Below are 56856 nucleotides of genomic sequence, written 5' to 3' on the forward strand. Positions count from 1 at the left end.
GCTTGAGTTCGCCGTCCTGCAGGCGGTTGATGCTGACCATCACGATGGGCGGTTCCTCGCCCAGCATGTTGAACATGCTGAAAGGCGCGGCGTTCACGGTGCCGTCCTCGCTGAGCGTGGTGATCAGCGCAATCGGCCTGGGCACGATCAGGCTGGCCATGAGCTTGTAGCGCTGGTATTCGGTGATGGCGGAAAAATCGATGTCCATGGGGGCTTTGGGGGGGGGCGTATCGCTTGCGCGGGCGGCTCAGGCCAGGCCCAGCATCTGGGCCAGGCTTTTCTCGGCCTGGGGTTTGTCCAGGCAGATGCGGCGTTCCAGGTCGAGCAGGTGCTCGTTCATGACGCGCACCGCCTTGGCGGGCTCGCCGTTTTCCAGGTAGTCCACGATGCGCGCGTGTTCGTCATGCTCGCAGGCCGCGTTGCCGGGCGGCTCGTACAGGGCAACGATCAGCGAGCAGCGCGAAATCAGCTCATGCAGGTAGCGGTGCAGGATGGCGCTGCCCGAAAGCTCGGCCAGCCGCAGGTGAAACGAGCTCGCCAGCCGCGCCCAGGCCGGCTGGTCGGCGCGGTGCAGGGCGGAGTGCTCTTCGCGCAGTTGCTTGCGCAGCAGCGCGAGCTCGGCCTTGGTGATGCGCTGGGCCACCAGCGGCACGATGGCCGCCTCCAGCAGGCGGCGCGCTTCGAAAATCTGCCGGGTTTCCTCCGGCGTGGGCGCGGACACCACGGCGCCGCGGTTGGGCCGCAGGTCCACGATGTGGTCGTGGGCCAGCCGCTGCAGGACTTTGCGCACGGTGGCGCGGTTCACGGAAAACAGCTCGCACAGGGCCTGCTCGGGCAGCTTGGTGCCCGGGGCGATGCGCTGGTTCATCACGCTGTCGAACACCGAGTGGTAAATGCGGCTTTCGGTGTCCGTCAGCCCGGCCAGCAAAGGCACGGAGGCGCCGGCTTGCGCGGCAGGGGTGGCGAGGCGTTTGCGGGCAGTGGTCATGCGTGTGCCTGGGGGAAAAGCTCGTCCATGTGACGGCAAATGGCGCCCGGCGTGGTGAACCAGATGCGGCCTTCGTCGCGCGCGCGGGCGATGTGCTGTAGGGCCCGACGCAAATGGCGCAGGCGGTAGGGCTGGCCCACTATATACGGGTGCAGCGCAATGCCCATGACCAGGGGCTGGCCGGCCGACTGATCGAGCATTTCGTCGAAGTTGTCGATGATCATCTGCGCGAAGTCCTTGCCGTCCATCTGCCGCGTGATGATCATGGGAATGTCGTTGAGCTCCTGCGGGTAGGGGATGGACCACAGCGGGCCGCCGCGCGTGCGCTTGCGCACCGGCTGGTCGTCGTGGCACCAGTTGAGCGTGTATCGGTAGCCGGTCTCGGCCAGCAGGTGCGGCGTGGCCAGGCTCTCGGATATCCACGGCGACAGCCAGCCCGTGGGCGCCGTGCCGCTGCACTCGGCGATGCGGGCGCGGCACTGCGCCAGCAGTTCGCGCTCCTGCGGCTCGGCCATCCCGCCCTGCCGCTCGGCATTGGTGTGGCCGTGGCCTATCAGCTCGTCGCCGCGCGCCGCGAAAGCCGCGACCAGTTCGGGGCAGTGGTCGTACAGCGCGGTGTTGACCAGGGTGCCCGTGGGCAGGCCCAGCGCATCGAACAGCTCCAGGCAGCGCCACGCGCCCACCCGGTTGCCGTATTCGCGCCAAGCGTAATTGAGCACGTCGGGCTGCGCCGAGGCCGGGCCCAGGTTCGCGCCCAGGCCCTCGCCGAAGGCGAAGTGTTCCAGGTTGAAGCCCAGGTAGACCGCCAGGCGCCGCCCGCCCGGCCAGCTGTAGCCGGGGCGGGCGAGGATGCCCTGGTAGTCGAACAGGCCGTGGCCCGGCAGGGGCCGCGCCGCCATGCCGCCGTCGGGGGTGCGGCTCATGGAAGAGGCCTCCGGCCCGCATGCCGCGGACTGGTGCGGGTTGCCGCACGGTTTGTGTGCCTGCCTGTCCGGTTTGGGTGCGTGTGCATGAATTGCGGGAACGAATGCATGAAGTGATTTCCTGAGAGCAATTTTGGTGCCCAAAATGATATTCAGATTGTCAACAATACAAATGTTTGATTGTGATCAATACCTGGAAAGCTATGTGCACCCGATGGACGGCATGGCATGGACGCTGCTGCTCGATGAGCAGGCCGCCTGGCTCTCCAGCAAGGACAAACGGAAGCCTGGCTTGCTGCTGCGCGAGATTGCCGGCAGCGGCAGCGGCACTGGCATGGTGGCGGTGGGGCACGACGACCAGATGGCGGCGCTGGCCCTGTCGCTGGCCGACCATGCTTACGTGCTCGAGTCCGGGCGCGTGGCGGCCCAGGGCACGGCGCAGTCGCTGATGGCCGACGGTTCGCTGGTGCGCGCCTATCTGGGCGCGGAGGCCGTTCCGGTTTAGTGGGCCAGGCCCAGCCCGCGCACGCGGTCGATGTGGGCCAGCAGCGAACGCTTGGCCACCGGCCAGATGCGCGCGTCCACGTCGTCGTAGGCCGCCGCGACCCAGTCGTCGAGGGTGCCGTCCGGCTGGGCCTGCATCACGCCGATGATCTTGGCCTCGCGCTTGAGGCGATGCGCCTTGAGCCCGGCAATCGCGGCTTTGGCCTGGCCCAGCACATAGCCGTGCGCCGGTGCGATGAATTCAATGCCGTGCTCGTCGCAGGCGGCGCTGAGCGCATCCAGCGATTCAAGGTAGGCATTCATGTCGCCGTCCGGTGGGTCGATGACGGTGGTGCTGCCGTTGAGGATGTGGTCGCCGCTGAAGAGGAGGCCGTCTTCCAGCATCACCAGGCAGAGGTGGTTGGCGGCATGGCCCGGGGTGTGGATTACCTTGAGGGTATGGGTGACATCGCCGTCAGGCCCTTTACCTGTGAGCGTCAGCAACTCATGGTGCGTGAGTTCGCGGTCCGGCGTGAAGGCGCTGGCGCTACGCGCCGTGGGCGCGGAAGCCAGCCCCAGGATAGGCGGCGCCGCTCTGCACAGCGCCTGCAGCGGCTTTGCCCCGGGAGAGTGGTCGGGGTGCGAATGCGTGCACACAATCATGCGGATGTCGCCGCCCGCAGCATGCCAGAGGCGCTGCAGGTGCTCGTGGTCGTCCGGGCCCGGGTCGATGGCGATGTAGCCGCTGTCCGGGTCGCCGACGAGGTAGCTGTTGGTGCCCGGGCCGGTCATCACGCCGGGGTTGGGCGCGGTCAGGCGCATCAGGTTGCGCAGCAGCGCCACGGGCTGCGCGTTCTGCCAGTCCAGCGCGTGCACGATCTGCCCGTCGGGGCAGATCAGGGCCAGCTCGCCGTAAGGCGCTTCATGCTCCATGTAACGCGCCTCCTTGCCGGCCAGCAGCCCCGCGCGCGGGCAGGAGGTCCACAGCGGGACTTCGGATGCGCAGGCCGCCAGCACCGCGTCGACGCTGGCATGGTGCTGCAGCCGCTCCAGCGTGCGTATGGTCGGAAAGATGATGAAGAAGCCGCCCGCCTTGTGCCGCGCCAGCGCCTCGGCCGGGCGTACCCAGACCGGCTCGAACTGCTCGGCCTCGTCGGCCACCGGGCTTTGGCCCTCGGGCATGCGCGCCACCAGGAAGGGCACGTCGAAGCGCCGCGGCAGGTCGCGGTCGGTGATCCAGTGCGCCAGCACAAACACCTCGTCGCCCGCCAGCGTGAGGCCGCGTTCGCGGCACTGCGCGGCGAACGGTGCTTTGCGGTCCAGCGAGGCGATGTCGGCCGTGTTCACATGGCTGCCATCGGCATGGCGCGCCAGCAGCACGCCCAGCTCCTCAAAACTTTCACGGATCGCCGCGATGGCCTGCGTCAGGTGCAGATCGCTTTGCGTCGCCCGCCGCGTGGACTGGGCGTGCGCCCGCGCATCCGCCGCGTCGATGCCGCCGCCGGGGAAGACGTACGCGCCCGGTGCGAAGCTGGCCGCCATCGAGCGGCGGGTCATCAGCACTTCTATGCCTTGCGGGGTGTCGCGCAGCAGCAGTACTGTGGCGGCGGGGCGCAAGGGGGCTGGGTCGCGGTGGGGGTGGAGTTGTTGTGAGGGGCGGGGCATGTTTTGGATTATGGCTTTTGGGGCCGGGTCTTGCTCCAGCCTGCGTGCTCGCCCTTTGCATAGGCTTGCTGGCCGGGGTTGCCCGGCGGCAACTCACTTTTCTTTGCTTCGCCAAAGAAAAGTAAGCAAAAGAAAGGCGACCCTGGTTGCTGCGTCCCTCCGCTTCGCTGCGGGCAGCCTGCGGTGCTCGGTCCAGCCGGGGTCAAAAACAACTCGCCTGCGGCTCAAACAAGTTTTTGCCCTGATCCGTCTGGCCCCGCGCTCCTCGGCGCATCCACAAGGGGTGGGGACAGGAATACCGAACAGCCAAAAGCAAAAACCTGAATACTGAAAACCACAAGCCACGCCTGCCGGCGCAAGACCCCGCCAAACAGAACGACAGATAATCACTCCATGCGAATCCGATTCACCAAAATGCAAGGCGCGGGCAACGATTTCGTCATGCTCGACGAAACACGGGGCTCGCTGGGCCTCACTACCGCCCAATACCGCTTCCTGGCCGACCGCCACTTCGGCGTCGGCGCGGACCAGATCCTCACGGTGCGCCCGCCGACCGAAGAAGGCATCGATTTCGAATACGTGATCCACAACGCCGACGGCGGCGAGGTCGAGCAGTGCGGCAACGGCGCGCGCTGCTTTGTGCGTTTTGTGCGCGAGCAGGGGCTGACCAGCAAGGACGTCGTGAGGGTCAAGACCCTGAGCGGCATCATCGAGCCGCGCATGCAGGCCGACGGGCGCGTCACGGTGGACATGGGGGCGCCGGTGTTCGAGCAGGCGCTTGTCCCGTTTGACGCGGCCGGCCTTGTGCCCGTGCCCGAGGGTTCGTGGGAGAAGTGGCCGCTGGTGTTGCCGGGCCAGGCGCAGGCCGCGCCGATTTTTGTCGGCGCGCTGTCCATGGGCAACCCGCACGCGGTGCAGCTGGTGGCCGACGTGGACACCGCGCCGGTGCTGGAAACCGGCCCGCTGATCGAAAACCATGTGCGCTTTCCGCGCCGCGTGAATGCCGGCTTCATGCAGGTGGTCTCGCGCGGGAAGATTCGCCTGCGCGTCTACGAACGCGGCGTGGGCGAGACGCTGGCCTGCGGCACGGGCGCTTGCGCGGCGGTGGTGGCGGGCATACGCTGGGGCCTGCTCGATGCGCGGGTGGACGTGATCACACGCGGCGGACAGCTCACGATCGAATGGACGGGGCAGCTCGATGCGCCCGTCATGATGACCGGGCCCGCCACCACGGTGTTCGAGTCTGAAATCGAAATTCCCGACAGCCTTTGAGGCCACCCCCGTCCAGGCTCACTGCGTGTAGCCTGTTCCCCCCTTAAGGGGGCGGCGCCTGCGGTCTGGCAAAGCCAGTCCCGCGGCCCCCACTGGTTGCCCCTTTCTTCAAGCCAGCATGAGCCGCGGAACCGGCTTTGCCGGGCCGCAGGCGGGCGGCCCCCTCGGGGGGCAGGGAGTGACACAAAGTGCACGACCGTGGGGGCCTATTTCCCTACAATGCCAGCATGAACCCAACCGAACATCCCATCACCGAAGACGACATCGCCAACTTTCTGGCCAACACGCCCGACTTCTTCGAGCGCCACGCCGAGTTGCTGGCTTCGGTGCAGCTGTCCAGCGGCCACGGCAACCGCGCGGTCAGCCTGCAGGAGCGCCAGGCGCTCATGCTGCGTGAAAAGATCAAGGGCCTGGAAACGCGCATGGTCGAGATGATCCGCCACGGCCAGGACAACGTGGGCATTGCCGACAAGATGCAGCGCTGGACGCGCAAGCTGCTGCAGGCCGCGCAGGCGCGCGACCTGCCGGGCGCCGTGGTTGAGGGCATCACCACCGAATTCCTGATCCCCCAGGCGGCCATCAAGGTCTGGGACGTGAACGGCATTTTTTCGGACGAAAGCTTCGCCACCGGCGTGAGCGAGGACGCCAAGGCGTTTGCCTCCTCGCTGGGCGCGCCTTATTGCGGGGTCAACTCGGCCTTTGAGGCCGCCGGCTGGCTGCCCGAACCGGCCGTGGCGCTCTCGATCGCGATGATCCCCTTGCGCACTTCCCCCGGCGCCGAGGCCTCCGGCCTGCTGGTGCTGGCTTCGCCCGACCCCGAGCGCTTTCACAGCGGCATGGGCACCGACTTCCTGGAGCGCCTGGGCGAACTGGCCAGCGCCGCGCTGACGCGCCTGCGGCCCCAGCCGGCGGCCGCCGAATAAACCCCAGGGCCATGGCGCGGGTATCCTCTCTGGCGCCTGAACCCGGCGGCGCCGGGCCCGTGTCTGTGCCGGTCGTGCCGCCCTCGCATCCGCTGGTTGAGCGCTACCTCGAACACGTGCGCGTGGAAAAGCGCCTGGCCTCGCGCACCGTGGAGCTCTACGCCCTGGACCTGCAAAAACTCGAGGCCAACGCCCTGCAGGCCGGCGTGCAGCTGACCGAGGTGCAAAACATCCACATGCGGCGCTGGGTCGCGCAGATGCACGGCGCGGGCCGCAGCGGCCGCGGCATCGCGCTCATCCTCTCGGGCTGGCGCGGCTTTTACACCTGGCTGGGCCGCGAAGGCCTGGTCAAGGGCAACCCGGTGCAGGACGTGCGCGCCCCCAAGGCCGCCAAGCCCCTGCCCAAGGCGCTGAGCGTGGACGAGGCCGTGCAGCTGGCCGCCTACCAGGCCGACGTCACCGATGGCGACCCCCTGCTGGCGCTGCGCGACCAGTGCATCACCGAACTGCTCTACGGCTGCGGCTTGCGCATCGCCGAACTGGTGGGGCTGGACGTGCAGGCCAGCGCGCAGGCACGCGGCTGGATAGACCTTGACGCGGCCGAGGCCCACGTGCTCGGCAAGGGCTCGAAACGGCGCAGCGTGCCGGTGGGCGCGGCGGCGCTGCAGTCGCTGCGGCAATGGCTGGCGGCGCGCGGCGCCTGGGCGCGCGAGGACCAGGCCCTCTTCATCAGCGAACGCGGCACGCGCCTGACGCCGCAGCACATCCGGGTGCGCCTGAAGCAGCGATCATTGAAGGCCGGGCTGGCCACGCCGGTGCATCCGCACATGCTGCGCCATTCCTTTGCCAGCCACGTGCTGCAGTCCAGCGGCGACCTGCGCGCGGTGCAGGAGTTGCTGGGCCACGCCAACATCACGACCACGCAGGTCTACACGCGGCTGGACTTCCAGCACCTGGCCAAGGTGTATGACGCGGCGCATCCGCGGGCGGTGTCCAAAGCCGGCATGGGTGTGGCGGCGCCGCTTGCGGCGGAACAGGCCGCCGCCGTTCCGAAAGCGGTCAAACCCGGGAAGGCCTGAACGGCGGAGGCGGTCAGGCGGCTTTGGGCCGGTCGCGCCGGGTCGGCCGCAGGGGCTGCGCCTCGCTGAGCATGAACACCGCGCGCTTGCTGTCGGCGGGCGCGGCGGCCAGGCGCTCTTCGAGTTGCGTCAGCAGGCCCTGCGCGTTGGAGCCCTGGTGGGGCACCAGCGCATAGGCCACGTGCACCTGCGCCACGCAATCCACATGCAGTCCCTTGTAGGGCATGAGGCAGCGCGCCACGATGCGCGGCCCCAGCGTGCCGGCGTCTTCGGCGTTGAAGGGGCCTTCGACCAGCATGCCGAAGCGCCGCTCGGACATGCGCGCGGCGCTGTCGATTTCGCGCGCGGTGGACAACAGGCGCTCGGCCACGCGCAGCGGCAACTCGTCGGCCGCCTTGCGCCCGAAGTCGCGCTGGATCTGCTCGGTGTTGACCAGGTCGATGATCATCACCGCGCTCTGGTGGCGCAGCCGTTCGGAGCGCGCGATCATGCGGATCAGGCGCTCGGCGAACACATGGCCGTTGATCAGGCCGGTGGCCGGGTCCACCCGGTCCAGGCCCTGGATGCGGCGTATGTTTTCGCGGCGCTGCTGGCTGCGCAGCATCAGCACCAGCATGACGATGGGCAGGTGCAGCGCCACGCCCAGCTGCATGCCGTGCTGTGTCAGGAAGCCGATGGGCACGAGTTCGGCATTGCGCGCCAGGGTCCAGCCGGCGGCAACCAGCACGGGCACATACGCCAGCATCAGCCAGGGCGCGAAGCGGTCGCCGCGCCGCCAGGCCCAGCCCAGAACCAGCATGCCGCTGAATTCCAGCAGCAGCGTGATGGGGATGAACACGTCCATGCGCGTGGCGGCCGGCAGCAGCGCAAGCAGCACCGCCACCAGCGCGCCCAGCACGGCCTCGCCGGCCATCAGCCGGTGCAGGCGCAGCGAACGCTCGGGAAGGGCCACGGCCGCCGAGATGAACAGCAGCGTGGCCGAGACCGTCAGCATGGGCAGCACCGAAGTGGCGACGTCGCTCCAACCCGGCCAGGCGGGCCATAGGTGCAGGCCCGCGATGCCGGTGACGGTGGCCTGCGTCAGGCCCAGCAGGGTGACGCACACGGCATACCAGCCGTAGGCGGAGTCGCGCAGCGACACGGCGCCCAGCACGGAGATCAGCGCAGCCAGGCCGGTCAGGCCGAAGAAAATGCCCAGGATCAACGAGACGCGCTGCTCGGAATAGCTCAGCCGCCCTTCGCTGATGAACTGCAGCGGCGCACTGAAGGCATGGCCGTTTTCCAGGCGCAGCAGGTAGCTGGTGGGGACCTCGGCCGACAGCGCGATAGGCAGCAGCGGGTGGCGGTGCGGCACCGGCCATTTGTCGACCGCCACCAGGTCGCCGGCCAGTTGCTCATTCCACTGGCCGGCGCTGTCCCGCGTGTAGAGCGACGCCCGGTCTATGGACGGGTAGGGCACCTCGAGGTACCAGCGTTCGGTGTCGGGCGCGGGCGGCACATTGATGCGCACCCACATGGAATAACCACTGGTAACCGGGTAGATGGCGTCGGTATGCGTCGGTTTCCAGGGGATATCTGGCGTTGCCATGACCTGTTCGGGCGTGAACTTGCCGGTGGTGTCTATCCAGTAGTCCCCCCAGTCCTTCAGCGCGACGGGCTGCGTCTGGGAGTCCAGGTCCAGCACCGTGCGCGAGCGGGCGTCCAGGCTTGTCAGTGCCAGCAGCGAGCCCATCAGCAAGCTCATGACCAAGCCAAGGAGCAGGGTCCGAACAGCCGTGGGAGTACGGGGCACATTGCCTGTAAACGGCCTGCGTTTCTTTAACTGCCCCGAAATGTACTTAAAAATCATTAACCCGCGATTGTCGCAAACTTTCGCGAAAATTACAGTCGCGACTTCTGGGGACATGGCGGGCGGCTGTTTTGGGGTGATGAGCGGGAGCAGGCAAGGCCCGCACGCCCTGCCGCGACAATAGCGCCATGAAAATAATTCGATTGCGGGATGGCAAGGAACGCTCCTTGCTGCGGCGCCACCCCTGGATTTTTGACGGGGCCATCGCCAAGGGCGGGGGCGATGCCGGCGAAACGGTGCGGGTGGAAAGCCACGCCGGCCAGTTCCTGGGCTGGGCGGCCTTCAGCCCGGCTTCCAAAATCCGGGCGCGAGTCTGGAGTTTTGACGAAACCCAGCGCATCGACGCGGCTTTTTTTGAGGCGCGCATCGCCCAGGCCTTGAAGGCCCGGGAGCGTTTCGACATCCAGAGCGACGGGCGGCGCCTGGTCCACGGCGAATCCGACGGCCTGCCGGGCCTGGTCGTGGACCGTTATGGCGACACCCTGGTCGCGCAGTTTTCCAGCTGCGGGGCGGAAAAGTGGAAAAGCGTGATCGTCGATGCCTTGCTGGCGCAAACCGGCCTGGCGCGCCTGTATGAACGTTCCGACGCGAGCTCGCGCGCGCTCGAAGGCATGCCCGAGGTGACTGGATGGCTTAAAGGCTCAGGCGAAACCGGCATCACCATCACCGAGCACGAGTGGAAGCTGAGCCTGGACATTGCCGAAGGCCACAAGACCGGCTTTTACCTGGACCAGCGCGACAGCCGGCAGAAGTTCGCCGCCTACGCGCGCCGCCTGGGTTTCGAGAGCGTGCTCAATTGCTATTGCTATACCGGCGGTTTCACCGTGGCCGCGCTGGCCGGCGGCGCCGGGCACGTCACGTCCATCGACTCGTCGGCCCCGGCGATTGAACGGGCCCGCGCCAATGTGGCGCTGAACGGTTTCGACGCCAGCCGCACCACCTTGCTCGATGCCGACGTCAACGCTTCATTGCGCCAGTACCAGAAAGAGGGCCGGACCTTCGACGCCATCGTGCTGGACCCGCCCAAGTTCGCACCCACGGTGACGCATGCCGAGCGCGCCGCCCGCGCCTACAAGGACATCAACCGCCTGGCGCTGTCCATCCTGTCCCCCGGCGGCGTGCTGTTCACCTACTCGTGCTCGGGCGGCATCAGCGCCGACCTGTTCCACAAGATCGTGGCTTCGGCCGGCATAGATGCCGGCGTGGACGCCTTTATCTCCGAGCGCATGGGCGGCGCGCCCGACCACCCGATGACGGTGGCCTTCCCGGAAGGCGAATACCTCAAGGGGCTGGTGCTGGTAAAGCGGGTCGGCGGCTGAGCCGGCAAGCCCCAAGGGCTTGACACGTTCTGTAAAGTGACTGTTGGCCGAGGTGGTATTCACCGGGCGCCCTCGAAGGGCTTGAACCCGCCGCTAAACTCCCCAGCTTGGGTTCTCGCGGCCCGCCGCCTTCCTGCCATTCCCGCAATTTCCCCGTTTTTAGGTAGACACCATGAGCTTGATCCCCGTCACCATCCTCACCGGCTTTCTGGGCTCCGGCAAGACCACGCTGCTCAAACGCGTGCTGACCGAAGCGCACGGCCAGAAGATCGCCGTCATCGAGAATGAATTCGGCGAGGAAAATATCGACAACGAGATCCTGGTCAACGACACCCAGGAAAACATCATCCAGATGAACAACGGCTGCATCTGCTGCTCAATCCGCGAGGATTTGCGCGAAACGCTGCAACTGCTGGCCGCCAAGAAGCGCAAGGGCCTGCTTGATTTCGACCGCGTGGTGATCGAAACCACGGGCCTGGCCGACCCCGGCCCGGTGGCGCAGACCTTTTTCATGGACGAGGAAATCGCCGAGCAGTACCTGCTGGATTCCATCCTGACCCTGGTCGACGCCAAACACGCGGCCACCCAGCTCAACGACCGCCAGGAGGCGCGCCGCCAGGTCGGTTTCGCCGACCAGATATTCATCAGCAAATCGGACCTGGTCGCCAAGGACGAGGTCGACGCGCTGATGCACCGCCTGAAGCACATGAACCCGCGCGCCCCGCAGACAGCCGTGCATTTCGGTGAAGTGGCGATCAAGGACGTGTTCGACCTGCGCGGCTTCAACCTCAACGCCAAACTGGACATCGACCCGGACTTCCTCAAGGAGGACGATCACGCCGGTCATGACCATGACCATGAACACGGCGAGCATTGCGACCACCCGTCCCACGCCAAGGGCGGGCATGAGGGCCATGGCCACCATCACCACCATGACGACGACGTCAAGAGTTTCGTCTTCCGCTCCGACAAGGCCTTCAGCCCGGCCAAGCTTGAGGACTTCCTGGGCGCGGTGGTCAATATCTACGGCCCGCGCATGCTGCGCTACAAGGGCGTGCTGAACATGGACGGCACCGACCGCAAGGTGATTTTCCAGGGCGTGCACCAGCTCATGGGCAGCGACCTCGGGCCCGCCTGGGCCGAGGGCGAGACCAAAAACAGCAAGATGGTCTTCATCGGCATCGACCTGCCCAAAGATATTTTTATGCAGGGCCTGGAGCAGTGCCTGGTTTGAGGTAGGCTGTCCGCCTGTAGCCGATAAAAGGCGGAGGGCTTCATGTTTGTCTCGATTCTCCAACGGTTTATTTTTTGGGTGTCACAGCGTGCTGGCGAGCCGCTACAATCGCGCGCCGACCAAAATACCCGGAAAACCGAATCGGGAGGGTTGCCAGGCTCAAAACCGGCTAAAAAGCAGGTTGAGGACCGTTTCCTAGCGGTGTTCAGGACTGGCAGCCGACAAGCAAGGCAGACAAACCAGGAAATCTGGCAACAGCTAGGGTTGGACTGTGTAGCAGCAGTCCGGCCAGGAAGCCGCCGCACAGGCCTCAAGGCCGTCCCAAGGCTGCTTTCTAGAGGAGACACATTGTGAAAGCCCCAGCGAAGAAGACCAAGACGCCCGCCAAGGCTGCAGCCAAACCGGCCGCCAAGACAGCCGTGAAAGCCAAGCCGGCGCCCAAAGCAGCTGCCAAAGCCGTTGTGAAAAAGGCTGCCAAACCTGCCGTGAAAGCCAAACCGGCGTCCAAACCCGCCGCGAAAAAGGCTGTAAAGCCAGCGTCCAAGGCTGCACCCCAGAAAAAACCTGCCGCAGCCGTCAAGAAAACCGCTGCCAAGCCTGTGCCTTCCAAGGCCAAGGCCGTCGCCAAACCCGTCAAGCCAGTGCTCAAAACATCGCCAAAACCCGCCGCCACACCCGCTGTCAAAGCCGCCCCTAAACCCGCCGCCAAGCCCGTGCCGACCGTGGCCGCCGCCGCGCCGGCGCCGGCTCCCGTGGTGAGGGCCGGGCTCGTCGCCCCGCCTCCGCTGAAACCCGGGCGGCGCAGTTCGGCCCGGGTCGCGACCCAATCACCCCCTCCCGCACCTATGGTGCCAACCCATGCGCCTGACGCAGCCAAAGCCAGCTACTCAACAATGACCGAACGCGTGATCGCGCCGCCACCCCAGGCGGCGGCCAAAAAAGACCCGAAGCTTGCCAACAACTGGAAGACCAAATCCGCCGAGCAGCTGACGGACGACGAAGTCAAGGCCATGCCCGACTCCGAGTACATGAACGAAAAGCAGCTGGCGTTCTTTCGCCACAAGCTGTCGGTGCTCAAGCAGGACATCCACAACAGCGCCGGTGAAACCACCGAGCACCTGCGTGAAGACACCGTCGTGGTGCCCGATCCCGCGGACCGCGCCACCATCGAGGAAGAACACGCCCTTGAATTGCGCACCCGCGACCGCGAGCGCAAGCTGCTCAAGAAAATCGAGCAATCCATCGCCCGTATCGACTCCGGCGACTACGGCTATTGCGACGAGACCGGCGAACCCATCGGCGTGGGCCGCTTGATTGCCCGCCCCACGGCCAACCTGTCCCTGGAAGCCCAGCAACGCAGGGAACTCAAGCAAAAAATGTTTGGCGATTAACGCCAGGTCCCGGTTGAAGGTTTTTTAGTCGTCACGCCATGTCCAAAGAAGATACCGCTTCAGGCCTGCTGTCCAAGATGGTGAAGTTCGTCCGGAATCCGGCCACGAACTGGGCCGACCTGGACGCCGCACCCACCGACCGGGACGAGGCCATGAGCAAGCAGTTGCTCAAGGAAATGATAGAGCGCAAGCGGCAAAACGACTTCGTGCGCAAGCGCGAATTCGACATGCTGCGAAAGATGCGCAAGCGTGAAGCCATGGTGGGCGTGGGCCAGGACCCGGGCGGCAGGCCCTCGTTCTTCCAGAGCAGCATGCCGTCCAAACCCGACGACAGGGCCACCACGCTCAAGAAGATCGACGAGATCGAAGCGCAGATGTCCATGCAGTGGTGGAAAACCAAGAACGGCGGCATCCCCGACAGCACGCCCCCGCATGCATCGCCCAACTCGGGCGTCAGGAACCCTTCTGTCCACGCCCCTCTGCTGGACAACGCGCTGCCCACCGCCTACAGGGCCACGGCCCCGGCGGGCCTGCAGCCGGCGGGCCTCAAGCAAGCCGATGCGGTGCCCCCCCGGGATGCGCCGAGCACGGAACCCGACTCGCTGTCCATCGCACTCGCGGAAGCCCGTGGCGGCGGCCTTGGCGCCAAACCGCCGCCCCCTGCACCGGTGGGGCTGCCCGGCGGCCTGGCCGGCATAGGCCGCGACGAGGGCGGCAGCTCCGGTTTTTCACACTCCAAATTCAGCGCTGTCGACGTGGCCGAAGGTGTTGAGCATGACGCCGAGCTCGAAGAGGCCGCCATCCGCTTTGCCAATGGCGACGACGCCGGCGCGGAAGCCGGCCTGCTGGAAATCCTTGCTCCCAACGGCGCGCGCGCCGGCCATGCGGATACCTGGTTGACGCTGTTCGACCTGTACCGTGCCACGGCGCAGCAGGACAAGTTCGAAACGGCGGCGATCCAGTTCGTCGAGCGCTTCGACCGCTCCGCGCCGCAATGGTTTTCCATGCCCGACATGGTGAAAATGCTCGCCGAGCCATTGAGCAAGACCGGCAACGGGCCTGCCGCCGACTGGGTATGCCCCTCCTCGCTGGGCATACAGACGGTGGCCGCGCTCAAGGCGGCCATGGCCAAGTCCCCCATGCCCTGGCGGCTGGACTGGAACAACCTCAAAACTATCGAAGTCGCCGCGGTGGAGCCGCTGTACAAAGTCTTCAGCGGCTGGGCGGCGCAGCCCGTCCAGTTGCGCTTCATGGGCGACGCGCAATTGCAGAAGGTGCTGCAGAACGCCACGCCTTCAGGCAGCCGCGATACGGCCCAGAACTGGTGGCTGCTTCGCATGGAGGCGCTGCGCGTCACGAACCGCCCCGACGACTTTGAGCTGGCGGCGCTCGACTTCTGCGTCACCTATGAAGTGTCTCCGCCGGCCTGGGACAGCGCGCGTTGCGAATACAAGCCCATCGACGCGCAGGGCGGCGTCCTGAGCGGCGAGGCCATCATCGGCGACGTCTACCGCGACTCCATGTCATCCAGCCTCAGCGCCATTGAAGGAGACACCCAGATGGACGCGCCGAGTTCGCAGATGAGCAACCTGTTGTCGGTGGAACTGTCCGGCCAGGTTCAGGGCGATGCGATCGCGGTGCTCGACAAGCTCGAGGCGAAGCTGATGGGCGCGGACATGATGCTGATTTCGTGTTCCAAGCTGATTCGCGTGGATTTTTCCGCGGCGGGAACACTGCTCAACTGGGTTTCGGCCCGTGAAGCCGAGAGCCGCGCGGTGCAGTTTTCCGACGTCAATCGCCTGGTGGCCGCTTTCTTCAACGTGATCGGCATCACCGAGCACGCCAGGGTGATGGTTCGCGTCGACTGAGGCCTCTGAGCCTCCCCAGCCCCGCAACGGGGCTGGTCTCAACGGGTTTTGACAACCCGCGCTCCCCCGAAACTCCCTGCTGCTCCTCGCAGCGCGGGATGCGTGCGGCCTCATGTCGCGCACACGCCCTTGCCCTGCATGTGAGCTAAGTTGCTTGCTATATTTTTCATAGCCCGTGCGTGAACGACGCAGCGGGCGCGGGCAAAAAGCGATGGAAATACTCACCACCTTCTGCGCGTCGCCGCCGGTTGGCTTAAAGCAATACTTTCATTGCATGTTCTAAGTGCTTAATTTAGAACGCTTTTTGATTTTCTCCTTGCATCCAGAGACGCAGCTAAGTCCTTGATTTCATTGAAAAAATTTGTTTCAAATCCCTTGCTTGCAAATGGTTTCCTGCTAAAGTGGGAGGAAGTGCAATTTAGTGGTGAAAAGTGTTTTCCAAAGGTTTGTAGCAGTGTTTCAAGGCGCCTCATCATTAGCTCTCGATACGAAAGGTCGGCTCTCCGTGCCGACCCGGCATCGTGACGTGCTGAGCGCCACCGCTTCCGGCCAGCTCACCATCACCAAGCACCCGCACGGCTGCCTCATGATTTTCCCCCGCAACGAGTGGGAAAAATTCCGTGACCGCATCGCCTCGCTGCCGATGCAGGCACAGTGGTGGAAACGCATCTTCCTCGGCAACGCGATGGACGTCGACATGGACGCCACCGGCCGTGTGCTGGTCTCGCCCGAGCTGCGCGCGGCGGCGGGCATCAGCAAAGACACGGTGCTGCTGGGCATGGGCAGCTACTTCGAGCTCTGGGATGCCGCCACCTACGCGGCCCAGGAGGCCGAGCAGATGAAGGGCGAGATGCCCGATGTCTTCAGAGACTTTTCGTTCTGAAAGAAGACGGTGAACGGCACATGGATACACCGCACCGTCCTGTTGAACGAAGCCATCGCGGCGCTTCTTGTCAACCCGGACGGCCACTACGTCGACGCGACCTTCGGGCGCGGCGGGCATTCGCGCCTGCTGCTGTCCCAACTCTCGCCGCAGGGGCGGCTTACCGCCTTCGACAAGGACCTCGACGCCATCGCCGAGGCGCAGACCATCAACGACCCGCGCTTTTCCATCCGCCACGAGGGCTTTATGCACCTCGGGCAGCTGCCCGCGGCCAGCGCGGCCGGCGTGCTGATGGACCTGGGCGTGAGTTCACCGCAGATCGACAACCCGGTGCGCGGTTTTTCGTTTCGGCAAGAGGGGCCGCTCGACATGCGAATGGACACCACGCGTGGCCAGAGCGTGGCCGAGTGGCTGGCGGATGCATCCATAGAAACCATGGCGGAGGTGATTCGTGAATATGGCGAAGAACGGTTTGCTCAACAGATTGCAAAGGCGATTGATCGTCGCCGACAGGAACGGGGCCCTCTTCGAACCACCGCTGAGCTGGCCGAAGTCGTGGCTGGCGCGGTCAAAACCCGCGAGCCGGGCAAGGACCCTGCAACGCGCACATTTCAGGCTCTTCGGATTTTCATCAACGCCGAGCTTGAAGAGCTGCAACAGGCGTTAGCCGCGTCGCTGAAAGTTCTCCAACCGGGAGGCCGTCTGGTGGTGATCAGTTTTCATTCGCTCGAAGACCGCATCGTCAAGCAGTTCATCGCCGCGCATTCGCGCGAGGTGTTCGACCGCCGCGCGCCTTTCGCCGAACCCAAGGCCATGCACCTCAAGGCCCTGGGCCGCACCATGCCCAGCGACGAAGAAGTGGCCGGCAATCCGCGCTCGCGCAGTGCCGTGATGCGCGTCGCCGAACGCACAGAGGTGGCCGCATGAGCACCGCCGCACGTGGGAGGGTGAAGATTCCCTGCGAGCAGGGGCCGCGGAACCGGCTTTGCCGGGCCGCAGGCGCAGCGGCCCCTGAGGGGCTGGAGCCCGCGGCTCCAAGCCTGCCAGCGCAGGCTTGGACGGGCGACAGAGGCGAAGCGTCTCGCAAGCCAAGGCCTGCAAGGCCTCGCGTAGTACGCGAAGCGACAAGCGTGGGGGCCATGTCATGGCCAGGCTGAACTTCATTCTTCTTTTGGCCGTGCTCGCCAGCGCGCTGTACCTCGTGCGCACCCAGTACGAGTCGCGCCGCCTCTACGTCGAGCTTGAAAAAGCGACGGCCGAGGCCCGCAAGATCGAAATGGACAACGAACGCCTGCAGGTGGAAAAACGCGCCCAAGCCACGCCCCTGAAGGTGGAAAAGCTCGCGAAAGAACGCCTGCAGATGCGCACGGTGACCCCGGCCATCACGCAATACGTGACCTACAAGGACGCGCCGGCCGCTGCGCCCCTTGCGGCCTCGGCGCCCGGAGGCGGCAAGCCATGAGCCGCAGCGTCCTTTATTCTTCCAGTCCCCTGCTGGCCAGCAAGACACCCGTCTGGCGCAGCAAATTCATTGTGGCCGGCATCGCGCTGGCCTTTGCCGGGCTGGCCGGCCGCGCGGCCTACATCCAGATCTTCGGCAACGAATTTTTCCAGCGCCAGGGCGAGGTGCGTTTTGCCCGCACGCTGGAGCTGCCCGCCAACCGCGGCCGCATCCTGGACCGCAACGGCCTGATCCTCGCGTCCAGCGTGCCGGCGCCCAGTATCTGGGCCATCCCGGAAGACGTCGAAGCCAGCAAGGCGCAACTGGCCGAACTGGCCGGGCTACTGGAAATGCCGCTGGCCGACCTCAACAAAAAACTCGCTGAGGAAGACAAGACTTTTGTCTGGATCAAGCGCCAAGTCGACGAGCCCGTGGCGCAAAAAATCCACGCGCTGGGCATCAAGGGCATTTACCAGCGCAAGGAATACAAGCGCCAGTACCCCGAGGGTGAAACCGTGGCCCACGTGGTGGGTTTTACCAACGTCGAGGACCGCGGCCAGGAAGGCATAGAACTGACCTTCAACAAGGACCTGGCGGGCAAGGCCGGGTCGCGCCGCGTCATCAAGGACCGCCTGGGCCGCGTCGTCGAGGACGTTGGCGAGCAGGTGCATCCCGTCGAAGGCAAGGACATCCAGCTGAGCATAGACAGCAAGGTGCAGTTCTTCGCCTACCAGAAGCTGCGCGACGCGGTCATCGCGCGCAAGGCCAAGGCCGGCAGCGTCGTGGTGCTGGATTCCACCACCGGCGAAGTGCTGGCGCTGGTGAACTACCCCAGTTACGTGCCCGACAAGCGCAAGAACCTGACCGGCGAGCAACTGCGCAACCGCGCCCTCACCGACACCTTCGAGCCCGGCTCCACCATGAAACCGATCACGGTGGCCATGGCGCTGGAGGCCGGGCGCATCAAGCCGCAAACCATCATCGAAACCGGGCCCGGCCGCTACAACATCGGCGGCTTCACCATCAGCGACACCCACAACTACGGCACGCTGACGGTCGAGGGCGTGATCCAGAAATCCAGCAACGTCGGCGCGCTGAAGATCGCCCAGAAGATGACCCCGCAGGAAATGTGGGACACCTACACGGCGCTGGGCTACGGGCAGAAACCGCAGATCCAGTTCCCCGGCGCGGTCACGGGGCGTGTGCGGCCCTGGAAAACCTGGCGCCCTGTCGAGCAGGCGACCATGGCCTACGGCTACGGCCTGTCGGCCTCGCTGTTCCAGATGGCGCACTCCTACACCGCGTTCGCGCATGACGGCCAGATCATCCCCGTCACCATGCTCAAGAGCGACGAGCCCGCCGTGGGCGTGAAGGTGTTTTCCGCCGAGAACGCGCATGCCGTTCGCCGCATGCTGCAGATGGCCGCCGCCCCCGGCGGCACCGGCCCGCTGGCGCAGACCGTGGGCTATTCCGTGGGCGGCAAGTCGGGTACGGCCCACAAACAGGTCGGCAAGGGTTATGCCACCAACAAATACCGCGCCTGGTTTACCGGCATGGCGCCCATCGAAGCGCCGCGCATCATCGTCGGCGTGATGATCGACGAGCCCAGCGACGGCAACTACTTCGGCGGTGTGGCTGCCGCGCCTGTTTTCAGCGAGGTCGTGCAGCAGACCCTGCGCATGATGGGCGTGCAGCCCGACATGAGCGTCAAGCCGCAGATCACCACCCAGGCCGTGGAGGAGTCGTTTTGAGCACGCAACTCCACACCCCTGAACAAGCCGCCGGCTGGCTGCGCGAACGCGTGACGGGCAGCCTGCGCACGGACAGCCGCAAGCTCGCCAAGGGCGACGGCTTTATCGCCTGGCCCGGCGCGGCGACCGACGGGCGCAAGTTTGTGGGCGCTGCGCTGGGCGCGGGCGCCACGGCCTGCCTGGTCGAACAGGACGGCGCAGCCGCCTATGATTTTCAGGACGAAAAAGTCGCCGAGTACGCAGGCCTGAAGGCCGCGACCGGGCCCATCGCCGCTGTCTATTTCAACGAACCGAGCCGGCAACTGCGGATTTCGGCCGTCACCGGCACCAACGGCAAGACCTCCACCGCCTGGTGGCTGGCGCAGGCCCTGGGCAGGCTGGGGCGCAAATGCGGCCTCATCGGCACGCTGGGCACAGGCGAGCCCGGCGCCATGGTTTCCAACGGCCTGACCACGCCCGATCCGGTGCTGTTGCAGCAGGAACTGCGGCGCTTCGCCGACGAAGGCTTCGTCGCCTGCGCGCTGGAGGCCTCGTCCATCGGCGTGGTTGAACACCGCCTGGACGCGACGGCCATCGAAGTCGCCATCTTCACCAATTTCACGCAGGACCATCTCGACTACCACGCGTCCATGCAGGATTACTGGGAGGCCAAGGCCAAACTCTTCGGCTGGCCGGGCCTGAAGGCGGCGGTCATCAACATCGACGACGCCAAGGGCGCCGAACTCAAGGAATCGCTGGTCGGAAGCGGCCTGGACCTGTGGACCGTATCCTGTGTGGAGCCGGCTCGCCTGCAGGCACGCAAGATCGAGCATGGTGTGGATGCCTTGAGCTTTGAAGTGGCCGAAGGCGCCGAAAGCCACATGCTTGCCGTGCAACTGGTCGGCCAGTACAACGTCTCCAACCTGCTCGGCGTGCTCGCCGCCCTGCGCGCCATGGGCGTTCCACTGGCCGATGCGGTGAATGCCTGCAGCGGCCTGCTGCCCGTGCCCGGCCGCACCGAGACGCTTGCCACGCCGGGGCGGCCGCTGGTGGTCATCGACTACGCGCACACGCCCGACGCCCTCGAAAAAGTGCTGCTCGCGCTGCGGCCGGCGGCGGCGCGCCGCGGCGGCCAGCTCTGGTGCGTGTTCGGCTGCGGCGGTGACCGCGACGCCACCAAGCGCCCGCTGATGGCGGCCGTCGCTGAAAAGAATGCCGATCAAGTGGTGGTGACCAGCGACAACCCGCGCAGCGAAAACCCGCTGGCCATCATCTGCCAGGTCCTGCTGGGCTTGAGCCACCGCGACGCCGTGCACGTGCAGGTCGACAGGGCGGCCGCCATCACGCACGCCCTGACTCTGGCCGGATCTGCGGACGTGGTGCTGCTGGCCGGAAAAGGCCACGAAAGTTTCCAGGAAGCGGGTGGCGTGAAGCTTCCCTTCTCCGATCGCGAGCATGCGCAGGCGGCGCTCGATGCTTTGGAATCCCAGCCAGGAGCGCAAGCATGATGCGCCTGCAACAAGCCCTGGGCTGGCTGCCCGGCGTTCGCCTCGTGGGCGATGCAAACGTGCAGATCCTGCGCGTCAACACCGACACGCGCAGCCTGCAGGCGGGCGACCTGTTTGTCGCGCTCAAGGGCGAGCGCTTCGACGCCCATGAATTCCTCGCGCAGGCCAGGGCGCAAGGCGCGGTGGCGGCCATTGCCCATCACGGCCTGGCAGAGGCCGGCCTCCCGGGCCTGGAAGTACCCGACACGCGCCTGGCACTGGGGCGGCTGGCGGCTGGCTGGCGTTCGCAGTTCAAGCTGCCCCTGGTCGCGGTCACGGGCAGCAACGGGAAAACCACCGTCACGCAAATGATCGCGGCCATCCTGCGCGCATGGAAGGCCGACAAGGCCTTCGCCACCGAAGGCAACCTCAATAACGACATCGGCGTGCCGCTCACGCTGCTGCGCCTGTCGGCCGCGCACGAAGTGGGCGTGGTTGAACTCGGCATGAACCACCCGGGCGAAATCGCCTACCTGGCCGAACTCAGCAAGCCCACCGTCGCGCTGGTCAACAACGCGCAGCGTGAGCACCTGGAGTTCATGGCCACGGTCGAAGCGGTGGCCCGTGAGAATGGCTCGGTATTCCAGTCGCTGGATGCGGCGGGCACGGCGGTGTTTCCCGCGGACGACGATTACACCCCGCTGTGGCGCGAACTCGTGGGCGCGCGCAAGGTGCTGACCTTCGCGCTCTCAGGCAATGCCGACGTCACCGGCAGCGCGCAATGGGAGGGCGGCTGCTGGAAGGTCGCTGCCGCCACACCCGCAGGCAACACCGACTTCTCGCTGCACATCGCCGGCCGGCACAACGTCAAGAATGCCCTGGCCGCCACGGCCTGCGCGCTGGCCGCGGGTGTGCCGCTGGCTTCGATCTCCGCAGGACTCTCGGCCTTTGTGCCGGTCAAAGGCCGTTCGCGCGCCATTGCCGTGAATTTGCCGGGCCGGGTGCTGACGCTGGTCGACGACAGCTACAACGCCAATCCCGACTCCATGCGTGCCGCGCTGGAAGTGCTGGCCGAACTGCCCGGCCCGCGCCTGATGGTGATGGGCGACATGGGCGAGGTCGGCGACCAGGGCCCGCAGTTCCACGATGAAGCCGGCCGCCATGCGCGCGCGCTGGGCATTGAAAAGCTGTTCACGCTGGGCGAGCAATCAAAAAACGCCGCAACCGGCTTCGGGAATGCGCAAATTTTCGGGAGCATCGACGGGCTAACCGCCGCCGTGCTGGCCGAGTTGCCCCACACCGGCAGCGTGCTGGTCAAAGGCTCCCGCTTCATGAAGATGGAACGTGTGGTGCAGGCCATCACGGCCCATGCGCAAGATCAATCACAACAACATCAAAAGGGAGAGCCCCATGCTGCTTAGTCTGGCCCAGTGGCTCCAGTCGATTTCCCCCGAGTTCGGGTTCTTCAGGGTGTTCCAGTACCTGACCTTCCGCGCCGTCATGGCCGCGCTCACCGCGCTGCTGATCGGCCTGCTGGCCGGGCCTTTTGTGATCCGTCGGCTCATCTCGCTCAAGATCGGCCAGCCCATCCGCGAATACGCGATGCAGACGCACCTGAGCAAGAGCGGCACGCCCACCATGGGCGGCGTGCTGATCCTGCTGGCCATAGGCATCTCCACGCTGCTGTGGTTCGACCTGTCCAACCGTTTTGTCTGGATCGTCCTCATCGTCACGCTGGGCTTCGGCGCCATCGGCTGGGCCGACGACTGGCGCAAGGTCGTGCTCAAGGACCCGGAAGGCATGCGTTCGCGCGAGAAATACATGTGGCAGTCCATCATCGGGCTGGTCGCGGCGCTGTACCTGGTGTTCAGCATTTCCGAGAGTTCCAACATGCGCGTGCTCGAGCTGTTCTTCAGTTGGGTGCAATCGGGCTTTGACGTGAACCTGCCGCCCAAGGCCGGTCTGCTCGTGCCCTTCGTCAAGGAAATCAGCTATCCGCTGGGCGTGTTCGGCTTTGTGATCCTGACCTACCTCGTGATCGTGGGATCGAGCAACGCCGTCAACCTGACCGACGGCCTGGACGGCCTGGCCATCATGCCGGTGGTCATGGTGGGCTCGGCGCTGGGCGTGTTCGCTTACGTCACCGGCAGCTCGGTCTATTCCAAGTACCTTTTCTTTCCGCACATCCCCGGTTCGGGCGAGTTGCTGATTTTCTGCTCCGCCATGGCCGGCGCGGGCCTGGCCTTCCTGTGGTTCAACACCCACCCGGCCCAGGTCTTCATGGGCGACGTGGGCGCACTGGCGCTGGGCGCCGCGCTGGGCACCATCGCCGTCATCGTGCGCCAGGAAATCGTGCTGGCCATCATGGGCGGCATCTTCGTCGTCGAGGCGCTTTCCGTGATGCTGCAGGTGACCTGGTTCAAGTACACCAAGAAGCGCTACGGCGAAGGCCGGCGCATCCTCAAGATGGCGCCTTTGCACCATCACTTCGAGAAAAGCGGCTGGAAAGAAACGCAGGTGGTCGTGCGTTTCTGGATCATCACCATGCTGCTGTGCCTCATCGGCCTTTCCACCTTGAAGCTCAGGTAACAGGCATGCGGCATTTACAAGACCAAACCGTGTTGATCCTGGGCCTGGGCGCGTCCGGCCTGGCCATGGCGCGCTGGTGCGCGCGCCACGGAGCACATGTGACGGTTGCCGATACGCGCGAAACGCCGCCCCTGCTGGCCACGCTGCGCGAGGAACTTCCGGCCGTGGCTTTTGTGGGCGGTGCCTTCACGCCGGAACTGGTGCAGGGCACGGCGGTGCGCGCCGTCTACCGCTCGCCGGGCCTGACGCCCGAGACCATTGCGCCGGTGGCTGATGCCGCGCGCGCCATGGGGCTGCCGGTGGGCGGGGAACTGGACCTGTTTGCGCGCGCGCTGGCCGACCTGGGCGAGCCGCCGGCCGCCGAGGTGGTTGAAGAGCCTGAGCAAGCTGCTGCGACGCCCGAGCTACCGGCGGATGCGCCCTTGTCCGGGTCGCCCGAGGCGCCTGAGGTGTCCGATACGTCTGGCGCGGCCGAAGCCGTTGACGAAGGCGCCGCTGTGACCGATGTCGTCGATGCCTCTGATTCGCCCGAAGGCGAAGCCGTTTTGGCGGCCGAGGCTTCCAGCGAGTTGCAAGAGACGGCCATGGCCGCAACCGAGGCCACCGACGGCCTGCCGGTTCCCGACGACGCCGGCGAAGAAGCCGCGCTGCCTGCCGCCCTGCTGGCCCTGGTGCAGGCCGAACCCGTGCCTGGCTACCGCCCCGCGGTGCTGGCCATCACCGGCACCAACGGCAAAACCACCGTGACCTCGCTGCTCGGCCAATTGGTGCAGCGCGCCGGTAAAACTGTGGCCGTGGCCGGCAACATCGGCCCCACGCTGCTCGACACGCTGTCGGCCCACATGGACGCGCAAACCCTGCCGCAGGTCTGGGTGCTGGAGCTGTCCAGCTTCCAGCTGGCCGACGTGCAGGGCTTTGAACCGACGGCAGCCGTGGTGCTCAACATCACGCAGGACCACCTGGACTGGCACGGCGACATGGATGCCTATGTCGCGGCCAAGGCCAAGGTGTTCGGCAACAGCACCTTCATGCTGCTCAACCGCGACGACGCGCGCGTGATGGCCATGCTGCCGCCGCCCGTCAAGGTGCGCCTGAAGCCGCCGCAGCTGCGCCCGCATGCCACCTTCGGCGCGGGCGAGCCGCAACGCCCCGGCGACTACGGCATTGAAACCGTCAACGGCATGACCTGGCTGGTGCGCGCCGCCGAGGCCGACGAAACCATCAAGCGCCGCAAGGACGAAGAGGTGGAACTGCATGTGCAGCGCCTCATGCCTATCGAAGCCCTGCGCATACGCGGACGCCACAACGCCACCAATGCCCTGGCGGCGCTGGGCCTGGCCGTGGCAGCGGGCTGCAACCTGGCGCCCATGCTGCACGGCCTGCGCGAATACCGCGGCGAGCCGCACCGTGTCGAGTCGGTTGCCGTCGTCAAGGACGTCGAATACTTCGACGACAGCAAAGGCACCAATGTGGGCGCCACCGTGGCGGCGCTGACAGGCCTGGGGCTGGACCGCAAGCTGGTGCTGATCCTGGGCGGCGAAGGCAAGGGGCAGGACTTCTCGCCGCTGGCCGACCCGGTGCAGCGCCATGTGCGTGCCGTGGTGCTGATAGGGCGGGACGCTCCCTTGATCAAGGAAGCCCTGCCGCGCAACATTCCCATGTTCGACGCCGGCTCGATGGAAGAGGCTGTCACCCTGGCCGCGCAGCAGGCCCAGACCGGTGATGCCGTGCTGATGTCGCCCGCCTGCGCCAGCTTCGACATGTTCGACAACTACGAGCACCGCGCCCGCGTCTTCTGCGAAGCGGTGCAGGCTTTGGCCCGCGACCAGGGGGAGGTGCTGTGACGGCCGCAGCACGTCTTTCCGGCTGGTTCTCCGGCTTCGGCAAGGCCGCGGCCGAGGTCCTGCCCGTGCGGCTGGGCGGGCAAAGCCTGTCGCGCACCCTGGCGGCGCCGCCCGTGCGCATGGCCGGCTTCGACCAGGCGCTGCTCTGGGTCACGGTCGCCTTGCTGATGTGGGGCCTGGTCATGGTGTATTCGGCCTCCGTCGCCATGCCGGACAACCCCAAGTTCGCGCGCTATGCGCACACGCATTTTGTGGTGCGCCACATGCTCTCGCTGGCCGTTGCCTTCATCGTCGCCGTGCTGGCCTTCCAGGTCCCGCTGGCGACCTGGGAAAAGGTCGCGCCCTGGCTCTTCGTCGTCTCGCTGCTGCTGCTGATCCTGGTGCTGGTGCCTTTCATCGGCAAGGGCGTCAACGGCGCGCGCCGCTGGATCTCGCTGGGCATCATGAACTTCCAGCCGTCGGAGCTCGCGAAATTCGCGGTGCTGCTGTACGCGGCCGACTACATGGTGCGCAAGATGGAAGTGAAAGAGCGCTTCTTCCGCGCCGTGATGCCCATGGCGATCGCCATCGCGATTGTCGGCCTCCTGCTGCTGGCCGAGCCCGACATGGGCGCTTTCATGGTGATCTCGGTGATCGCCATGGGCATCCTCTTCCTCGGCGGCGTCAATGCGCGCATGTTCTTCGTCATTGCGGGCGTGGTGGTGATCGCCTTCAGCCTGATGGTGATGCTCAGCGAATGGCGGCGCGAACGGATTTTTGCCTACCTGGACCCCTGGAGCGATAAATACTCCATGGGCAAGGGCTACCAGCTCTCGCACTCGCTGATCGCCTTTGGCCGCGGCGAGATCTTCGGCGTGGGCCTGGGCGGCAGCATCGAAAAACTGCACTGGCTGCCCGAAGCCCACACCGACTTCCTGATGGCCGTGATCGGCGAGGAGTTCGGCCTGCTGGGCGTGCTGGTGGTCATCGGCCTCTTCATGTGGATGACACGCCGCATCATGCACATAGGCCGCCAGTCCATCGCGCTGGACCGCCTCTTCGCCGGCCTGGTCGCGCAGGGCGTGGGCATCTGGATAGGTTTCCAGACCTTCATCAACATCGGCGTGAACCTGGGCGCCTTGCCGACCAAGGGGCTGACCTTGCCGCTGATGAGTTATGGCGGATCTGCGATTTTGATGAACCTGATTTCGCTGGCGGTGGTTTTGCGGATCGATTACGAAAACAGGCTATTGATGCGCGGAGGCCGCGCATGAACAGTCTGTTTCGCCAAAACTGGCTCAGCGCGAAGCGCTGCGGCGCGCCAGCGCCGTTGATGCGCGGAGGCCGCGCATGAACAGCATGAACACGAAGTATTTCTCCCTCCCCCGCTGGGGGAGGGCAGGGGTAGGGGCCAGCGGCCTCTTGATCTGCATAGCGCAAGAGCATAAGCAGCCGGCCCCCATCCCAACCTTCCCCCAAAAGGGGAAGGAGCAAAACCCGGAGGCCGCGCATGAGTGAACAACGTTGCGCCCTGATCATGGCCGGTGGTACCGGCGGGCACATCTTCCCCGGCCTGGCCGTGGCCGAGGCCCTGCGCGAGCGCGGCTGGCGCGTGCACTGGCTGGGCAGTCTTGGCAGCGCCAACCGTCCCAGCATGGAAAGCCAGCTGGTGCCGCCGCGCGGTTTTGAGTTCGAGCACATCGAGTTTTCCGGCGTGCGCGGCAAGGGCGTGCTCACGCTGGCATTCCTGCCGCTGCGTCTGCTCAAGGCTTTCTGGCAAAGCATCCAGGTGCTGCGCCGCGTCAAGCCCGACGTGGTGGTAGGCCTGGGCGGCTACATCAGCTTTCCGGCCGGGATGATGAGCGTGCTGCTGGGCAAGCCGCTCGTGCTGCATGAGCAGAACTCGGTGGCCGGCATGGTCAACAAAGTGCTGGCGAGTGTGGCGGATCGCGTCTTCACCGCTTTCCCCGATGTGTTCCGCAAAGGCGAATGGATAGGCAACCCGCTGCGCCCGGCCTTCACGCGCCAGCCCAGCCCGGTCGAGCGTTTCGCGGACCGCGGCGGCCCGCTCAAGCTGCTGGTGGTGGGCGGCAGCCTGGGCGCGCGCGCGCTCAATGAACTGGTGCCCAAGGCGCTCGCGCTGCTTCCCGTTGCCGGACGGCCGCTGGTCACGCACCAGAGCGGCGCCCAGCAGATCGACGAGCTTCGCGCCAACTACAAGGCGGCCGGCGTGAAAGCGGAACTCACGCCTTTTATCGAAGATACCGCGCAGGCTTTTGCCGATGCCGACCTGATCATCTGCCGCGCCGGCGCCAGCACCGTGACCGAAATCGCGGCCGTGGGTGCCGCGGCGCTGTTCGTGCCTTTCCCGGCCGCCGTCGACGACCACCAGACCGCCAACGCGAAGTTCCTGGTAGAGCAGGGCGGCGGCTGGCTGATCCAGCAGCGCGACCTGACGGCGGACAAGCTGGCCAACATCCTCAAAACAACCGGGCGCTACACGCTTCTGGAGCGCGCGCTACAGGCCAAGACCATGCAAAAAACCGATGCCACCGCACAGGTGGTGGCCGCCTGCGAGGAGCTGGCGAAATGAAACACGCCATCAAGAACATCCACTTCATCGGCCTGGGCGGCGCGGGCATGTCCGGCATCGCCGAAGTGCTGCACAACCTGGGCTACGTCATCTCCGGTTCCGACCTGTCGGACAGCGCCACGCTGCGGCGCCTGGCCGGGCTGGGCATCAAGACCTTTGTCGGCCATGCGGCGGACAACCTCGCCATGGTCGACGCGGTGGTGACCTCCACCGCCGTACAGGCCGACAACCCCGAGGTGCTGGCGGCACGCGAGAAACGCATTCCCGTGGTGCCGCGCGCGTTGATGCTGGCCGAGCTGATGCGCCTCAAACAGGGCATCGCCATCGCCGGGACGCACGGCAAGACCACCACCACCAGCCTGGTGGCCAGCGTGCTCGCCGAAGGCGGCCTGGACCCGACCTTCGTGATAGGCGGGCGCCTGAACAGCGCCGGCGCCAACGCCAAGCTCGGCTCGGGCGACTACATCGTGGTCGAGGCCGACGAATCGGACGCCTCCTTCCTGAACCTGCTGCCCGTGATGGCGGTCGTCACCAACATCGACGCCGACCACATGGAAACGTACGGCCATGATTTCGGCAACCTCAAGAAGGCCTTTGTCGACTTCCTGCACCGCATGCCTTTTTACGGCACGGCGATCCTGTGCACCGACGACCCCGCCGTGCGCGACATCGTGCCGCAGGTGTCCTGCCCCATCACCAGCTACGGCTTCGGCGAGGACGCGCAGGTGCGCGCCGTCAACGTGCGGCCCGTGGGCGCGCAAATGCATTTCACGGCGCAGCGGCGCAACGGCGTCACCCTGCCCGACATGGAGGTGGTGCTCAACCTGGCCGGCGAGCACAACGTGCTCAATGCCTTGTCGGCGATTGCCATCGCCGCCGAACTCAACGTGCCCGACGCGGCGGTGCAAAAAGCGCTGGCCGAATTCCGCGGCGTGGGCCGCCGCTTCCAGAGCTACGGCGACATGCCGGCCAAAGGCGGCGGGCATTTCACCGTGATCGAGGACTACGGCCACCACCCGGTGGAGATGGCCGCGACGCTGGCCGCCGCGCGCGGCGCCTTCCCGGGCCGGCGCCTGGTGCTGGCCTTCCAGCCGCACCGCTACACGCGCACACGCGATTGTTTCGAGGATTTCGTCAAGGTCATAGGCAATGCCGACGCCGTGTTGCTGTCCGAGGTGTATGCCGCCGGAGAGGCGCCCATCGTCGCGGCCGACGGCCGCTCGCTGGCGCGCGCGCTGCGCGTGGCCGGCAAGGTCGAACCGATCTTTGTGGACGACATCGACGCCATGCCGCAGGCGATTGTGGACAACGCCCTGGGCGGCGATGTCGTGATGTGCATGGGGGCCGGCTCCATAGGCCAGGTGCCGGCCCGGGTGGCCGACATGCTGCAGGCCGCAGAAGACTCCAAGACCGCAGGAACCCGAGCATGAACCAGAACACCCCCAACTTTGGCAAGGTCGCCGTCCTGATGGGCGGCGCGTCGGCCGAGCGCGAAGTCTCGCTGATGTCGGGCAGCGGCGTGCTGAAAGCGCTGCGCTCGCGCGGCGTGGACGCCCATGCCTTCGACCCGGCGGAACGCGACCTCACCGAGCTCAGGAAAGACGGCTTTGAGCGCTGCTTCATCGCGCTGCACGGCCGTTTCGGTGAGGACGGCACGGTGCAGGGCGCGCTGGAATTGCTGGGCATTCCCTACACCGGCTCCGGCGTGATGGCTTCCAGCATGGCGATCGACAAGGTCATGACCAAGCGCGTGATGATTTCCGAAGGCTTGCCGACGCCTCAGTACCGCTTGCTGCGCCGCGGCGCCTATGGCGCGGCCGACATCGCCGCCGTGCCCGACGCGCTGGGCCTGCCGCTCATCGTCAAGCCCGCGCGCGAAGGTTCTTCCATCGGCCTGACCAAGGTCACCACGCGCGAAGGCATGGCCGAGGCGGTGGCGCAGGCCGAAAAACTCGATGCCGATGTGCTGTGCGAGCAGTTCATCAGCGGCGACGAAGTGACCTGTCCGGTGCTGGGAACCGGCGCCGGCGCACGCGCGCTACCCGTGATCCGCATCGTGGCGCCGGACGGCAACTACGACTACCAGAACAAATACTTCACCGACACCACGCAGTACATCGTGCCTTGCGAATTGCCCGAGGGCGAAGAGGCGGCGATCCAGCAACTGGTGCTGGACACCTTCCGCATCCTTAACTGCCGCGGCTGGGCGCGCGCCGACGTGATGATAGACAAGGCCACGCGCAAGCCCTACCTGCTGGAGATCAACACATCGCCCGGCATGACGGGCCACTCGCTGGTGCCCATGTCCGCGCGCGCGGCCGGCATTTCGTACGAAGACCTGTGCGTGGAGGTGCTCAAGACCGCCGCGCTGGACCATCTGAAGCAGGGGGAGGCGTAATTTGAACCGCAGAGCGCCCAAACCCACCGCCATGCCGCTGGACGTCAAGCTCATGAACACCTTCTCGGTGGTCCTGGGGCTGGCGTTTGCCGCCATGGTCGTGGCGCTGGGTGTGGCCTGGGTGCTGCGCCAATCGCTGTTCAACCTGAGCGCGATCCGCGTGCAGGGCGACCTCGCGCACAACAACGCGGTCACGCTGCGCGCCAATGTGGCGCCCCGGCTGGCCGGCAATTTTTTCACGGTGGACCTGGGCGCCACGCGCGCGGTGTTCGAGTCGGTGCCCTGGGTGCGCCGGGCGCTGGTGCAGCGCGAGTTCCCGAACCGCCTCAAGGTGGTGCTGCAGGAGCACAAGCCGGTGGCCTTCTGGGGCGCCGAGGGCGACGCCCGCCTGGTCAACAATTTTGGCGAAGTATTCGAGGCCAACCAGGGCGAGGTCGAGGCGGAAGACCTGCCCGTGCTGGACGGCCCGCAGGGGCAGGCACCGCTGGTGCTGCAGGCCTTCCAGACGCTCTCACCCCTGTTCGACGACACGGACAGCACGCTGGAGCAGTTGCAGCTGAGCGGCCAGGGCGGTTGGCGCGCCCAGCTCGACAGCGGCGCCGTGATCGAACTCGGCCACGGCACGCTGCCGGAAATCGAGGCGCGCACGCGCCGCTTTATTGCCACGGTGACGCAGGTGTCGTCGCGTTACGGGCGGGACCTGGAGTCCGCCGACCTGCGTTACGGCAACGGCTATGCGATCAGGCTCAGGGGTGTCACCACGGGTGCCTCCGCTGACAAAGACGACGGAAAGAAAAAAAGGTAAACATATGGCCAAAGAATACAAAGATCTGGTGGTTGGGCTGGACATCGGCACCAGCAAGGTCATGGCCGTGGTGGCCGAGGTCATGCCGGGCGGCGAGCTCAAGCTCGCGGGCCTGGGCATCGCGGCGAGCAACGGCTTGAAGCGCGGCGTGGTGGTCAACATCGACGCCACGGTGCAGAGCATCCAGCAGGCCTTGAAAGAGGCCGAGCTGATGGCCGACTGCAAGATCGCCCGCGTCTACACCGGCATCACCGGCAGCCACATACGCGGCATCAACTCCAGCGGCATGGTGGCGGTCAAGGACAAGGAAGTCACGCAGGCCGACGTGGCGCGCGTGATCGAGACGGCCAAGGCCATCAACATCTCGACCGACCAGCGCCTGCTGCTGGTCGAGCCGCAGGAGTTCGTGATCGACGGCCAGGACGTGCGCGAGCCCATAGGCATGAGCGGCATACGCCTGGAAGCCAAGGTGCACATCGTCACGGGCGCGCAGAGCGCGGCGGAGAACATCATCAAGTGCGTGCGGCGCTGCGGCCTGGAAGTGGACCAGCTGATGCTCAATCCGCTGGCCTCCAGCCTGGCGGTGCTGACGCAGGACGAGCAGGAGCTCGGCGTGGCGCTGGTCGACATAGGCGCGGGCACCACCGACGTCGCCATCTTCACCGGCGGCGCCATCCGGCACACCGCGGTGATCCCTATCGCCGGCGACCTGATCACCAGCGACATCGCCATGGCGCTGCGCACGCCCACCAAGGACGCCGAGGACATCAAGGTGGAAAGCGGTTACGCCAAGCAGCTGCTGGCCGACCCGGACCAGCAGGTGGAGGTGCCCGGCCTGGGCGACCGCGGCCCGCGCATGCTGAGCAAGCAGGCGCTGGCCGGTGTGATCGAGCCGCGCATCGAGGAAATTTTTTCGCTGGTCCAGCAGGTGATCCGCGAGTCGGGCTATGAAGAGGTGCTGTCATCCGGCATCGTCATCACCGGCGGTAGCGCCGTCATGCCCGGCATGGTGGAACTCGGCGAGGACATTTTCCTCAAGCCGGTGCGGCGCGGCATACCGCGTTATTCGAGCGCGCTGTCCGACATGGTGGCCCAGGCCCGGGCCGCCACGGTCATGGGCCTGCTCGAGGAAGCCCGGCTGGCGCGCATGCGGGGCTACAAGGTGTCGCAGAAGGCGGGCAGCGTGCACAACGCATTCGGCAGGGTCAAAGACTGGTTTGTGGGGAACTTCTGACCATGAAAACCTATTCCACTTTTATCGGCAGGCCTTCACGTTGCATGCATTCAGGCGGGGCGGACCCCCCTGCGTGAGAACGCCATGTCAACCAAAAATACAAATTTCCAATTATTGGCAACTGCAGTTTATTGATTAGGAGGCTCCCAATGAGCATCGAAATGATTGAAATCGAAGAATTCAACCAGGGCACACAGATCAAGGTGATCGGTGTCGGCGGCGGCGGCGGCAATGCCGTCGGGCACATGATTGAATGCGGCGTGCAAGGCGTCGAATTCATCTGCGCCAACACCGACGCGCAGGCGCTCAGCCGCGGCAGCGCGCACAAGACCATCCAGCTGGGCAACAGCGGCCTGGGCGCGGGCAGCAAGCCCGACAAGGGCCGCGACGCGGCCGAGCTGGCGGCGGACGACATTCGCAGCGCCATCGACGGCGCGCACATGCTGTTCATCACCGCCGGCATGGGCGGCGGCACGGGCACGGGCGCCGCGCCCGTGATCGCGCGCATCGCCAAGGAGATGGGCATCCTGACGGTCGGCGTGGTGACCAAGCCTTTCGAATTCGAAGGCGGCCGCCGCATGACCAATGCCGACCTGGGCCTGGCCGAACTCGAAGCCAACGTCGACTCGCTGATCGTGGTGCTGAACGAGAAGCTGCTTGAAGTGCTGGGCGACGACGTCACGCAGGACGAGGCTTTCGCGCATGCCAACGACGTGCTGAAAAACGCCGTGGGCGGCATTGCCGAAATCATCAACGTGCCCGGCCACGTCAACGTCGACTTTGAAGACGTGCGCACCGTGATGGGCGAGCCAGGCAAGGCCATGATGGGCACGGCCAAGGCCAACGGCCCGGACCGCGCGCGCATCGCCGCCGAGCAGGCCGTGGCCTGCCCGCTGCTCGAAGGCATTGACCTGTCGGGCGCCAAGGGCGTGCTGGTGCTGATCTCGGCGGCCAAGGGCTCGCTCAAGCTGAGCGAATCCAAGCTGGCGATGAACACCATCCGCGCCTACGCTTCGCCCGACGCACACGTGATCTACGGCACGGCCTATGACGACGAGCTGGGCGACGACATCCGCGTGACCGTGGTCGCGACCGGTTTGTCGCGCCAGGGCGTGCGCCGCCATGCGCCGCCGCTGCAAGTGCTGCGCACCGGTACCGACAACGTGCCGTTCAACGTGCCTACGTTGAATACCGCGGCCGGCGCCACGGGTGCAACGCAGATGACGACGGGATCGGCCCAGCCGGATTACGGGAACATGGCTGTGCCCAGCGTGTGGCGGACCAATCGGACGCAGGCTGCGGCCAAGGTGGATGCTTTGGCTTCCGGCGGCATGGACGACTTCGAGATCCCCGCCTTCCTTCGCAAACAAGCCGATTAATGGGTGTAAAGCTACTGCGCGTCCCGATCTTGCGCTTGTGGTGCTCCCCGTACCTGAGTACGGGTCCGCTCCTCAGCGCAAGCTCGGGCCGCTCGCTACGCTTTCCATCCCATTAATCGCCGTTGGGAGGGACGCTTCGCTCCCTCTGCTCCCGCTGCCATCAGGCGCCGTGGCGGACGGCAATGCACTGTGCCTATGTGCGGCATTGCTATCCCCTACGCCCGAAATGGCCTTGCGCAAATTAAAATACACCGATGCTTGCCCAAAGAACCCTTAAATCCCTGACCAAAGCCGTGGGCGTGGGCCTGCACAGCGGGCAGCGGGTGGAACTGACCTTGCGCCCTGCGGCGCCGGACACGGGCATTGTGTTTCGGCGGGTGGATCTGCCGCAGCCGGTGGACATTCATATCTCGGCGCAGGCGGTGACGGATACGCGGCTGGCTTCCACCATTTCCAGCGGCAGTGCCAAGGTGCACACGGTGGAGCATTTGATGTCGGCCTGCGCGGGCTTGGGCATTGACAACCTTTATGTGGACATCACGGCCGAGGAAGTGCCCATCCTGGACGGTTCGGCTTCGTCGTTTGTGTTTTTGCTGCAGTCGGCGGGCATTGAATTGCAGGCCGCGCCCAAGCGTTTCATCCGCGTGATCAAGCCGGTGGAAGTGCGTGAAGGCGAGGGCACCAACGTCAAGTGGGCGCGCCTGTCCCCTTACGAGGGCTACAAGCTCAGTTTTGAAATTGATTTCGACCACCCGGCGGTGGACTCCACCGGCCAGCGCGTGGAGTTCGACATGGGTTCGGGCGCCTACTCGCGCGACATCGCGCGGGCCCGTACCTTCGGTTTCACCAAGGACGTCGAGATGATGCGCGCCAACGGCCTGGCGCTGGGCGGCGGGCTGGACAACGCCATCGTGATGGACGACTACAAGGTGCTCAACAGCGACGGGCTGCGTTACAACGACGAGTTCGTGAAGCACAAGATCCTTGATGCCATGGGCGACCTCTATTTGCTGGGCAAGCCGCTGCTGGCCGCCTACAGCGCCTTTCGCTCCGGCCACGCGATGAACAACAAGCTGCTGCGCGAGCTGCTCGCGCACAAGGATGCCTACGAAGTCGTCACCTTCGAGGACGAGAAAAAAGCGCCCCAGGGTTTCGCCACGCTGGCGCGCGCCTGGTAGGCGCGCGGGCGCACCTCATCCATGCTGCTGTTTCGCTGGCTCATCCTGTTGTTTTTACTGGCCGCCGTGGTGGCCTTCATGTTTTACGCCGGCACCGGGCAGGCGCGCTACAAGCGCTTCGGCCTGACCATCCTCAAGTGGACGCTGATCGCCGCCTTCGGCTTTTTTGCGGTGCTGATTCTTGAGCGTGTGGCCTAGCGGCCTTTCACGTTTCCGGCCGCGTCAGCGGCTGCGCCCGCCGCGGTAATTTCCGGTCATTGGCGCTCCCGTGCCGCTGGCCTGCGCCAGCCGCGCCATGGCACTGCCCACGTGGGCGTGGGTGATGGCGAGGCCCAGCGCATCGGCGGCGTCCTTGCCGGGCAGCGAGGGCAGCTTGAGCAGCCGCATCACCATCTCCTGCACCTCGGCCTTGCCGGCTTTGCCGTAGCCGGCCACGGCTTTTTTGAGCTGCAGGGCCGTGTACTCGGCCACCGCCAGTTCGCGCGAAACCAGCGCCGTGATGCAGGCGCCGCGCGCCTGGCCCAGCAGCAGCGTGGCCTTGGGGTTGACGTTGACGAAGATGATTTCGACCGAGGCCGCGTCGGGCTGGTAACGCTCCACCACCTCGCACACGCCCTGGAACAGCACCTTGAGCCGCCCGGGCAGGTCGGCGCGCTCCAGGTGCGTGGTCTTGATGGTGCCGCTGGCCACGTAGCGCAGGTGCGGGCCGTCCACGTCGACCACGCCGAAGCCGGAAGTCTGCAGGCCGGGGTCTATGCCTAGGATGCGCATGGGCGGTACCGGAACCGGGGCCTAGAGGCCGAAATACCAGCGGACCGAATGAAAGAAGATGGGCGCGCCGAAGCACAGCGCATCCACACGATCCAGCAGGCCGCTGGCGCCGGTCACGCCCACGCCGCGCTTGCCCCAGTTGGGAATGCCGCGGTCGCGCTTGAGGGCTTTCATCACCAGGTGGCCCAGCGAGCCGGAGACGCAGGCGATAAAGGCCATGGCCACGGCCTGCGCCGGCTTGAAGGGCGTGAGGCCCGCCAGCAGGCCGCCCAGCAGGCTGGCCAGGGCGACGGCGATCAGCCAGCTGGTCCAGTTGAAGCTCTTGCTCACATTCGGCGCGCTGGGCGGGCGTTGCAGCTTGCGGCCCACCAGGTGCTCCACGATCATGCAGCTTTGCACCACGAACACCAGGAAGAACACCAGGAAGGCATTCTTGCCCTCGTAATTGGGAAACTTCAGCAGCAACAGGGCCGGCACGTGGCTGATGCCATAGACGCAGACCATGATGCCCCACTGCAGCTTGGCGTTGCGTTCGAGAAAGCGATGCGGGTCGTCGGCCAGCGCGCTGACCACCGGGATGGCCAAAAACACGTAGACCGGGATGAACACGGTGACCAGGTCGAAACGCCGCGTGATCACCAGCGCAAACTGCACCGGCAACACCACAAAAAAGGCCAGCACCAGGCTGCGGTGGTCGCCCTGGCGCGTGGGAGAGAGCGTGATGAACTCGCGCAGCGCAAAAAACGCGACGATGCCGAACAGCACGGTGGCCACGGTTTCGCCCAGCGTCCAGCCAATCCAGAAGACCGTGGACATCAGCCAGGAGGTGCGCAGCAGGCCGTTGAAATCCTTGAGCTTCTGGGTGTGCAGGTCGTCCTCGTGGGTGTCCTTGAGCGACATCACGAAGGCGGCCACGCTGATGGCGGCCAGGATGCCGAAGACCAGCACGAACAGCAGGCCGACCTGGTGCGAGGGTGAAAGATTGCGCAAAAAGGTATTCATCAGGAGTCCCGCAGATCCATCACCGCCTGGCGCGCGCGCGCCAGGAATTCGCCCCGGTCTTCACCGTCGCCCAGGGCAATCGGCGCGCCGAAGGTCACCGAACACAGGATGGGCACCGGCACGACCTCGCCCTTGGGCATGACGCGCTGCACGTTGTTGATCCAGGCCGGCACCAGCACCACGCCGGGAAACTTGAGCGCCAGGTTGTAGAGGCCGGCCTTGAATTTCTGCGGCTCCTCGTGGTTGCCGCGCGTGCCTTCGGGGAACAGGATGATGGAGTCGCCGTTGGTCAGCGCCTCGATCAGCGGCTCCAGCGGGTCCTGGTCGCCGGTCTTGGCGCGGTCCACGTAGATGGCGTTGAACACCGCGGTGGTGATCCATTGCTTGAACGGCGTCTTGGTCCAGTAATCCCTGGCGGCGATGGGGCGCGTGATGCTGCGCAATTCTTCGGGAAGCGCCGCCCACATCAGCACCAGGTCGGCATGGCTTTGGTGGTTGGCGAAATAGATCCGCTGCTCGGCCTTGGGCGGGCAGCCCAGCCAGCGGGCCTGCGCGCCGGTGAGGACGCGTATCAACCCCAGCAGGAAAAGGCTCATGATTTTGGCAAGCATGGTGCCGATGATACGTTCCCGCCGTGACCGGACGGCGTGCATTAGACTCCGGCAAGTACCTGCTTGCGCTTCCACCCCCCAACCCTTCCGTCTGCAGCCGATGCCAAAACTCCCTACGCCCAAGTCTTCCACCCCGTCCCCGCGCGGCGCGCGCCTGTCGCGCTGGCTTGCCGGCAGCGCATGCCTGGCGCTTTCATGCGCCGCCTGGGGCCAGTTCCAGGTCCATGGGCGCTTCTCGGGGTCCACACCCGATGCGGGATGGGGCCTGGCCGGCACGGCCGCACTGACGGCGCCCGCCGCCGATGCCGAAGGCGCGGGCTGGTTGCGGCTCACGGGCAACGCCACCGGCGCGCAGGGCAATGCGCGCCACACCGGCGGCAGCTTCAGTGCGCAGAACGGCGTGACGCTGGCTTTCAGTTATGCCTCCTGGGGTGGCGGTGTGCCGGGCGCCGACGGCATCACGGTATATCTGTACGACGCCACGCAAAACATGGCGGGTGCGTTGCCGGGCGGCGGGCTGGGCTATTGCAAAGGCGCGGGCGGCTACCTGGCTCTGGCGCTGGACGAATACGGCAATTTCTCCAGCCCCGCGGACAACTGTTCCGGTGGCGGTGGACCTGGCGCCGCGCCGCAGGCGCTGGTGCTGCGCGGCCCGGTCGCAGCCGGCAATCCCTTCATCGCCCATGCGGCCATGCCCGGCAATGTGGACCAACCTGCGGCCGCCGCGCGCCCGGCAACGCGTCAGGTCGTGATGACGCTTTCGCCCAAGGCGGCCGGCGTGGGCTACACCATCAACGTCGACGTGCGCGACGGCCCCGCCGGCGCTTTCAGGCGGCTGCTGTCGAATGCGGACTTCCCTTATGCGGCGCCCGCCGCGCTGAGCGTGGGCGTGGCCGGCAGTACAGGCGCGGCCAAGAACGTGCACGAGGTGCGCGACCTGATGGTGACCGGCAACGCGGCCAACCCGCCCGTGGTCAACCAGATCTTCACGCCGCCGGTGATCGCGCCGGGCGGCACCAGCACGCTGGAACTGCATTTCAACAGCCCCGGCCCGCGCCGCGCCGTGCTCAGCGCGCCCTTCACGCAGACGCTGCCCGCGGGCCTGGTGGTGGCCTCGCCCTCAAGCCTGGGCGGCGACTGCCTGGGCACGGTCAACGCGGCGCCGGGCGGCAACACGGTATCCATCGAAGCCGGCATGAACGTGCGCAACGGCGGCTGCGCGGTTTCGCTGAAGGTGCGCGCCGCGGCGGCCGGCACTTACACCAGCACCGCGCCTGTGGGCAGCCTGCAGACCGACCTGGGCCGCAATACGGAGGCCGGCACGGCTTCCCTGGTGGTGAAGCGCTAAGCCAGGCGCTAGGGCAGTTCCACGCCACCCATGCGGGCCACGATGGTGCCGGCGCGCGAGGCGAGGTAGCCTGAGCCGGGCCGGGTTTCAAAATACTTGGGCCGCGGCAGCATCACGGCCAGGCGCGCGGATTCATAGGCGCTGAGTTTGGCCGCGGGCTTGCGGTAGTAATGCTGGGCCGCCGCCTCGGCACCGAACACGCCTTCACCCCATTCCACGCTGTTGAGGTAGATCTCCAGGATGCGCTCCTTGCTCAGCAGCGCTTCCAGCATCAAAGTCAGCACCAGTTCCTGGCCCTTGCGCAGCAGCGTGCGCTCGCCCGACAAAAACAGGTTCTTCGCGAGCTGCTGCGTGATGGTGGAGCCGCCCACGATCTTCACGGGCTTGGGCGGCGCGGCGGCCGCTTTGGCGGGCGCCAGCCGGTTGGCCGACTGCGCGGCGCGCTGCTCGGCCTTGGCGTTTTTGTCCCAGGCTTTTTCAAGCGCTTCCATGTCCACGCCGTCGTGCTCCGCAAAACTCGCGTCTTCCGAAGCGATGACCGCGCGCTTGAGGCTGTCGGGCAGGCTGGCATAGGGCACCCACTGCTGGCGCCATTTCAGCGAGCCGGTGTTGCGTGTGACCAGGTAGGCTTCCGAGCGCTGGAAGGCGGTGGACTCCGGGTCCACCACGGCCATCACGGCGATGCGCGCGACAAAAAAGAGCTGCAAGGCCAGGCCGGCCAGCAGGCCCAGGCCTATGAGCTTGAACAGGGCTTTCATCCCAGCAGCGCCCGCATTTCCCGCAGCACCTGCGCGGAGGGCGGACGCACCTTGCGCCAGAGCTCGAAGGCTTCGGCGGCCTGCTCCACCAGCATGCCCAGGCCGTCGCGCGGCGTGGCGCCCTTGTCTTTGGCCCAGGCCATGAAGGCTGCGGCGGCCGGGCCGTACATCATGTCGCAGGCCAGCGCGCCGGGCTTGAGCACGCTGGCCGAAACCGGCACGCCAGCGCCCGCCAGGCTGCTGGCGCTGGCGTTGATGACCACGTCGAAACTGCCTTGCAGTCCCTGCAAGTCCTCAGTGAGAAGTTCTGTTTTTTCCAGCAGGCTTTGCATGGAGGCATGCGCCCTGTGGCGCGCCACCAGCGCGTCCGCCTTGGCCCGCGTGCGGTTGACGAGCACCAGCCGGCGCGGCCCGGCCGCCAGCAGCGGCGCCAGCGCGCCCGCGCCCGCGCCGCCCGCGCCTATCAGCAGCACGTCGCGCCCGGCCAGCGAGACGCCGGCGTTGTTCTGGATGTCCTTGACCAGGCCCACGCCGTCGGTGTTGTCGGCGTGGACGGCGCCGCCCTGCAGCAACAGGGTGTTGGCGGCCTGCGCAAGCTCGGCCCGGTCGCTGCGTGTGGTGGCGGCTTCAAAGGCATCGAGCTTGAAAGGCACGGTGACGTTGCAGCCCTTGACGCCGCGCTGCTGCAGTTGCGCCAGGTTGGCGGCGAAGGCTTCCAGCGGCACCAGCAGGCGCTCATACTGCAGCGACTGGCCCGTGAGTTCGGCAAAGCGCGCGTGGATCAGCGGCGACTTGCTGTGCGCGATCGGGTTGCCCAGGACGTAGTACTGATCCATGGGAGGCTCAGCGGCTGGTGAGTTTGGTCTCGAGCGTGTCGTCGCGCGTGAACTTGAAACGTGACACGACGACGATCTGGTCGGCCTTGCGGCGCATGGCGTCGCTGAAACGGCCGAAAGGCCCGGTGCCGCGCACGATGCTTTGCGCGCGCCGGTCCAGCGTCAGGTTGCCCGAGGTCTGCACCACTTCTGTGTCGATGACGCTGCCGTCGAAATTCACGGTGACGATCATGGTCAGTTCACCGTACAGTTTTTTACCGGCCTGCTCGGGGAAGTTGACGGTGCCTTTTTCCTCGATCTTGCGGCGCAGCTCGTCGTAGTAGATGGCGTAGACCTCTTCGCGCGTGGCCGGGCTGATGTAGCGCTTTTTGGGCCGCGCGTTTTCTTCGTTGATGCGGCGTTCGATCTCGGCCAGTATCTTGATCAGCTGCTTGCGTTTTTCTTCGCGTTCGGCCTGGGCCGGGCTGTTGGCGGGCTGGGTCAAATCAGGCGGCGGCATGGACGCCAGCTGCTTCTTGATTTGCGCCAGCAACTGGGTTTGCTGCTCCTGCAGCGACTCGACCTTGCGCTGCGCGTCTTCGGTCGCGTCGCCGAGTTCCATCAACGCCGAGGGCGGCAGGGGCGAGGTGGCCCGGCCTTTTTCGGCCTCGCCGCCGCCGGCCAGCGAGGCCTGCGCGATCGCCTTGGCGAAGTCGGGCTTTTCGTTGGACTTGGCGTTGACCAGGATCACTTCCAGCGGCGTGTCCTGGAACACGCGGTTAAAGCGCTCCGGGTCCACAAAACGCACCGTCAGCAGCACCGCGTGAAAGGCGATGGACACGCCGAGGGCAATTTGCAGTGTGCTGGGTGACTTCACAGGAGGAGATTATCGGGGGTTCTGCGCGAAATCAGGTGTCAACCTGCCACAGGAGCCGCCGCGGCGGCATCGGTTTGTGGCTCATTGACATCGACCGCGATGGAGATCGGCCCGGCGGCCATCTCGGATTCGCCATCGTCCTCGCTCAGCGGGTCGGGCGACTCGTCGATTGCCACGTCCAGCCGCTCGGTCACCGTGCCGGAAATATCCAGCGTGATCTCGTCGATCTCACCCAGCCGCACGCGCACCTTGGCGCCGCGCGGCAGGCCTTGCGCGCCCACGGCCGCCAGCACCAGCGGCAGCTCGTCGGCGCGCACCAGGCTGTCCTTGAAAGCGGTGGCCGTCAGTTCGGTGATGCCGTTTTGCTGCAGGTATTTGAGCGTCCAGTAGCGCTCTATGCCGGCCTGGAAGCCGTTGTAGGCGCCGTAGGCGGCGTCAAAACCCGAGATGATGGAAAACAGCTCGGCGTCCTTGGGCTTGAACGGCGCGGCGAGAGCGGCGGTGCGGCCGTGGCGCACGCAACTGATGATTTGCCACTGGTTGACCAGGTCGGTGTAGCGGCGCAGCGGCGAGGTGCTCCAGGCGTAGCTTTTGACGCCCAGGCCCGCATGCGGCAAGGCCTTGGTGCCCATGCGCACTTTCACGCCGGGCGCCAGGCTGGCCTGGCTGCGGTAGATGCCGGGCACGCCGTGCTCGGCCAGCCACTGGCCCCAGGTGCTGTTGGCCAGGATCATGGCCTCGGCCACGATCAGGTCCAGCGGCGCGCCGCGCTGGCGCGTGCTGATGCTGACCGCCTCGTTGCCCTGGGGCTCGCCGCCCGTGGGGTTGTCCAGGCGGAAGTTGTAGTCGGGGCGGTTGAAGTTCTCGGGCTTGCCGCGCGCGATTTCGCGCTGCGCTTTCAGGTGTTTCGCCAGGCGGTGCAGAAAGCTCAGCTCAATGCCCCACTGCACGCCGGTGGGCGGGCTGCCCTGCGCGGCTTCAAAAAAGGCTTCGGTGAAAGTGCTGTCCAGCACGTCGTGGCGCAGGTTGCTCACGATGGGCACCTGCTCAAGCCGGGTCACGCTTTCCTTGATCTCCAGTGTCGCTTCGTCCAGCGTGATGTACAGCGACAGGGCAGGGCAGTTGCGCCCTTCCTGCAGCGTGTAGATTTGGACGACTTCGTCGGGCAGCATGGTCAGCTTGTAGCCCGGCATGTAGACGGTGGACAGCCGCGCGCGGCCTACCGTGTCTATCGGGCCGCCGGGCAGCACGGCCAGGCCCGGCGCGGCGATGTGTATGCCCAGCGTGACGGTGCCGCTGCCCAGGCCCTGTACCGACAGCGCGTCGTCGATCTCGGTGGTGGCCGAGTCGTCGATGGAAAACGCCTTCACGTCGGCCAGCGGCAATTCGTCCTTGATCTCGGGCGCCTGCAGCGCGGGGAAGCCGGTGCCCTTGGGGAAGTTCTCGAACAGGAAACGCTTCCAGTGGAACTGGTAGGGCGAGGCGATGGCGCCGGCCTTTTGCAGCAAATCCAGCGGCGCGGTGTGCGTGGCGCGCGAGGCCTCGACCACGGCCTTGTACTCGGGGCTGTTCTTGTCGGGCTTGAAGAGGATTTTGTAGAGCTGCTCGCGCACCGGCGCCGGGCATTCGCCGCGGCCCAGTTCCTCGGCCCAGGCGGTGATCTGCGCAGCCACCTGTTTTTTCTTCTCGATGGCAGCGAGTGCCTGTTGCAGGATCTCGGCGGGCGCCTTCTTGAAGCGGCCCTTGCCGGCGCGGCGGAAGTAGTGCGGTGCATCGTAGAGGCGGAACAGCGCGGCGGCCTGTTGCTCCAGCGTGGCGGGTTTGCCGTCGGCGCTGAAGTAGTCGCGCGCCAGGTCGGCAAAGCTGAATTCGCCTTCACCGGCAAATTCCCAGGCCAGGTCGAGCTCGATGTCGGTGCTCAATTTCTGCCCGGCGGCCATCAGCTCGGCGGGCGAGGGTTTCTCGAATTTCAGCAGGGCGTTGACGCCTTTGACCTTGACGCGCTTGCCCGAGTCGAGCTCCACCTGCAGCGAAGCATCGCTCTCGGACAAAATGCGGCCGGCCAGAAACTTGCCGGCTTCTTCAAACAATACAAACAAAACGGGATCCCTTTGGTGTCTTTGATGACTTGGGACTAGTGTAATCAGCCCTTGTTGGGGCGGCTTTCAGGCCAGCGCCAGGAAGTCGAGGATTTCCGGCAGGTGCGCGTCAAAGTCGCTCAGCGCATGGTCGCCGCCTTCGAGGATGCGCAGGCGGGCGCCCGCATAACGGCCGGCCATTTCGCGCCAGTCCAGCACCTCGTCGCCCTTGGCGATGAAGGCAAGGTAGTTTTGCGGCGCCTTGAGCGGCCCGGTGTGCTGGGCTTTGAGCTCATCGACAAAACGCGGCTCGAAGAAAAAGTGCTCATCGGCGTTGTGCCAGGCGGTCTGCTCGCCGATGTAGCGGGCCAGGTCGCGCGCCGGCTCCACGGCCGGGTTGAGCAGCACGGCCCTGCAGCCGGTACGCTCGGCCACGGCGGTGGCGTAAAAGCCGCCCAGCGAGGAGCCGACCACCGCCAGGCTTTCAAAGCCGGCCTCCAGCGGCCAGCCGGCGATGGTGTCCATCACCCCGCGCAGCGCGGCCTCGGGCGAGGGCGGCAGCTGCGGGCACCACCAGTGCACGGCCGGATGGCGCCGGGCCACGGCGGCAGCCATTTTTTGCGCCTTCATGGATTGCGGCGAGGAGCGAAAGCCGTGCAGGTAAAGCAGGTGGGTGGTGCGCATGCCCTGATGGTAGACGGGTGGCCTGGGCCGTGGGCTGGCGGATAATCGCCGGATGTCCGCCGTTTTCGACAAACCCTCTCTTTACCAGCGAACGCTGCCCCTGTTGCAAGGCTTTGACGGCCTGCTGGCATTTGCCGTCTTCCTGTTGGCCTGCGCGGGCCTTCTGATCATGTATTCGTCGGGCTATGACCACGGCACCCGTTTTGTCGACCATGCCCGCAACATGCTGATTGCCGGGGCCATCATGTTCGTGGTGGCGCAGGTGCCGCCGCAGCGCCTGATGGCCTTTGCCGTGCCGCTGTACATCGTGGGCGTTACTTTGCTGGTGGCCGTCGCCATCTTCGGCCTGACCAAAAAAGGCGCCAGGCGCTGGCTCAACGTGGGCGTGGTGATCCAGCCCAGCGAAATCCTCAAGATCGCCATGCCGCTGATGCTGGCCTGGTGGTTCCAGAAGCGCGAAGGCCAGTTGCGCCCGCTGGACTTCGTCGCCGCCGTGCTGCTGCTGGCCATGCCGGTGGGGCTGATCATGAAGCAGCCCGACCTGGGCACCTCGCTGCTGGTGCTGGCCGCCGGCCTGGCGGTGATTTTCTTCGCGGGGCTGAGCTGGAAGCTGATCTGGCCGCCCGTGCTGCTGGGCCTCATCGGCGTGTTTCTGGTGGTGTGGTTCGAGCCGCAAATCTGCGCCGACGGCGTGCGCTGGCCCATCCTGCACGACTACCAGCAGCAGCGCATCTGCACCCTGCTGGATCCTTCGCGCGACCCGCTGGGCAAGGGCTTTCACATCATCCAGGGCATGATCGCCATCGGCTCGGGCGGCATCACCGGCAAGGGCTTCATGGCCGGCACGCAGACGCACCTGGAATTCATTCCCGAGCGCACCACCGATTTTATTTTCGCCGCCTATTCCGAGGAGTTCGGCTTGCTGGGCAACCTGCTGCTGATTTCCGGCTTCATCTTCCTGATCCTGCGCGGGCTGGCCATCGCCCTGGAGGCGCCGACGCTGTTCGCGCGCCTGCTGGCGGGCGCGTTGACCATGATTTTTTTCACCTATGCCTTCGTCAACATGGGCATGGTCAGCGGCATCCTGCCCGTGGTGGGCGTGCCGCTGCCCTTCATCAGTTACGGCGGCACCGCCATGGTCACGCTGGGCCTGGCCATCGGCATGCTGATGTCGATCGCCAAGGCCAAGCGCCTGGTGCAGTCCTGAAGAGGCCGGCTCCGTGAGCACCCGCACCGTGACCGTGATCGGGGTGGGCAATATGGGCGCCGGCATGGCGGCCAACCTGCTGGGCAAGGGCTGGGACGCGCGGGTCTGCGACATCGATCAGGCCAAGGTCGCGGCGATGGTGCAACTGGGGGCCGTGGCCGTCTCCCGTCCCGCGGACGCTCCGGCGGATTCCCAGGCTTTCATTGTTTGTGTGGTCGATGCGGCGCAGACCGAGGACGTGCTGTTTGGCGAGCAGGGCCTGGCCCGCATGCTGCGGCCCGGCCATTCGGTGATGCTGTGCCCGACGATTGCGCCCGAGGACGTTGAATTTTTCGCCGCAAGGCTGGCCGAACGCGGCGTGCACACGCTGGACGCGCCCATGTCGGGCGGCCCGGCTCGGGCGCGCGACGGCTCCATGAGCCTGATGCTGGCCTGCCCGCAGGCGGTGTATGAACAGCAGGCCGGCCTGCTGCAGGCTTTGTCGGCCAGGGTCTTCCACCTCAGCGAAAAACCCGGCGACGGCGCCCGCACCAAACTGGTCAACAACCTGCTGGCGGGTATCAACCTGGTGGGCGCCGCCGAGGCGCTGTCGCTGGCCGGCCGTTTGGGGCTGGACCTGGGCAAGACGCTGGACGTGATCGAGCAGTCCAGCGGCCAGAGCTGGATAGGCTCGGACCGCCTGCGCCGGGCGATTGCCGGCGACTACGCGCCGCGCGCCCATATCACTTTGCTCGAAAAAGACACCCGGCTGGCCGTCGCAGCGGCCCGCTCGGCCGGCTTCGAAGGCCCGCTGGGCGAACGCGCCAGCCAGGTCTTCGCCGAGGCGCACCGGGCGGGGCTGGCGGCCGAAGACGACGCTGCGCTGTTCAAGCACCTGGGCGGACAGGGCGGCTGAGCGGCAAGACCCCGCGGCCTGAGCGGCTCGCGCCGCACCCGCCCCGACGCGCGGGCAGACTGCCTACAATGGCCGCATGACCTCACTTCGCTCCACCACCGCCTCCGCTCCCAACAAGTCCACGGCCTCGTCGACCGCCCGGCCCACGGTGGAATCGACCTCGGGGCGGCTGGAGATCGCTCAAAAGCTGCTGCTGGCGCCCTTCGGCCTCACACAGGCGCACCTGAGCCGCGCGCTCGGTGAAATCACCTCGCACGGCGCGGACGATGCCGACCTCTACTTCCAGTACACCCGCAGCGAAGGCTGGAGCCTGGAAGAAGGCATCGTGAAAACCGGCTCCTTCAGCATCGACCAGGGCGTGGGCGTGCGCGCCGTCAGCGGCGAAAAAACCGCCTTTGCCTATTCCGACGACATTTCCGAAGCGTCGCTGCTCGACGCGGCGCGAACGGTGCGCAGCATTTCCGCCGGCGGCAAAAGCGCCCGCGTCAAGACGCCGGCCAGTCGCATCGCCGGCAGCCGCTCGCTTTACCAGGGGCTGGACCCCATCGCCACGCTGGACAGCACGGCCAAGGTCCACCTGCTCGAAAAAGTGGAAAAACTCGCCAAAGCCAAGGACCCGCGCATCGTGCAGGTCATGGCGGGTCTCGCCAGCGAATACGACGTGGTCATGGTCGCGCGCGCCGACGGCACGCTGGCCGCCGACGTGCGCCCGCTGGTGCGCCTGAGCGTGACCGTGATCGCCGAGCAGAAGGGCCGGCGCGAAGTCGGCTCGGGCGGCGGCGGTGGGCGTTTCGGCCTGGCTTATTTTGACGACGCGCAGATCGCCGAATACGTGAACGACGCGGTGAAAGCCGCGTTGACCAACCTCGACGCTCGCCCCGCGCCGGCCGGCGAGATGACGGTGGTGCTGGGCTCGGGCTGGCCCGGCATCCTGTTGCACGAAGCCATAGGCCACGGCCTGGAAGGCGACTTCAACCGCAAGGGCTCCAGCGCGTTTTCCGGCAAGATCGGCCAGCGCGTGGCGGCCAAGGGCGTCACGGTGCTGGACGACGGCACGATTGCCGACCGCCGCGGCTCGCTCAACGTCGACGACGAAGGCAACGCCAGCCAGCGCAACGTGCTGATCGAAGACGGCATCCTCAAGGGCTACATCCAGGACTCGCTCAATGCCCGCCTGATGAAGGTCAAACCCACCGGCAACGGCCGGCGCGAAAGCTACGCCCACGTGCCCATGCCGCGCATGACCAACACCTACATGCTGGGCGGCGACAAGCAGCCCGAAGAAATCGTTGCCAGCATCAAAAAAGGCCTATATGCCACCAACTTCGGCGGCGGCCAGGTCGACATCACCTCCGGCAAGTTCGTGTTTTCGGCCAGCGAAGCCTTCTGGGTCGAAAACGGCAAGATCCTCTACCCCGTCAAGGGCGCGACGATTGTCGGCAACGGCCCCGACGCGCTGACCCGCGTCACCATGATGGGCAACGACATGGCGCTGGACAGCGGCGTCGGCACCTGCGGCAAGGAAGGCCAGAGCGTGCCGGTGGGTGTGGGCCAGCCGACCCTGCGCATCGACGGCCTGACGGTGGGCGGAACCGCCTGAAGCGGGCCGTTTCGGGGCATTTTCGGACCTGTGCTACATTCCAGCTTATGAATTCCGCCAAGTTTTATTTTGCTTACTTTTGGTTCTCAAGCGCTTCCGGCGGTAGAGAGATCATGGCGTGACCCGATAAAACGCACCGATTCTCCAAAAACCGCCGGCTTCCGGCGGTTTTTTTTTGCGCGTCCCGATTGTTGATGTTTGAACGAATCCTGAATTGACCGATATCTAGAAAAGGAAACCAGCGATGAATGCCAAAGCCACCTCCGCCAGCGACAACTGGTATGCGACCGTCGAAAAGACCAGCCAGACCGACGACGAACGCATCAAGGACATCACTGTGTTACCCCCTCCAGAGCATCTCATCCGCTTCTTCCCCATTCGCGGCACCGCCGTCGAGACGCTGATCAGCAAAACCCGCCAGGGCATCCACAACATCATCCAGGGCAAGGACGACCGCCTGCTGGTCGTCGTCGGCCCCTGCTCCATCCACGACCCCATGGCGGCGCTGGAATATGCCCGCAAGCTGGTCGAGCAGCGCAAGAAATACGAGGGCACGCTGGAAATCGTGATGCGCGTCTACTTCGAAAAACCACGCACCACCGTCGGCTGGAAGGGACTGATCAACGACCCCTACCTCGATGAAACCTTCCGCATCGATGAAGGCCTGCGCATCGCGCGCCAGCTGCTGATCGACATCAACCGCCTGGGCCTGCCGGCCGGCAGCGAGTTTCTGGACGTGATCTCGCCGCAGTACATCGGCGACCTGATCTCCTGGGGCGCGATAGGCGCGCGCACCACCGAAAGCCAGGTGCACCGCGAGCTGGCTTCTGGCCTGTCGGCCCCCATCGGTTTCAAGAACGGCACCGACGGCAACATCCGCATCGCCACCGACGCCATCCAGGCGGCGGCGCGCGGCCATCACTTCCTGTCGGTGCACAAAAACGGCCAGGTCGCCATCGTGCAGACCAACGGCAACAAGGACTGCCACGTGATCCTGCGCGGCGGCAAGGCGCCCAACTATGACGCCGCCAGCGTCGCGGCGGCCTGCAAGGAACTGGAAGCCTCCAAACTGCCGGCCACGCTGATGGTGGACTGCAGCCACGCCAACAGTTCCAAGCAGCACGAAAAGCAGGTGGAGGTGGCGCGCGACATCGCGGGCCAGGTGGCCGGCGGCTCACGCCATGTGTTCGGCCTGATGGTGGAAAGCCATCTCAACGCCGGCGCGCAGAAGTTCACGCCCGGCAAGGACGACTCGAAAGCGCTGGAATACGGCAAGAGCATCACCGACGCCTGCCTGGGCTGGAGCGATTCGCTGGACGTGCTGGAAATTTTGTCGTCCGCCGTGCTCAAGCGCCGCGCCGGTAAATAAGGGGCATCAGGCGCTTGCGGGTTTGTGCGAATAGCCGCAACACCCGCAAGTCACCGACCATGGGCCCTTGACCAGGAGCACATCATGCGCAGCGAAGTCAGTGTGAGCTTCAAGGACAGCCCGCCCGTGCGGTTGGACCTCAACGAAGTGCAGCCCATGCCGCACGACGTGGCAAGGGGGTGGCTGGACGAGCAGTTCACGCAGATGGGCTGCGAACCGTTGCGGCCCACCGGCAAGCTGCTGACGGCCGACAAGGTCGTGGTGGTGGCCCAAGCCGCCGGGCCGGCGAAGTTCGCCGAGGCCAAATGGGCGCAGGAGTTTGCCCGCGCGACCAGCGCGGCGCTGGCCAAGCCGGTGGTTCACATCGATGTGGCCGCGCTCACCATCAGCTACTAATATAAATAGGCATCCGGAGCGCTCAGGCCTTGAGCGCCTCCAGCAATTTGGCGTGAATCCCGCCAAACCCCCCGTTACTCATGCACAGCAAATGGTCGCCGGGCCGGGCTGCGGCCTTGACCTGATCGAGCAGCTGGTCAATGGTGCCGGCCACCTGGGCGCGTTCTCCCATGGGCGCGAGCGCGGCGCGCGCGTCCCAGTCCAGCCCGCCGGCGTGGCAGAAAGCCAGGTCGGCCTGTTCCAGGCTCCAGGGCAACTGGGCTGTCATGGCGCCCAGTTTCATGGTGTTGCTGCGCGGCTCGAAGATGGCGACGATGCGTTCGCTGCCCCGGCCGGCGCTTTGCAGCTGGCGGCGCAGGCCGTCCACCGTGGTGTGGATGGCGGTGGGGTGGTGCGCGAAGTCGTCGTACACGGTGATGTCGCCGCCTTTGCGCGGGATCACGCCGCGCACTTCCATGCGGCGCTTGACGTTCTGGAACGCCGCCAGCGCGCGGGACGCGGCCGCGGGCGCCACGCCCACGTGCTCGGCCGCCGCGATGGCAGCCAGGGCATTGAGCTGGTTGTGCACGCCGCTGAGGCCCCACTGCACATGGGCCACGGCCTCGCCGGCCTTGAGCACGTGGAAGTCATGCGGCTCGCCGTGGGCCGTGAAGCCGGCCTTGTTCAGCAGGCCGTCGCCGAAGAGCAACTGCTCACTCCAGCAGCCCTGGGCCAGCACGCGCTGCAGGCTGGCCTCGGCCGCGTTGACCACGACGCGTCCCTGCGAGGGCACGGTGCGCACCAGGTGGTGGAACTGGCGTTCAATGGCTGCCAGGTCGTCAAAGATGTCGGCGTGGTCGAATTCCAGGTTGTTCAGCACGGCGGTGCGCGGCCGGTAGTGCACGAACTTGCTGCGCTTGTCGAAAAACGCCGTGTCGTACTCATCGGCCTCGATCACAAAGGTATTTCCTTCGCCCAGCCGCGCCGAAACGCCGAAATTGAGCGGCACGCCGCCGACCAGGAAACCCGGCTGCAGCCCGGCATGCTCCAGAATCCAGGCCAGCATGGCCGTGGTGGTGGTCTTGCCGTGCGTGCCGGCCACGGCCAGCACATGGCGCGGGCCGGTCGCGTGATGGGTGGGGTGGTGAAGGACGTGGCCCGACAGCCATTGCGGGCCGCTGGTATAGGGCTTGCCGCTGTTCAAAATGGCTTCCATGAGCGGGTATTTGGGCGTCCCGTCGGCCAGCCGGGCGCGTGAGATCACGTTGCCGACCACGAACACGTCGGGCTCGAACGCCATCTGGTCGGCGCCGTAGCCTTCGATCAGCTCGATGCCCAGGCCGCGCAACTGGTCGCTCATGGGCGGGTAGACGCCGGTGTCGCAACCCGTGACTTTGTGCCCCGCCTCCCGCGCCAGGGCGGCCAGGCCGCCCATAAAAGTGCCGCAGATTCCCAGAATATGTATGTGCATGGGCCTGTATTCTAGGCAGGGCTTTCCGCCAGTCCTCTGGCGCCGGGGCGGACTGCCGCGCTGGGGGGTGAACTTTAGGAGCTTGCGAAGGCCTAACCGGGCACAATTGCTTCGCCGCTCCCGTATCTTCTTGGCCTCCGGGCCTGCCGACCTTGATCCCACATACCCTCAAATCCGAAATTGCCGCCACCGCCGCCGCGCTGGTGGTTGAAGAAGGGCTGGAATACGGCCCCGCCAAGCGCCGCGCCGTCAAACAGATGGCGTTGCCGGCCCGTACCGAACTGCCCGGCAACGACGAACTCGAAGACGCAGTGCGCGAATACATCGCGCTGTTCTGCGCCGATACCCAACCGGCCGAACTGGCCGCCCTGCGCGAGCTGGCGCTGGTCTGGATGGAACGGCTGGCGCAATTCCGGCCCTACTTGGGCGGCGCCGTCTGGCACGGCACGGCCACGCGGTTGTCCGACATTTACATCCAGCTGTTCTGCGATGACCCCAAATCGGCCGAAATTGCGCTGATTGAGCACAATGTGGACTACGAGCCGCGCACCGTGACCGGTTTTACCGGCGACAGCGTGGAAGCGCTGAGCCTGCGAAGTGTGTGCAAACCCTTGAACGAAACCGTAGGCGTGCACCTGATGGTCTACGACCATGATGACCTGCGCGGCGCCTTGAGGCCCGACGCCAAAGGCCGCACGCCGCGGGGTGACCTTGCCGCCGTGAAAAAATTAGTGGATTCCCAACCCGGAGCTTGCGACACGTGAACCGCAGAAACATGCTTTATGGCGGCGTTGCTGCCGTGGCCGGCCTGGCCGGCGCCACCGTAGCCTGGTGGAAATTCCAGCCGCACCAAGTGGAGGTGGCGGCCCCGGCCGCGGCCGGGGCGATAGGTGCCGGAGGCAGCGCTTCCGACGCCTTCTGGAGCCTGAACTTCGATACGCCCGATGGCAAGAACCTGTCGATGAGCAGCTTTCGCGGCAAGCTGCTGTTGGTGAACTTCTGGGCCACCTGGTGCCCACCCTGCGTGGAGGAGTTGCCTTTATTGGATTACTTCTACCAGGAAAATCGCGATAAAAACCTGCAAGTGCTGGGTTTGGCCGTGGATCAGCCCACTGCCGTGCGAAACTGGCTGCAGGCGAAGCCGCTGCATTTTCCGGTCGGCATGGCTGGACTGGGCGGAACCGAGCTCAGCAAATCATTGGGCAACATTGCCGGCAGCCTGCCTTTTACGGCGGTGTTCAGTGCCTCGGGCGAGTTGCTGCATCGCAAGATCGGCAAAGTGCTGCCTGAGGATCTGGCGCTTTGGGCCAAGCTTACCTAGCGGCTGGGAGGAGCAGGCGACACTGGTGTCTCGAAAACGCCTGTAACTACGGGGAACAGGCCGACAACGGCATCCTTGAGGGCAATTTTCCGCGACCGCAAGCAGCCGCCAGACGGTTTGGAATGGCCTCTAGCTTGATGTACACTCTGCGCTTTCCCGGGGTAAGCCTTCAGGCCAGTCCCCGCAGTAATTAACTGATAAGCGCTTTAAAGCGTAAAAGCAGAAAGTAAGTGAAAAAAGAAGGAAGATCGGTGGCCGCGTCAAGTGGCTACCGTTTCCAGCCTTTCAGTCAAAAGCTGCGCCGAGATCCCGCGCCAGCATCTACCGTCGTTGGAGAGAACCCATGGATTTAAGAAAACTCAAGACCCTGATCGACCTCGTCTCGGAGTCCAACGTCTCCGAACTGGAGATCACCGAAGCCGAAGGCAAGGTGCGCATCGTCAAATCCAGCGGCGCCCCTCTCGTGATGCAGCAGCCGGTTGCCATGGTAGCAGCTCCCGCAGCCGCCCCCGCCGGCCCCCCAGCCGCACCGGCCGCCGACGCGGCCCCCGCCGGCCATGCCGTCAAGTCGCCCATGGTGGGCACCTTCTACCGCTCGGCCAGCCCTGGTGCCAAGCCGTTTGTCGAACTCGGCAGCGTGGTCAAGGAAGGCGAGACCATCTGCATCATCGAGGCCATGAAGATCCTCAACGAGATCGAAGCCGACAAATCGGGCACGGTCACCAAGATTCTTTCGGAAAACGGCCAGGCTGTCGAATACGGCCAACCCCTCTTCATCATTGAATAAGCGGGGCGCAGCGCCTCCTTTTCAAACCAGGCTTACCGACGCATGTTCAAGAAAATACTGATCGCCAACCGCGGGGAGATCGCTTTGCGCATCCAGCGCGCCTGCCGCGAACTCGGCGTCAAGGCCGTGATGGTCTATTCCGAGGCCGACCGCGAAGCGAAATACATCAAGCTGGCGGACGAATCGGTCTGCATAGGCCCGGCACCTTCCAAAGACAGCTACCTCAACATGCCGGCCATCATTTCGGCGGCCGAGGTGACGGACGCCGAAGCCATCCACCCCGGCTACGGTTTCCTGAGCGAGAACGCCGATTTCGCCGAGCGGGTCGAAAAAAGCGGCTTCAAGTTCATCGGCCCTTCGCCCGAATCCATCCGCATCATGGGTGACAAGGTCTCGGCCAAGCAGACCATGATCAAGGCCGGCGTGCCCTGCGTGCCCGGCTCCGAGGGCGCCTTGCCTGACGACCCGGTCGTCATCAAGCGCACCGCCAAGCAGGTCGGCTACCCCGTCATCATCAAGGCGGCGGGCGGCGGGGGTGGGCGCGGCATGCGCGTGGTGCACACCGAGGCGGCCCTGCTGCACGCGGTGCAGACCACCAAGGCCGAGGCCGGCGCAGCCTTCGGCAACCCCGAGGTCTACATGGAGAAATTCCTGCAGAACCCGCGGCACATCGAAATCCAGATCCTGGCCGACCAGCACAAGAATGCTGTCTGGCTGGGCGAGCGCGACTGCTCCATGCAGCGCCGCCACCAGAAAGTCATTGAAGAAGCGCCGGCGCCCGGCATCCCGCGCAAGCTGATCGAGCGCATCGGCGAACGCTGCGTCGCGGCCGTCAAGAAGATAGGCTACCGCGGCGCGGGCACCTTCGAGTTCCTCTACGAAAACGGCGAGTTCTACTTCATCGAGATGAACACCCGCGTGCAGGTGGAGCATCCGGTCACCGAGTGGATCACCGGCGTGGACATCGTGCGCACCCAGATCATGGTCGCGGCCGGTGAAAAACTGCCTTTCGCCCAGCGCGACATCGAACTCAAGGGCCATTCCATCGAATGCCGCATCAACGCGGAAGACCCCTACAAGTTCGTTCCCTCGCCGGGCCGCATCACGACCTGGCACACGCCGGGCGGGCCGGGCGTGCGGGTGGATTCGCACATCTACGCCAACTACTTCGTGCCGCCCAACTACGACTCCATGATCGGCAAGATCATCGTCCACGGCGACACGCGCGAGCAGGCGCTTGCCCGCATGAGCACGGCGCTGGCCGAGACCGTGGTCGAAGGCATCAACACCAACATCCCGTTGCACCGCGAACTGATGGTGGACGCCAAGTTCATGGACGGCGGCACGAACATCCACTATCTGGAAGAGTGGTTGTCCAAACGTGAGCGCTGAACGCTGCCCGGGCGCGTAATGAGCTTGTTTGAACTGATCCTGCTGGCGCCTGTCGATGAAGTGGAAACACTCAGCGAAGCGCTGGACGCGCTAGACGCGCTCAGCGTGTCGGTGGAAGACGCCGACGCCCAGACGCCGGCCGAGCAGGCCTTGTTCGGTGAGCCCGGGATGCCGCCACCCAAGGCGGGCTGGGAACGCTCCCGCATCGTTTCCCTGTTTTCCACCGAGGCCTTGGCGCGCGATGCGGCCGGTGTGCTGGCGGCGCAGGACTTTTTCGCGGGCTGCCGGGTGGTTGCCATCCAGCCCGTGCCCGAGCAGGACTGGGTGCGCCTGACGCAGTCGCAGTTCACGCCGGTGGACATCACGCCCGAATTCTGGATAGTCCCGACCTGGCATGAGCCGCCGGCCGAAGCCAAACAGGTGATCCGCCTGGACCCGGGCCTGGCCTTCGGCACGGGAACCCATCCGACCACGCGCATGTGCCTGCGCTGGATTGCCAGCCGGGCCGGCCAGGACCTGGGCCGTGTGCTGGACTACGGTTGCGGCTCGGGCATCCTGGCCATAGGCGCGGCGAAATTCGGCGCAACAGACATCGATGCCGTCGACATTGACCCGCCCGCTGTGGAATCGACACGCGCCAATGCCGAAGCCAACCATGTGGCACTCAATGCGGGCTTGCCTGACAAGGCGTCCGGCAAGTACCGCACCGTGCTGGCCAATATCCTCGCCACGCCACTCAAGGTGTTGGCGCCGCTGCTGTGCGCGCACGTCGAAAAGGGCGGCCACCTCGTGCTCGCCGGCATTCTTGATCGCCAGGCTGAAGAGTTGAAAGACGCTTACGCACCCTATTGCCGGCTCACGGTGCACGATGAGCAAGAAGGCTGGATTCTGATGACCGCGAGCTTCTGAGTCATAGCCGGCCGCGCGCACGGCAGTTTCCGCGCCGTCGGCAGCTGCACCGCCCCCTACAATACAGCGCTAAATGAGCCTGATTACGCGCTGCCCCGCATGCGGCACGATGTTCAAAGTCGTGACCGACCAACTCAAAGTCTCACAAGGCTGGGTGCGATGCGGGCATTGCACCGAGGTTTTCGACGCGTCGGTGCATCTGCTGCCGCGCGACATGTCCTCGCTGACCGCGCCGGCGCCCCTGCTTCCCGATACCGACACGGCGCCCGTACCCTTGCCGGCCTTCGACGCCCCCACCGAACCCCAAAGCCTGCCTCCCGCTGAACCGCCGCCGGCGCCGTCCCAACAGGAATGGGCGCCGGCCCGTTCATTTGCCGACAGGGTGCCGCTGCGGCCTTCCAGCCCCGGCTCGGACGATGCCCAGGACAGTGCTGCGGATTTTGATCCCGCGCGCTGGAAGCGGGTGCAGCAGGAACGCCAGCACGACCCGCTGGACCTGCCCGCCGAATCCTTGCCCGATGTGCCGCCGCCGCGCCAGCCGGCCATGCTGCGCGAGGCCATCGAGGACGATTCCAGTTTCGCGTACTCCGACGTCGACTCCGGCATGCCGGGGCGGCCGATGGAGCACGACGTATCCTTTGTGCGGGACGCGCGGCGCAAGGCCTTCTGGAGAAGGCCGTTGACGCGCTGGTCGCTGGCCCTGCTGTCCTTGCTGCTGCTGGCCACGCTGGTCGCGCAATGGGCGGTCCAGCAAAGAAACACGCTGGCCGCGCTGGAGCCGCGGCTGCTCCCCGCGCTGCAGGCGCTGTGCGGCCCGCTGCACTGCGAAATCCGCCCGCCCCGCCATATCGAGGCGCTGGTGATCGACAGCTCCACCTTCAACCGCATAGGCCCTGATGCCTACCGCCTGAGCTTCACGCTCAAGAACACCGGCGTGACGGTGTTGGAAATGCCTTCGCTGGAAGTCACCCTGACCGACACCCAGGACCAGGCCGTCGTGCGCCGCATCCTGGCACCGGCACAGTTCGGTGCCAGGGGCCCCACGCTGGCGGCCCAGTCCGAGCTGGCGGGCCTGGTCATCATGAAAGTTTCCGGCGATGCCGGTGTTTCCACATCTTCACCTTCCCCCGCGTCTCCATCCCTGCGGGTGGCGGGCTACCGCGTCCTGGCTTTTTATCCCTGAATGAAACGAGAAACCTGAATGTCTGCTGTTATCTGTGGCTCCCTGGCGTTTGACACCATCATGACTTTTGAGGGACGCTTTTCCGAGCAGATCCTGCCCGACCAGTTGCACATCCTCAACGTGTCCTTCCTGGTGCCGGCGCTGCGCCGTGAGTTCGGCGGCTGCGCCGGCAACATCGCCTACAGCCTGCGGCAGCTGGGCGGCAAAGCCCTGCCGATGGCGACGGTCGGCACTGACGGCGCCGAATACGTGGAGCGCATGGACGGCCTGGGCATCAGCACCGAGTTTGTGCGCCAGGTCGGCGACACCTACACCGCGCAGGCCATGATCATGACCGACCGCGACAACAACCAGATCACGGCTTTCCACCCCGGCGCGATGATGCAGGCCCACGTCACCCGCATAGAGGCGCGCGCCGACATCAAGCTGGGCATCATCTCCCCTGACGGGCGCGACGCGATGCTGCAGCATGCCGAGCAGTTCAAGGCGGCCGGCATTCCTTTTGTGTTCGATCCGGGCCAGGGCCTGCCGATGTTCGACGGCAAGGAACTCTCGCATTTCGTCGAGCTGGCGACCTGGGTGACGGTGAACGACTACGAAGCCAAAATGCTTTGCGACCGCACCGGCCTGTCGTGCGCCGAGCTGTCCGAACGCGTGCAGGGCCTGGTGGTGACGCTGGGCGCCGAAGGCTGCGAAGTCTGGATTGACGGTGAGAAAACCGTGGTGCCGCCCGTCAAGGCCGAGGCCGTGGTGGACCCGACCGGCTGCGGCGACGCCTTTCGCGGCGCGCTGCTGTTCGGCCTGGAGCAGGGCTGGCCTTTGGAGCGCTGCGCCGCGCTGGGCAACCGGGTCGGCGCGCTCAAGATCGC

General features: G+C 65.8%; 52 protein-coding genes (2 of these 52 running past the window's edge). 38 read left to right on the top strand and 14 right to left on the bottom strand.

Annotation, left to right across the window (positions count from 1 at the left end; translation table 11 throughout):
- The 3 genes in view from ACLV74_RS03310 to ACLV74_RS03320 are tightly spaced (at most 39 nt apart) and all read right to left on the bottom strand, a layout consistent with a single transcriptional unit that may run on beyond the window.
- Positions 1-208 carry the 5' end (the start) of a flavin reductase family protein gene (locus tag ACLV74_RS03310; protein ID WP_411877944.1) on the bottom strand. It extends 431 nt beyond the left edge of the window, so the window shows 208 of its 639 coding nt (coding positions 1-208); its start codon is at positions 206-208; its stop codon lies beyond the left edge, outside the window.
- Positions 209-247: 39 nt separating this feature from the next.
- Positions 248-988: a GntR family transcriptional regulator gene (locus tag ACLV74_RS03315; RefSeq protein WP_411877945.1), complete on the bottom strand. Its 741-nt coding sequence runs from the start codon at positions 986-988 to the stop codon at positions 248-250.
- On the bottom strand, positions 985-1911 hold the full coding sequence (locus ACLV74_RS03320) for a polysaccharide deacetylase family protein (protein WP_411877946.1): 927 nt from the start codon (positions 1909-1911) through the stop codon (positions 985-987). The genes ACLV74_RS03315 and ACLV74_RS03320 overlap by 4 nt, the downstream gene beginning before the upstream one ends.
- A gap of 172 nt (positions 1912-2083) precedes the next feature.
- Here ACLV74_RS03320 and ACLV74_RS03325 point away from each other — a divergent pair, with 172 nt between their 5' ends.
- Positions 2084-2416: a hypothetical protein gene (locus tag ACLV74_RS03325; RefSeq protein ID WP_411877947.1), complete on the top strand. Its 333-nt coding sequence runs from the start codon at positions 2084-2086 to the stop codon at positions 2414-2416.
- On the opposite strand, the gene ACLV74_RS03330 is transcribed toward ACLV74_RS03325, so the two are convergent.
- Positions 2413-4059, bottom strand: coding sequence for an MBL fold metallo-hydrolase (locus ACLV74_RS03330; protein ID WP_411877948.1), 1647 nt, complete (start codon positions 4057-4059; stop codon positions 2413-2415). The two genes, ACLV74_RS03325 and ACLV74_RS03330, sit on opposite strands and share 4 nt — an antisense overlap.
- Before the next feature lie 393 nt (positions 4060-4452).
- On the opposite strand from ACLV74_RS03330, the gene dapF reads away from it, so the two are divergent.
- The 3 genes from dapF (at position 4453) to ACLV74_RS03345 (ending at position 7333) form a co-directional block, all read left to right on the top strand.
- Positions 4453-5331, top strand: a complete 879-nt coding sequence (dapF, locus tag ACLV74_RS03335; RefSeq protein WP_411877949.1) for a diaminopimelate epimerase — start codon at positions 4453-4455, stop codon at positions 5329-5331.
- A 227-nt stretch (positions 5332-5558) separates the two neighbouring features.
- Complete coding sequence (locus ACLV74_RS03340) at positions 5559-6254, top strand: DUF484 family protein (protein ID WP_411877950.1); 696 nt, start codon at positions 5559-5561, stop codon at positions 6252-6254.
- 11 nt (positions 6255-6265) lie between these two features.
- Positions 6266-7333 carry a tyrosine recombinase XerC gene (locus tag ACLV74_RS03345; protein ID WP_411877951.1) on the top strand — a complete coding sequence of 356 codons (1068 nt, stop codon included), beginning with the start codon at positions 6266-6268 and terminating at the stop codon, positions 7331-7333.
- Positions 7334-7346: 13 nt separating this feature from the next.
- On the opposite strand, the gene ACLV74_RS03350 is transcribed toward ACLV74_RS03345, so the two are convergent.
- Entirely contained in the window at positions 7347-9077 is a 1731-nt protein-coding gene (locus ACLV74_RS03350) for a 7TM diverse intracellular signaling domain-containing protein (RefSeq protein ID WP_411877952.1), read from the bottom strand.
- Between the two features lie 233 nt (positions 9078-9310).
- On the opposite strand from ACLV74_RS03350, the gene ACLV74_RS03355 reads away from it, so the two are divergent.
- From ACLV74_RS03355 to ACLV74_RS03455, 21 genes are all read left to right on the top strand, one after another.
- Positions 9311-10501, top strand: a complete 1191-nt coding sequence (locus tag ACLV74_RS03355; RefSeq protein ID WP_411877953.1) for a class I SAM-dependent rRNA methyltransferase — start codon at positions 9311-9313, stop codon at positions 10499-10501.
- A 172-nt stretch (positions 10502-10673) separates the two neighbouring features.
- On the top strand, positions 10674-11735 hold the full coding sequence (locus ACLV74_RS03360; protein ID WP_411877954.1) for a CobW family GTP-binding protein: 1062 nt from the start codon (positions 10674-10676) through the stop codon (positions 11733-11735).
- Between the two features lie 350 nt (positions 11736-12085).
- Positions 12086-13126, top strand: a complete 1041-nt coding sequence (gene dksA / locus ACLV74_RS03365; RefSeq protein ID WP_411877955.1) for an RNA polymerase-binding protein DksA — start codon at positions 12086-12088, stop codon at positions 13124-13126.
- A gap of 38 nt (positions 13127-13164) precedes the next feature.
- Positions 13165-14994: an STAS domain-containing protein gene (locus tag ACLV74_RS03370; RefSeq protein ID WP_411877956.1), complete on the top strand. Its 1830-nt coding sequence runs from the start codon at positions 13165-13167 to the stop codon at positions 14992-14994.
- A 454-nt stretch (positions 14995-15448) separates the two neighbouring features.
- On the top strand, positions 15449-15877 hold the full coding sequence (gene mraZ, locus ACLV74_RS03375) for a division/cell wall cluster transcriptional repressor MraZ (RefSeq protein WP_411877957.1): 429 nt from the start codon (positions 15449-15451) through the stop codon (positions 15875-15877).
- Positions 15878-15886: 9 nt separating this feature from the next.
- Positions 15887-16804, top strand: coding sequence for a 16S rRNA (cytosine(1402)-N(4))-methyltransferase RsmH (gene rsmH / locus ACLV74_RS03380; protein WP_411877958.1), 918 nt, complete (start codon positions 15887-15889; stop codon positions 16802-16804).
- Positions 16805-17021: 217 nt separating this feature from the next.
- Positions 17022-17339 carry a cell division protein FtsL gene (ftsL, locus tag ACLV74_RS03385; protein ID WP_411877959.1) on the top strand — a complete coding sequence of 106 codons (318 nt, stop codon included), beginning with the start codon at positions 17022-17024 and terminating at the stop codon, positions 17337-17339.
- Positions 17336-19069 carry a peptidoglycan D,D-transpeptidase FtsI family protein gene (locus ACLV74_RS03390; RefSeq protein WP_411877960.1) on the top strand — a complete coding sequence of 578 codons (1734 nt, stop codon included), beginning with the start codon at positions 17336-17338 and terminating at the stop codon, positions 19067-19069. The genes ftsL and ACLV74_RS03390 overlap by 4 nt, the downstream gene beginning before the upstream one ends.
- Positions 19066-20556 (top strand): UDP-N-acetylmuramoyl-L-alanyl-D-glutamate--2,6-diaminopimelate ligase, encoded by a 1491-nt coding sequence (locus ACLV74_RS03395; RefSeq protein WP_411877961.1) that lies wholly within the window; start codon positions 19066-19068, stop codon positions 20554-20556. The genes ACLV74_RS03390 and ACLV74_RS03395 overlap by 4 nt, the downstream gene beginning before the upstream one ends.
- Positions 20553-21956 carry a UDP-N-acetylmuramoyl-tripeptide--D-alanyl-D-alanine ligase gene (locus ACLV74_RS03400; protein ID WP_411877962.1) on the top strand — a complete coding sequence of 468 codons (1404 nt, stop codon included), beginning with the start codon at positions 20553-20555 and terminating at the stop codon, positions 21954-21956. Before ACLV74_RS03395 ends, ACLV74_RS03400 begins: the two co-directional genes overlap by 4 nt.
- Entirely contained in the window at positions 21946-23124 is a 1179-nt protein-coding gene (mraY, locus tag ACLV74_RS03405) for a phospho-N-acetylmuramoyl-pentapeptide-transferase (protein WP_411877963.1), read from the top strand. Before ACLV74_RS03400 ends, mraY begins: the two co-directional genes overlap by 11 nt.
- Before the next feature lie 5 nt (positions 23125-23129).
- Complete coding sequence (gene murD, locus ACLV74_RS03410) at positions 23130-24968, top strand: UDP-N-acetylmuramoyl-L-alanine--D-glutamate ligase (protein ID WP_411877964.1); 1839 nt, start codon at positions 23130-23132, stop codon at positions 24966-24968.
- Entirely contained in the window at positions 24965-26221 is a 1257-nt protein-coding gene (ftsW, locus tag ACLV74_RS03415; RefSeq protein WP_411877965.1) for a putative lipid II flippase FtsW, read from the top strand. The genes murD and ftsW overlap by 4 nt, the downstream gene beginning before the upstream one ends.
- 236 nt (positions 26222-26457) lie before the next feature.
- On the top strand, positions 26458-27540 hold the full coding sequence (gene murG / locus ACLV74_RS03420; protein ID WP_411877966.1) for an undecaprenyldiphospho-muramoylpentapeptide beta-N-acetylglucosaminyltransferase: 1083 nt from the start codon (positions 26458-26460) through the stop codon (positions 27538-27540).
- Positions 27537-28970, top strand: a complete 1434-nt coding sequence (murC, locus tag ACLV74_RS03425; protein WP_411877967.1) for a UDP-N-acetylmuramate--L-alanine ligase — start codon at positions 27537-27539, stop codon at positions 28968-28970. The genes murG and murC overlap by 4 nt, the downstream gene beginning before the upstream one ends.
- Entirely contained in the window at positions 28967-29938 is a 972-nt protein-coding gene (locus ACLV74_RS03430) for a D-alanine--D-alanine ligase (protein WP_411877968.1), read from the top strand. The genes murC and ACLV74_RS03430 overlap by 4 nt, the downstream gene beginning before the upstream one ends.
- Before the next feature lie 31 nt (positions 29939-29969).
- Positions 29970-30743 carry a cell division protein FtsQ/DivIB gene (locus ACLV74_RS03435; protein WP_411878044.1) on the top strand — a complete coding sequence of 258 codons (774 nt, stop codon included), beginning with the start codon at positions 29970-29972 and terminating at the stop codon, positions 30741-30743.
- A gap of 4 nt (positions 30744-30747) precedes the next feature.
- Positions 30748-31977, top strand: coding sequence for a cell division protein FtsA (gene ftsA / locus ACLV74_RS03440; RefSeq protein WP_411877969.1), 1230 nt, complete (start codon positions 30748-30750; stop codon positions 31975-31977).
- Between the two features lie 149 nt (positions 31978-32126).
- Entirely contained in the window at positions 32127-33356 is a 1230-nt protein-coding gene (gene ftsZ, locus ACLV74_RS03445; protein ID WP_411877970.1) for a cell division protein FtsZ, read from the top strand.
- Between the two features lie 254 nt (positions 33357-33610).
- Entirely contained in the window at positions 33611-34534 is a 924-nt protein-coding gene (gene lpxC, locus ACLV74_RS03450) for a UDP-3-O-acyl-N-acetylglucosamine deacetylase (RefSeq protein WP_411877971.1), read from the top strand.
- Between the two features lie 21 nt (positions 34535-34555).
- Positions 34556-34732 carry a hypothetical protein gene (locus tag ACLV74_RS03455; protein ID WP_411877972.1) on the top strand — a complete coding sequence of 59 codons (177 nt, stop codon included), beginning with the start codon at positions 34556-34558 and terminating at the stop codon, positions 34730-34732.
- Between the two features lie 24 nt (positions 34733-34756).
- Here the strand turns inward: ACLV74_RS03455 and ruvC are convergent, their stop codons facing one another.
- The 3 genes from ruvC to ACLV74_RS03470 are packed head-to-tail and all read right to left on the bottom strand — an operon-like array spanning position 34757 to position 36918.
- Positions 34757-35305 (bottom strand): crossover junction endodeoxyribonuclease RuvC, encoded by a 549-nt coding sequence (gene ruvC / locus ACLV74_RS03460; RefSeq protein WP_411877973.1) that lies wholly within the window; start codon positions 35303-35305, stop codon positions 34757-34759.
- Between the two features lie 21 nt (positions 35306-35326).
- Complete coding sequence (locus tag ACLV74_RS03465; RefSeq protein WP_411877974.1) at positions 35327-36307, bottom strand: phosphatidate cytidylyltransferase; 981 nt, start codon at positions 36305-36307, stop codon at positions 35327-35329.
- On the bottom strand, positions 36307-36918 hold the full coding sequence (locus ACLV74_RS03470) for a lysophospholipid acyltransferase family protein (RefSeq protein WP_411877975.1): 612 nt from the start codon (positions 36916-36918) through the stop codon (positions 36307-36309). Before ACLV74_RS03470 ends, ACLV74_RS03465 begins: the two co-directional genes overlap by 1 nt.
- A 100-nt stretch (positions 36919-37018) precedes the next feature.
- Here ACLV74_RS03470 and ACLV74_RS03475 point away from each other — a divergent pair, with 100 nt between their 5' ends.
- On the top strand, positions 37019-38266 hold the full coding sequence (locus tag ACLV74_RS03475) for a hypothetical protein (RefSeq protein ID WP_411877976.1): 1248 nt from the start codon (positions 37019-37021) through the stop codon (positions 38264-38266).
- Positions 38267-38274: 8 nt separating this feature from the next.
- On the opposite strand, the gene ACLV74_RS03480 is transcribed toward ACLV74_RS03475, so the two are convergent.
- From ACLV74_RS03480 to ACLV74_RS03500, 5 genes are all read right to left on the bottom strand, one after another.
- Complete coding sequence (locus tag ACLV74_RS03480; RefSeq protein WP_411877977.1) at positions 38275-39024, bottom strand: transglycosylase domain-containing protein; 750 nt, start codon at positions 39022-39024, stop codon at positions 38275-38277.
- The gene (aroE, locus tag ACLV74_RS03485; RefSeq protein WP_411877978.1) at positions 39021-39860 is read right to left on the bottom strand and encodes a shikimate dehydrogenase; all 840 of its coding nucleotides are present in this window, start codon (positions 39858-39860) and stop codon (positions 39021-39023) included. The genes ACLV74_RS03480 and aroE overlap by 4 nt, the downstream gene beginning before the upstream one ends.
- 7 nt (positions 39861-39867) lie before the next feature.
- On the bottom strand, positions 39868-40716 hold the full coding sequence (locus ACLV74_RS03490; protein WP_411877979.1) for a TonB family protein: 849 nt from the start codon (positions 40714-40716) through the stop codon (positions 39868-39870).
- A gap of 38 nt (positions 40717-40754) precedes the next feature.
- A complete protein-coding gene (locus tag ACLV74_RS03495; RefSeq protein WP_411877980.1) occupies positions 40755-42815 on the bottom strand; it encodes a ribonuclease catalytic domain-containing protein in 2061 nt (686 codons plus the stop codon).
- 66 nt (positions 42816-42881) lie between these two features.
- Positions 42882-43478, bottom strand: coding sequence for a YqiA/YcfP family alpha/beta fold hydrolase (locus ACLV74_RS03500; RefSeq protein ID WP_411877981.1), 597 nt, complete (start codon positions 43476-43478; stop codon positions 42882-42884).
- 52 nt (positions 43479-43530) lie between these two features.
- Here ACLV74_RS03500 and rodA point away from each other — a divergent pair, with 52 nt between their 5' ends.
- From rodA to ACLV74_RS03525, 5 genes are all read left to right on the top strand, one after another.
- On the top strand, positions 43531-44685 hold the full coding sequence (gene rodA / locus ACLV74_RS03505) for a rod shape-determining protein RodA (RefSeq protein WP_411877982.1): 1155 nt from the start codon (positions 43531-43533) through the stop codon (positions 44683-44685).
- A 13-nt stretch (positions 44686-44698) separates the two neighbouring features.
- Positions 44699-45580, top strand: coding sequence for an NAD(P)-dependent oxidoreductase (locus ACLV74_RS03510; protein ID WP_411877983.1), 882 nt, complete (start codon positions 44699-44701; stop codon positions 45578-45580).
- Between the two features lie 76 nt (positions 45581-45656).
- Positions 45657-47180, top strand: coding sequence for a metalloprotease TldD (gene tldD / locus ACLV74_RS03515; protein WP_411877984.1), 1524 nt, complete (start codon positions 45657-45659; stop codon positions 47178-47180).
- 244 nt (positions 47181-47424) lie between these two features.
- Positions 47425-48549 (top strand): 3-deoxy-7-phosphoheptulonate synthase, encoded by a 1125-nt coding sequence (locus ACLV74_RS03520; RefSeq protein ID WP_411877985.1) that lies wholly within the window; start codon positions 47425-47427, stop codon positions 48547-48549.
- Between the two features lie 84 nt (positions 48550-48633).
- A complete protein-coding gene (locus tag ACLV74_RS03525) occupies positions 48634-48945 on the top strand; it encodes a hypothetical protein (protein ID WP_411877986.1) in 312 nt (103 codons plus the stop codon).
- Between the two features lie 22 nt (positions 48946-48967).
- On the opposite strand, the gene mpl is transcribed toward ACLV74_RS03525, so the two are convergent.
- On the bottom strand, positions 48968-50395 hold the full coding sequence (gene mpl / locus ACLV74_RS03530) for a UDP-N-acetylmuramate:L-alanyl-gamma-D-glutamyl-meso-diaminopimelate ligase (protein ID WP_411877987.1): 1428 nt from the start codon (positions 50393-50395) through the stop codon (positions 48968-48970).
- 155 nt (positions 50396-50550) lie between these two features.
- On the opposite strand from mpl, the gene ACLV74_RS03535 reads away from it, so the two are divergent.
- From ACLV74_RS03535 to ACLV74_RS03565, 7 genes are all read left to right on the top strand, one after another.
- A complete protein-coding gene (locus tag ACLV74_RS03535; protein ID WP_411878045.1) occupies positions 50551-51159 on the top strand; it encodes a hypothetical protein in 609 nt (202 codons plus the stop codon).
- Positions 51156-51716 (top strand): TlpA disulfide reductase family protein, encoded by a 561-nt coding sequence (locus tag ACLV74_RS03540; protein WP_411877988.1) that lies wholly within the window; start codon positions 51156-51158, stop codon positions 51714-51716. The genes ACLV74_RS03535 and ACLV74_RS03540 overlap by 4 nt, the downstream gene beginning before the upstream one ends.
- A 343-nt stretch (positions 51717-52059) precedes the next feature.
- The gene (accB, locus tag ACLV74_RS03545) at positions 52060-52503 is read left to right on the top strand and encodes an acetyl-CoA carboxylase biotin carboxyl carrier protein (protein ID WP_411877989.1); all 444 of its coding nucleotides are present in this window, start codon (positions 52060-52062) and stop codon (positions 52501-52503) included.
- Between the two features lie 42 nt (positions 52504-52545).
- Complete coding sequence (gene accC / locus ACLV74_RS03550) at positions 52546-53895, top strand: acetyl-CoA carboxylase biotin carboxylase subunit (RefSeq protein ID WP_411877990.1); 1350 nt, start codon at positions 52546-52548, stop codon at positions 53893-53895.
- A 24-nt stretch (positions 53896-53919) separates the two neighbouring features.
- Positions 53920-54804, top strand: coding sequence for a 50S ribosomal protein L11 methyltransferase (gene prmA / locus ACLV74_RS03555; RefSeq protein WP_411878046.1), 885 nt, complete (start codon positions 53920-53922; stop codon positions 54802-54804).
- A 73-nt stretch (positions 54805-54877) separates the two neighbouring features.
- On the top strand, positions 54878-55987 hold the full coding sequence (locus ACLV74_RS03560; RefSeq protein WP_411877991.1) for a DUF3426 domain-containing protein: 1110 nt from the start codon (positions 54878-54880) through the stop codon (positions 55985-55987).
- Positions 55988-56005: 18 nt separating this feature from the next.
- Positions 56006-56856, top strand: partial view of a carbohydrate kinase family protein gene (locus ACLV74_RS03565; RefSeq protein WP_411877992.1) — the 5' portion only. Its footprint extends 52 nt past the window's final position; only the first 851 of its 903 coding nucleotides appear in the window; it begins with the start codon at positions 56006-56008; its stop codon lies off the right edge, out of view.

The sequence above is a fragment of the Polaromonas sp. YR568 genome, assembly GCF_943369415.1.
Lineage (GTDB): Bacteria > Pseudomonadota > Gammaproteobacteria > Burkholderiales > Burkholderiaceae_C > Polaromonas.

Coding starts and splice junctions, on each gene's coding strand:
- ACLV74_RS03315 (WP_411877945.1), bottom strand. CDS start 988: ATGACCACTGCCCGCAAACGCCTCGCCACCCCTGCCGCGCAAGCCGGC.
- ACLV74_RS03320 (WP_411877946.1), bottom strand. CDS start 1,911: ATGAGCCGCACCCCCGACGGCGGCATGGCGGCGCGGCCCCTGCCGGGC.
- ACLV74_RS03325 (WP_411877947.1), top strand. CDS start 2,084: ATGTTTGATTGTGATCAATACCTGGAAAGCTATGTGCACCCGATGGAC.
- ACLV74_RS03330 (WP_411877948.1), bottom strand. CDS start 4,059: ATGCCCCGCCCCTCACAACAACTCCACCCCCACCGCGACCCAGCCCCC.
- dapF (WP_411877949.1), top strand. CDS start 4,453: ATGCGAATCCGATTCACCAAAATGCAAGGCGCGGGCAACGATTTCGTC.
- ACLV74_RS03340 (WP_411877950.1), top strand. CDS start 5,559: ATGAACCCAACCGAACATCCCATCACCGAAGACGACATCGCCAACTTT.
- ACLV74_RS03345 (WP_411877951.1), top strand. CDS start 6,266: ATGGCGCGGGTATCCTCTCTGGCGCCTGAACCCGGCGGCGCCGGGCCC.
- ACLV74_RS03350 (WP_411877952.1), bottom strand. CDS start 9,077: ATGAGCTTGCTGATGGGCTCGCTGCTGGCACTGACAAGCCTGGACGCC.
- ACLV74_RS03355 (WP_411877953.1), top strand. CDS start 9,311: ATGAAAATAATTCGATTGCGGGATGGCAAGGAACGCTCCTTGCTGCGG.
- ACLV74_RS03360 (WP_411877954.1), top strand. CDS start 10,674: ATGAGCTTGATCCCCGTCACCATCCTCACCGGCTTTCTGGGCTCCGGC.
- ACLV74_RS03370 (WP_411877956.1), top strand. CDS start 13,165: ATGTCCAAAGAAGATACCGCTTCAGGCCTGCTGTCCAAGATGGTGAAG.
- ftsL (WP_411877959.1), top strand. CDS start 17,022: ATGGCCAGGCTGAACTTCATTCTTCTTTTGGCCGTGCTCGCCAGCGCG.
- ACLV74_RS03390 (WP_411877960.1), top strand. CDS start 17,336: ATGAGCCGCAGCGTCCTTTATTCTTCCAGTCCCCTGCTGGCCAGCAAG.
- ACLV74_RS03400 (WP_411877962.1), top strand. CDS start 20,553: ATGATGCGCCTGCAACAAGCCCTGGGCTGGCTGCCCGGCGTTCGCCTC.
- mraY (WP_411877963.1), top strand. CDS start 21,946: ATGCTGCTTAGTCTGGCCCAGTGGCTCCAGTCGATTTCCCCCGAGTTC.
- murD (WP_411877964.1), top strand. CDS start 23,130: ATGCGGCATTTACAAGACCAAACCGTGTTGATCCTGGGCCTGGGCGCG.
- murG (WP_411877966.1), top strand. CDS start 26,458: ATGAGTGAACAACGTTGCGCCCTGATCATGGCCGGTGGTACCGGCGGG.
- murC (WP_411877967.1), top strand. CDS start 27,537: ATGAAACACGCCATCAAGAACATCCACTTCATCGGCCTGGGCGGCGCG.
- ACLV74_RS03430 (WP_411877968.1), top strand. CDS start 28,967: ATGAACCAGAACACCCCCAACTTTGGCAAGGTCGCCGTCCTGATGGGC.
- ACLV74_RS03435 (WP_411878044.1), top strand. CDS start 29,970: ATGCCGCTGGACGTCAAGCTCATGAACACCTTCTCGGTGGTCCTGGGG.
- ftsA (WP_411877969.1), top strand. CDS start 30,748: ATGGCCAAAGAATACAAAGATCTGGTGGTTGGGCTGGACATCGGCACC.
- ftsZ (WP_411877970.1), top strand. CDS start 32,127: ATGAGCATCGAAATGATTGAAATCGAAGAATTCAACCAGGGCACACAG.
- lpxC (WP_411877971.1), top strand. CDS start 33,611: ATGCTTGCCCAAAGAACCCTTAAATCCCTGACCAAAGCCGTGGGCGTG.
- ACLV74_RS03455 (WP_411877972.1), top strand. CDS start 34,556: ATGCTGCTGTTTCGCTGGCTCATCCTGTTGTTTTTACTGGCCGCCGTG.
- ruvC (WP_411877973.1), bottom strand. CDS start 35,305: ATGCGCATCCTAGGCATAGACCCCGGCCTGCAGACTTCCGGCTTCGGC.
- ACLV74_RS03465 (WP_411877974.1), bottom strand. CDS start 36,307: ATGAATACCTTTTTGCGCAATCTTTCACCCTCGCACCAGGTCGGCCTG.
- ACLV74_RS03470 (WP_411877975.1), bottom strand. CDS start 36,918: ATGCTTGCCAAAATCATGAGCCTTTTCCTGCTGGGGTTGATACGCGTC.
- ACLV74_RS03475 (WP_411877976.1), top strand. CDS start 37,019: ATGCCAAAACTCCCTACGCCCAAGTCTTCCACCCCGTCCCCGCGCGGC.
- ACLV74_RS03480 (WP_411877977.1), bottom strand. CDS start 39,024: ATGAAAGCCCTGTTCAAGCTCATAGGCCTGGGCCTGCTGGCCGGCCTG.
- aroE (WP_411877978.1), bottom strand. CDS start 39,860: ATGGATCAGTACTACGTCCTGGGCAACCCGATCGCGCACAGCAAGTCG.
- ACLV74_RS03500 (WP_411877981.1), bottom strand. CDS start 43,478: ATGCGCACCACCCACCTGCTTTACCTGCACGGCTTTCGCTCCTCGCCG.
- rodA (WP_411877982.1), top strand. CDS start 43,531: ATGTCCGCCGTTTTCGACAAACCCTCTCTTTACCAGCGAACGCTGCCC.
- tldD (WP_411877984.1), top strand. CDS start 45,657: ATGACCTCACTTCGCTCCACCACCGCCTCCGCTCCCAACAAGTCCACG.
- ACLV74_RS03520 (WP_411877985.1), top strand. CDS start 47,425: ATGAATGCCAAAGCCACCTCCGCCAGCGACAACTGGTATGCGACCGTC.
- ACLV74_RS03525 (WP_411877986.1), top strand. CDS start 48,634: ATGCGCAGCGAAGTCAGTGTGAGCTTCAAGGACAGCCCGCCCGTGCGG.
- mpl (WP_411877987.1), bottom strand. CDS start 50,395: ATGCACATACATATTCTGGGAATCTGCGGCACTTTTATGGGCGGCCTG.
- accB (WP_411877989.1), top strand. CDS start 52,060: ATGGATTTAAGAAAACTCAAGACCCTGATCGACCTCGTCTCGGAGTCC.
- accC (WP_411877990.1), top strand. CDS start 52,546: ATGTTCAAGAAAATACTGATCGCCAACCGCGGGGAGATCGCTTTGCGC.
- ACLV74_RS03560 (WP_411877991.1), top strand. CDS start 54,878: ATGAGCCTGATTACGCGCTGCCCCGCATGCGGCACGATGTTCAAAGTC.